The 52524-nt window shown below is 25.1% G+C and carries 82 protein-coding genes; all 82 read left to right on the top strand.

Annotated elements, in window-relative coordinates; translation table 11 throughout:
* The first annotated feature begins 111 nt into the window (after window positions 1-111).
* The 82 genes from ACYUDJ_RS20360 to ACYUDJ_RS19955 all read left to right on the top strand — a co-directional run bounded on the left by ACYUDJ_RS20360 (window position 112) and on the right by ACYUDJ_RS19955 (window position 52472).
* Window positions 112-258 carry a hypothetical protein gene (locus ACYUDJ_RS20360; RefSeq protein ID WP_460290014.1) on the top strand — a complete coding sequence of 49 codons (147 nt, stop codon included), beginning with the start codon at window positions 112-114 and terminating at the stop codon, window positions 256-258.
* Between the two features lie 92 nt (window positions 259-350).
* Window positions 351-1082: a DNA-methyltransferase gene (locus ACYUDJ_RS20355; RefSeq protein ID WP_460290013.1), complete on the top strand. Its 732-nt coding sequence runs from the start codon at window positions 351-353 to the stop codon at window positions 1080-1082.
* Window positions 1083-1288: 206 nt separating this feature from the next.
* On the top strand, window positions 1289-1957 hold the full coding sequence (locus tag ACYUDJ_RS20350; RefSeq protein WP_460290012.1) for a hypothetical protein: 669 nt from the start codon (window positions 1289-1291) through the stop codon (window positions 1955-1957).
* Window positions 1958-2012: 55 nt separating this feature from the next.
* A complete protein-coding gene (locus ACYUDJ_RS20345; RefSeq protein WP_460290011.1) occupies window positions 2013-2300 on the top strand; it encodes a hypothetical protein in 288 nt (95 codons plus the stop codon).
* Between the two features lie 41 nt (window positions 2301-2341).
* Window positions 2342-2734, top strand: a complete 393-nt coding sequence (locus ACYUDJ_RS20340; protein WP_460290010.1) for a hypothetical protein — start codon at window positions 2342-2344, stop codon at window positions 2732-2734.
* A complete protein-coding gene (locus tag ACYUDJ_RS20335) occupies window positions 2734-3177 on the top strand; it encodes a hypothetical protein (protein ID WP_460290009.1) in 444 nt (147 codons plus the stop codon). Before ACYUDJ_RS20340 ends, ACYUDJ_RS20335 begins: the two co-directional genes overlap by 1 nt.
* A gap of 316 nt (window positions 3178-3493) precedes the next feature.
* Window positions 3494-3838: a hypothetical protein gene (locus tag ACYUDJ_RS20330; RefSeq protein ID WP_460290008.1), complete on the top strand. Its 345-nt coding sequence runs from the start codon at window positions 3494-3496 to the stop codon at window positions 3836-3838.
* A gap of 59 nt (window positions 3839-3897) precedes the next feature.
* Window positions 3898-4980, top strand: coding sequence for a hypothetical protein (locus tag ACYUDJ_RS20325; RefSeq protein ID WP_460290007.1), 1083 nt, complete (start codon window positions 3898-3900; stop codon window positions 4978-4980).
* Between the two features lie 105 nt (window positions 4981-5085).
* A complete protein-coding gene (locus tag ACYUDJ_RS20320) occupies window positions 5086-6240 on the top strand; it encodes a hypothetical protein (RefSeq protein WP_460290006.1) in 1155 nt (384 codons plus the stop codon).
* 52 nt (window positions 6241-6292) lie between these two features.
* Window positions 6293-7024, top strand: coding sequence for a hypothetical protein (locus tag ACYUDJ_RS20315; RefSeq protein ID WP_460290005.1), 732 nt, complete (start codon window positions 6293-6295; stop codon window positions 7022-7024).
* A gap of 18 nt (window positions 7025-7042) precedes the next feature.
* On the top strand, window positions 7043-8569 hold the full coding sequence (locus ACYUDJ_RS20310) for a hypothetical protein (RefSeq protein WP_460290004.1): 1527 nt from the start codon (window positions 7043-7045) through the stop codon (window positions 8567-8569).
* Between the two features lie 19 nt (window positions 8570-8588).
* On the top strand, window positions 8589-9659 hold the full coding sequence (locus ACYUDJ_RS20305; protein ID WP_460290003.1) for a toprim domain-containing protein: 1071 nt from the start codon (window positions 8589-8591) through the stop codon (window positions 9657-9659).
* A complete protein-coding gene (locus tag ACYUDJ_RS20300) occupies window positions 9656-11377 on the top strand; it encodes a DHH family phosphoesterase (protein WP_460290002.1) in 1722 nt (573 codons plus the stop codon). The genes ACYUDJ_RS20305 and ACYUDJ_RS20300 overlap by 4 nt, the downstream gene beginning before the upstream one ends.
* Before the next feature lie 14 nt (window positions 11378-11391).
* Window positions 11392-14592, top strand: a complete 3201-nt coding sequence (gene dnaE / locus ACYUDJ_RS20295) for a DNA polymerase III subunit alpha (protein ID WP_460290001.1) — start codon at window positions 11392-11394, stop codon at window positions 14590-14592.
* A 13-nt stretch (window positions 14593-14605) separates the two neighbouring features.
* A complete protein-coding gene (locus ACYUDJ_RS20290) occupies window positions 14606-16876 on the top strand; it encodes an AAA family ATPase (RefSeq protein WP_460290000.1) in 2271 nt (756 codons plus the stop codon).
* An 82-nt stretch (window positions 16877-16958) separates the two neighbouring features.
* Window positions 16959-17594 (top strand): ribonuclease HI, encoded by a 636-nt coding sequence (gene rnhA / locus ACYUDJ_RS20285; RefSeq protein WP_460289999.1) that lies wholly within the window; start codon window positions 16959-16961, stop codon window positions 17592-17594.
* Window positions 17595-17935: 341 nt separating this feature from the next.
* On the top strand, window positions 17936-18400 hold the full coding sequence (locus ACYUDJ_RS20280; RefSeq protein ID WP_163279369.1) for a hypothetical protein: 465 nt from the start codon (window positions 17936-17938) through the stop codon (window positions 18398-18400).
* 309 nt (window positions 18401-18709) lie between these two features.
* Window positions 18710-19318 (top strand): hypothetical protein, encoded by a 609-nt coding sequence (locus ACYUDJ_RS20275; protein ID WP_460289998.1) that lies wholly within the window; start codon window positions 18710-18712, stop codon window positions 19316-19318.
* Between the two features lie 52 nt (window positions 19319-19370).
* Complete coding sequence (locus ACYUDJ_RS20270) at window positions 19371-19658, top strand: hypothetical protein (RefSeq protein ID WP_460289997.1); 288 nt, start codon at window positions 19371-19373, stop codon at window positions 19656-19658.
* A gap of 74 nt (window positions 19659-19732) precedes the next feature.
* A complete protein-coding gene (locus ACYUDJ_RS20265) occupies window positions 19733-20074 on the top strand; it encodes a hypothetical protein (protein WP_460289996.1) in 342 nt (113 codons plus the stop codon).
* Between the two features lie 21 nt (window positions 20075-20095).
* Window positions 20096-20689, top strand: coding sequence for a 3D domain-containing protein (locus ACYUDJ_RS20260; RefSeq protein ID WP_460289995.1), 594 nt, complete (start codon window positions 20096-20098; stop codon window positions 20687-20689).
* A gap of 27 nt (window positions 20690-20716) precedes the next feature.
* A complete protein-coding gene (locus tag ACYUDJ_RS20255) occupies window positions 20717-21109 on the top strand; it encodes a hypothetical protein (RefSeq protein WP_460289994.1) in 393 nt (130 codons plus the stop codon).
* A gap of 70 nt (window positions 21110-21179) precedes the next feature.
* Window positions 21180-22010, top strand: coding sequence for a hypothetical protein (locus tag ACYUDJ_RS20250; protein WP_460289993.1), 831 nt, complete (start codon window positions 21180-21182; stop codon window positions 22008-22010).
* Between the two features lie 37 nt (window positions 22011-22047).
* Window positions 22048-22482: a DUF7448 domain-containing protein gene (locus ACYUDJ_RS20245; RefSeq protein WP_460289992.1), complete on the top strand. Its 435-nt coding sequence runs from the start codon at window positions 22048-22050 to the stop codon at window positions 22480-22482.
* A gap of 18 nt (window positions 22483-22500) precedes the next feature.
* A complete protein-coding gene (locus ACYUDJ_RS20240) occupies window positions 22501-22716 on the top strand; it encodes a hypothetical protein (RefSeq protein WP_460289991.1) in 216 nt (71 codons plus the stop codon).
* A gap of 1 nt (window position 22717) precedes the next feature.
* Window positions 22718-23002, top strand: coding sequence for a hypothetical protein (locus ACYUDJ_RS20235; protein ID WP_460289990.1), 285 nt, complete (start codon window positions 22718-22720; stop codon window positions 23000-23002).
* 52 nt (window positions 23003-23054) lie between these two features.
* Window positions 23055-23240, top strand: a complete 186-nt coding sequence (locus tag ACYUDJ_RS20230; RefSeq protein ID WP_460289989.1) for a hypothetical protein — start codon at window positions 23055-23057, stop codon at window positions 23238-23240.
* A 36-nt stretch (window positions 23241-23276) separates the two neighbouring features.
* The gene (gene nrdD, locus ACYUDJ_RS20225; protein WP_030031835.1) at window positions 23277-25457 is read left to right on the top strand and encodes an anaerobic ribonucleoside-triphosphate reductase; all 2181 of its coding nucleotides are present in this window, start codon (window positions 23277-23279) and stop codon (window positions 25455-25457) included.
* The gene (gene nrdG, locus ACYUDJ_RS20220) at window positions 25450-25938 is read left to right on the top strand and encodes an anaerobic ribonucleoside-triphosphate reductase activating protein (RefSeq protein WP_030031837.1); all 489 of its coding nucleotides are present in this window, start codon (window positions 25450-25452) and stop codon (window positions 25936-25938) included. Before nrdD ends, nrdG begins: the two co-directional genes overlap by 8 nt.
* 4 nt (window positions 25939-25942) lie before the next feature.
* Window positions 25943-26587 (top strand): formate/nitrite transporter family protein, encoded by a 645-nt coding sequence (locus ACYUDJ_RS20215; RefSeq protein ID WP_460289988.1) that lies wholly within the window; start codon window positions 25943-25945, stop codon window positions 26585-26587.
* Window positions 26588-26706: 119 nt separating this feature from the next.
* Entirely contained in the window at window positions 26707-27411 is a 705-nt protein-coding gene (locus tag ACYUDJ_RS20210) for a dCTP deaminase/dUTPase family protein (protein WP_460289987.1), read from the top strand.
* A 54-nt stretch (window positions 27412-27465) separates the two neighbouring features.
* Window positions 27466-27804: a hypothetical protein gene (locus ACYUDJ_RS20205; protein WP_460289986.1), complete on the top strand. Its 339-nt coding sequence runs from the start codon at window positions 27466-27468 to the stop codon at window positions 27802-27804.
* Between the two features lie 45 nt (window positions 27805-27849).
* Window positions 27850-28080 carry a hypothetical protein gene (locus ACYUDJ_RS20200; protein WP_460289985.1) on the top strand — a complete coding sequence of 77 codons (231 nt, stop codon included), beginning with the start codon at window positions 27850-27852 and terminating at the stop codon, window positions 28078-28080.
* Window positions 28081-28091: 11 nt separating this feature from the next.
* Window positions 28092-28310: a hypothetical protein gene (locus tag ACYUDJ_RS20195; protein WP_460289984.1), complete on the top strand. Its 219-nt coding sequence runs from the start codon at window positions 28092-28094 to the stop codon at window positions 28308-28310.
* A gap of 45 nt (window positions 28311-28355) precedes the next feature.
* On the top strand, window positions 28356-28559 hold the full coding sequence (locus ACYUDJ_RS20190; RefSeq protein ID WP_460289983.1) for a hypothetical protein: 204 nt from the start codon (window positions 28356-28358) through the stop codon (window positions 28557-28559).
* A gap of 63 nt (window positions 28560-28622) precedes the next feature.
* Window positions 28623-28778, top strand: coding sequence for a hypothetical protein (locus ACYUDJ_RS20185; RefSeq protein ID WP_460289982.1), 156 nt, complete (start codon window positions 28623-28625; stop codon window positions 28776-28778).
* A gap of 52 nt (window positions 28779-28830) precedes the next feature.
* The gene (locus ACYUDJ_RS20180) at window positions 28831-28983 is read left to right on the top strand and encodes a hypothetical protein (protein ID WP_460289981.1); all 153 of its coding nucleotides are present in this window, start codon (window positions 28831-28833) and stop codon (window positions 28981-28983) included.
* Window positions 28984-29030: 47 nt separating this feature from the next.
* Window positions 29031-29228, top strand: coding sequence for a hypothetical protein (locus tag ACYUDJ_RS20175; protein ID WP_460289980.1), 198 nt, complete (start codon window positions 29031-29033; stop codon window positions 29226-29228).
* Window positions 29229-29256: 28 nt separating this feature from the next.
* Entirely contained in the window at window positions 29257-29712 is a 456-nt protein-coding gene (locus ACYUDJ_RS20170) for a hypothetical protein (protein ID WP_460289979.1), read from the top strand.
* 54 nt (window positions 29713-29766) lie between these two features.
* A complete protein-coding gene (locus ACYUDJ_RS20165; RefSeq protein ID WP_460289978.1) occupies window positions 29767-30081 on the top strand; it encodes a hypothetical protein in 315 nt (104 codons plus the stop codon).
* Between the two features lie 64 nt (window positions 30082-30145).
* Window positions 30146-30544 (top strand): hypothetical protein, encoded by a 399-nt coding sequence (locus ACYUDJ_RS20160; protein WP_460289977.1) that lies wholly within the window; start codon window positions 30146-30148, stop codon window positions 30542-30544.
* A gap of 15 nt (window positions 30545-30559) precedes the next feature.
* Window positions 30560-30766, top strand: coding sequence for a hypothetical protein (locus ACYUDJ_RS20155; protein WP_460289975.1), 207 nt, complete (start codon window positions 30560-30562; stop codon window positions 30764-30766).
* 63 nt (window positions 30767-30829) lie between these two features.
* The gene (locus tag ACYUDJ_RS20150; RefSeq protein WP_460289974.1) at window positions 30830-31192 is read left to right on the top strand and encodes a hypothetical protein; all 363 of its coding nucleotides are present in this window, start codon (window positions 30830-30832) and stop codon (window positions 31190-31192) included.
* 19 nt (window positions 31193-31211) lie between these two features.
* Complete coding sequence (locus ACYUDJ_RS20145; RefSeq protein WP_460289973.1) at window positions 31212-31763, top strand: hypothetical protein; 552 nt, start codon at window positions 31212-31214, stop codon at window positions 31761-31763.
* Window positions 31764-31820: 57 nt separating this feature from the next.
* Window positions 31821-32042 carry a hypothetical protein gene (locus ACYUDJ_RS20140; protein ID WP_460289972.1) on the top strand — a complete coding sequence of 74 codons (222 nt, stop codon included), beginning with the start codon at window positions 31821-31823 and terminating at the stop codon, window positions 32040-32042.
* 13 nt (window positions 32043-32055) lie between these two features.
* Complete coding sequence (locus tag ACYUDJ_RS20135; protein WP_460289971.1) at window positions 32056-32235, top strand: hypothetical protein; 180 nt, start codon at window positions 32056-32058, stop codon at window positions 32233-32235.
* An 11-nt stretch (window positions 32236-32246) separates the two neighbouring features.
* Window positions 32247-32453, top strand: a complete 207-nt coding sequence (locus ACYUDJ_RS20130; RefSeq protein WP_460289970.1) for a hypothetical protein — start codon at window positions 32247-32249, stop codon at window positions 32451-32453.
* A gap of 4 nt (window positions 32454-32457) precedes the next feature.
* Window positions 32458-32673, top strand: a complete 216-nt coding sequence (locus ACYUDJ_RS20125) for a hypothetical protein (protein WP_460289969.1) — start codon at window positions 32458-32460, stop codon at window positions 32671-32673.
* Window positions 32654-32818: a hypothetical protein gene (locus tag ACYUDJ_RS20120; RefSeq protein ID WP_460289968.1), complete on the top strand. Its 165-nt coding sequence runs from the start codon at window positions 32654-32656 to the stop codon at window positions 32816-32818. The genes ACYUDJ_RS20125 and ACYUDJ_RS20120 overlap by 20 nt, the downstream gene beginning before the upstream one ends.
* A gap of 50 nt (window positions 32819-32868) precedes the next feature.
* A complete protein-coding gene (locus ACYUDJ_RS20115; protein WP_460289967.1) occupies window positions 32869-33429 on the top strand; it encodes a hypothetical protein in 561 nt (186 codons plus the stop codon).
* A 46-nt stretch (window positions 33430-33475) separates the two neighbouring features.
* Window positions 33476-33997: a hypothetical protein gene (locus tag ACYUDJ_RS20110; RefSeq protein ID WP_460289966.1), complete on the top strand. Its 522-nt coding sequence runs from the start codon at window positions 33476-33478 to the stop codon at window positions 33995-33997.
* 192 nt (window positions 33998-34189) lie between these two features.
* A complete protein-coding gene (gene iscB / locus ACYUDJ_RS20105) occupies window positions 34190-35449 on the top strand; it encodes an RNA-guided endonuclease IscB (protein ID WP_460289965.1) in 1260 nt (419 codons plus the stop codon).
* Between the two features lie 70 nt (window positions 35450-35519).
* Window positions 35520-36059: a nucleoside 2-deoxyribosyltransferase gene (locus ACYUDJ_RS20100; RefSeq protein WP_460289964.1), complete on the top strand. Its 540-nt coding sequence runs from the start codon at window positions 35520-35522 to the stop codon at window positions 36057-36059.
* A 1-nt stretch (window position 36060) separates the two neighbouring features.
* On the top strand, window positions 36061-36714 hold the full coding sequence (locus ACYUDJ_RS20095) for a 5' nucleotidase, NT5C type (RefSeq protein WP_460289963.1): 654 nt from the start codon (window positions 36061-36063) through the stop codon (window positions 36712-36714).
* Window position 36715: 1 nt separating this feature from the next.
* Window positions 36716-37180 carry a hypothetical protein gene (locus ACYUDJ_RS20090; protein ID WP_460289962.1) on the top strand — a complete coding sequence of 155 codons (465 nt, stop codon included), beginning with the start codon at window positions 36716-36718 and terminating at the stop codon, window positions 37178-37180.
* Window positions 37181-37185: 5 nt separating this feature from the next.
* Window positions 37186-37782, top strand: a complete 597-nt coding sequence (locus ACYUDJ_RS20085) for a thymidine kinase (RefSeq protein WP_460289961.1) — start codon at window positions 37186-37188, stop codon at window positions 37780-37782.
* Between the two features lie 133 nt (window positions 37783-37915).
* Complete coding sequence (locus tag ACYUDJ_RS20080; RefSeq protein WP_460289960.1) at window positions 37916-38131, top strand: hypothetical protein; 216 nt, start codon at window positions 37916-37918, stop codon at window positions 38129-38131.
* A 167-nt stretch (window positions 38132-38298) separates the two neighbouring features.
* On the top strand, window positions 38299-38865 hold the full coding sequence (locus ACYUDJ_RS20075; RefSeq protein ID WP_460289959.1) for a hypothetical protein: 567 nt from the start codon (window positions 38299-38301) through the stop codon (window positions 38863-38865).
* A 68-nt stretch (window positions 38866-38933) separates the two neighbouring features.
* Entirely contained in the window at window positions 38934-39311 is a 378-nt protein-coding gene (locus tag ACYUDJ_RS20070) for a YopX family protein (protein WP_460289958.1), read from the top strand.
* Window positions 39312-39316: 5 nt separating this feature from the next.
* Window positions 39317-39877 (top strand): RNA 2'-phosphotransferase, encoded by a 561-nt coding sequence (locus ACYUDJ_RS20065; protein WP_460289957.1) that lies wholly within the window; start codon window positions 39317-39319, stop codon window positions 39875-39877.
* Window positions 39874-40365 carry a hypothetical protein gene (locus tag ACYUDJ_RS20060; protein ID WP_460289956.1) on the top strand — a complete coding sequence of 164 codons (492 nt, stop codon included), beginning with the start codon at window positions 39874-39876 and terminating at the stop codon, window positions 40363-40365. The genes ACYUDJ_RS20065 and ACYUDJ_RS20060 overlap by 4 nt, the downstream gene beginning before the upstream one ends.
* 13 nt (window positions 40366-40378) lie before the next feature.
* A complete protein-coding gene (locus tag ACYUDJ_RS20055) occupies window positions 40379-40537 on the top strand; it encodes a hypothetical protein (protein ID WP_460289955.1) in 159 nt (52 codons plus the stop codon).
* Window positions 40538-40602: 65 nt separating this feature from the next.
* Window positions 40603-40779 (top strand): sporulation protein Cse60, encoded by a 177-nt coding sequence (locus ACYUDJ_RS20050; protein WP_460289954.1) that lies wholly within the window; start codon window positions 40603-40605, stop codon window positions 40777-40779.
* A 56-nt stretch (window positions 40780-40835) separates the two neighbouring features.
* Window positions 40836-41123 carry a hypothetical protein gene (locus ACYUDJ_RS20045; RefSeq protein WP_460289953.1) on the top strand — a complete coding sequence of 96 codons (288 nt, stop codon included), beginning with the start codon at window positions 40836-40838 and terminating at the stop codon, window positions 41121-41123.
* Between the two features lie 36 nt (window positions 41124-41159).
* Window positions 41160-41399 (top strand): hypothetical protein, encoded by a 240-nt coding sequence (locus ACYUDJ_RS20040; RefSeq protein WP_460289952.1) that lies wholly within the window; start codon window positions 41160-41162, stop codon window positions 41397-41399.
* 29 nt (window positions 41400-41428) lie between these two features.
* Window positions 41429-41668 (top strand): hypothetical protein, encoded by a 240-nt coding sequence (locus tag ACYUDJ_RS20035; protein ID WP_460289951.1) that lies wholly within the window; start codon window positions 41429-41431, stop codon window positions 41666-41668.
* 31 nt (window positions 41669-41699) lie between these two features.
* Window positions 41700-41849 (top strand): hypothetical protein, encoded by a 150-nt coding sequence (locus ACYUDJ_RS20030; RefSeq protein WP_460289950.1) that lies wholly within the window; start codon window positions 41700-41702, stop codon window positions 41847-41849.
* Between the two features lie 111 nt (window positions 41850-41960).
* Complete coding sequence (locus ACYUDJ_RS20025) at window positions 41961-42710, top strand: helix-turn-helix transcriptional regulator (protein ID WP_460289949.1); 750 nt, start codon at window positions 41961-41963, stop codon at window positions 42708-42710.
* A gap of 66 nt (window positions 42711-42776) precedes the next feature.
* Window positions 42777-43043, top strand: a complete 267-nt coding sequence (locus ACYUDJ_RS20020) for a hypothetical protein (RefSeq protein WP_460289948.1) — start codon at window positions 42777-42779, stop codon at window positions 43041-43043.
* Window positions 43024-43428: a hypothetical protein gene (locus tag ACYUDJ_RS20015; protein ID WP_460289947.1), complete on the top strand. Its 405-nt coding sequence runs from the start codon at window positions 43024-43026 to the stop codon at window positions 43426-43428. The genes ACYUDJ_RS20020 and ACYUDJ_RS20015 overlap by 20 nt, the downstream gene beginning before the upstream one ends.
* Window positions 43425-43925, top strand: coding sequence for a hypothetical protein (locus ACYUDJ_RS20010; protein WP_460289946.1), 501 nt, complete (start codon window positions 43425-43427; stop codon window positions 43923-43925). Before ACYUDJ_RS20015 ends, ACYUDJ_RS20010 begins: the two co-directional genes overlap by 4 nt.
* Window positions 43909-44184: a hypothetical protein gene (locus ACYUDJ_RS20005; RefSeq protein WP_460289945.1), complete on the top strand. Its 276-nt coding sequence runs from the start codon at window positions 43909-43911 to the stop codon at window positions 44182-44184. Before ACYUDJ_RS20010 ends, ACYUDJ_RS20005 begins: the two co-directional genes overlap by 17 nt.
* A gap of 10 nt (window positions 44185-44194) precedes the next feature.
* Window positions 44195-44401 carry a hypothetical protein gene (locus ACYUDJ_RS20000; RefSeq protein ID WP_460289944.1) on the top strand — a complete coding sequence of 69 codons (207 nt, stop codon included), beginning with the start codon at window positions 44195-44197 and terminating at the stop codon, window positions 44399-44401.
* Window positions 44394-44873 carry a hypothetical protein gene (locus tag ACYUDJ_RS19995; RefSeq protein WP_460289943.1) on the top strand — a complete coding sequence of 160 codons (480 nt, stop codon included), beginning with the start codon at window positions 44394-44396 and terminating at the stop codon, window positions 44871-44873. The genes ACYUDJ_RS20000 and ACYUDJ_RS19995 overlap by 8 nt, the downstream gene beginning before the upstream one ends.
* Window positions 44873-45037: a hypothetical protein gene (locus ACYUDJ_RS19990; protein WP_460289942.1), complete on the top strand. Its 165-nt coding sequence runs from the start codon at window positions 44873-44875 to the stop codon at window positions 45035-45037. Before ACYUDJ_RS19995 ends, ACYUDJ_RS19990 begins: the two co-directional genes overlap by 1 nt.
* A gap of 182 nt (window positions 45038-45219) precedes the next feature.
* Window positions 45220-45693, top strand: a complete 474-nt coding sequence (locus ACYUDJ_RS19985; RefSeq protein WP_460289941.1) for a hypothetical protein — start codon at window positions 45220-45222, stop codon at window positions 45691-45693.
* Window positions 45694-45899: 206 nt separating this feature from the next.
* A complete protein-coding gene (locus ACYUDJ_RS19980) occupies window positions 45900-46355 on the top strand; it encodes a hypothetical protein (RefSeq protein WP_460289940.1) in 456 nt (151 codons plus the stop codon).
* 38 nt (window positions 46356-46393) lie between these two features.
* A complete protein-coding gene (locus ACYUDJ_RS19975; RefSeq protein ID WP_460289939.1) occupies window positions 46394-47356 on the top strand; it encodes a DHH family phosphoesterase in 963 nt (320 codons plus the stop codon).
* A gap of 226 nt (window positions 47357-47582) precedes the next feature.
* A complete protein-coding gene (locus ACYUDJ_RS19970) occupies window positions 47583-49517 on the top strand; it encodes a toprim domain-containing protein (protein WP_460289938.1) in 1935 nt (644 codons plus the stop codon).
* Between the two features lie 14 nt (window positions 49518-49531).
* On the top strand, window positions 49532-51745 hold the full coding sequence (locus ACYUDJ_RS19965) for a DNA gyrase subunit A (RefSeq protein WP_460289937.1): 2214 nt from the start codon (window positions 49532-49534) through the stop codon (window positions 51743-51745).
* A gap of 272 nt (window positions 51746-52017) precedes the next feature.
* Window positions 52018-52260, top strand: a complete 243-nt coding sequence (locus ACYUDJ_RS19960; protein ID WP_460289936.1) for a hypothetical protein — start codon at window positions 52018-52020, stop codon at window positions 52258-52260.
* Between the two features lie 44 nt (window positions 52261-52304).
* A complete protein-coding gene (locus ACYUDJ_RS19955) occupies window positions 52305-52472 on the top strand; it encodes a hypothetical protein (RefSeq protein WP_460289935.1) in 168 nt (55 codons plus the stop codon).
* Window positions 52473-52524 lie beyond the last annotated feature (52 nt).

Here is a 52524-nt window from a genome sequence, read left to right as displayed (position 1 = left end):
ATATTACAGAAGATAACTTTACTTGAAAATATGATACAAGAAGCTGACGAGCTAAAGGGAATATTAAAAGAAGAATTAGAAGCAATATTGAATTAAGTCATATTTGCAAAAATGGGAGTGTTAAAATTACTCTTTGTGCCATGTTGTTGTCAAGAATGTGCTGAAAAAGTTAAAAATGAAAATATGGAGCTTCACAAAGAAAGATATTATACAACCCAAAATCAATCTATACAAATTGGTGTTTGGGAAAATAAATAGCATCGCAATACAAAGACATTATAAACAATAATTTAAAATAAACATTTTATATTAAATTAAAACAATTTAATAAAATAAAAGGAGGGTAATACTTGGATTATATAAACAAATTAATACAAGGGAACAGTTTAGAGATTATGAATAAAATGATTGAAGAGAATATACTAGTCGATGCCATAATTACTGACCCGCCATATGATATTTCAAGAGATAATAATTTTAAAACTATGGGAAGGTCGGGTATAGATTTTGGAGAGTGGGATAAAAATTTTAATCAATTTACATGGATACCATATGCTTATAAATTGTTAAAAAAAGGAGGCACATTATTTATTTTTAATGATTGGAAAAACATAGGTGAAATTGCAAAATACGCAGAATCCATTGGTTTTGAAATCAAAGATATGATTAGATGGAAGAAAACAAACCCTATGCCAAGAAATAGAGATAGAAGATACATTACAGATTTTGAAGTTGCTATATGGTTAGTAAAACCTAAAGAAAAATGGACATTTAACAGATTGTCTGATACATATGATAGATGTGAATATACATATCCTGTAACACCTAAATCTGAAAAAGTAGGACATACTACTCAAAAACCTTTAGAATTAATGAAAGAAATAATACAAAGACATACAAATGAAAATGATATAGTTTTTGACCCTTTTACTGGGAGTGGTACAACTAATATAGCTTCAATAGAATTAAATAGAAAATACATAGGAGTAGAATTAGATAATACATATTATAATATTGCTAAAAATAGAATTAATACATATCTGGAAAAGAAAAACTTCCATATAAATTGGAATAAAATCTAGTTTTTAAAACAATTATTGAAAATAGGATTTGACAAATGTAAAATAATTTGGTAATATATAATCATAAGATAAACGCATTGAGTTGTAGGATTTATCTTAAAAAATATTATAAATATAAAACAATTTGACAAAATTAAAATAACATGATATACTAAAACAGTAAGATAAAAACAAATAACAATTAATTAAACGGAGGGATTTGAATAATGAATTTTTTAGATGAAATACTTAAAGAAATGGTAAAAGAGTATGAAAAAGAAAAAAATAAGGATCAAAATTATTATGGGGATGAGCTATCAAGTAACATAACAAAAATATGGAATGATATAGATGACATACTAGCAAAAAATAATAATATAACTATAAAAGAAAAAGAAAATTCTAAAAGTAATAAAATAAATAAAGATAGAGTTACAACAAATTCAATAGCAAAAGGATGTGATAAAGTAAAAGTAGCTATGGATAATAGAAAAGATTTAAACAAATATGATGTAGTAAAAATAATAGAAGGTGATTATAAAGCTTTATCAGATAAGGAGTGTAAATTCTTAGAATATTGTAAGGGAATGGATAAAATTTTATTGCAATTAGATGAATTAAATCCTTTATATGTTAATCCAGAAGATATAAAGTTAGTAAGAAAAGCTAAAGAAGAATATGTCAAAGATATATATAACGAGATAGAAAAAAGAAAAGAAAAGGTTACGATAAATATAAAAGATGATATTTTAACAGTAATCTTAAATGATGGAGCAACATGGGATGTAAGATTTGATAAGGAAGATAATTTACAAAAAAGAGAAATGATATGTTATTATTTAGCAAAAGAACAACAATATAAAAATATGTTTAATAAATTAATAAGAAGTAAATAACTACTTAACAATGATATAACAATTTGTTAAGGTAAAATTAAAGAGGTGGTATAAGATGTTAGATTTAGAGGATTTAAAATTAGTTCAAAAGAAAGGGGAAAAAGCTTTTAAACTAGATTATGAAAAGAAAAATGAAAAGTTATTAAAACAAATAGAAAAAGATTTTGTTAAAAGTCTTGAAAGAAATGATGATTATTTTGAACTAGATATAAACAACTATAAAGACTTTAAGAAAACAGAAGAAAGTTTGACAAACTTACAAAGGTATTTAGAAGTTAAAGGATTTCCTACATATTGTCCTGAAGATAAAAACTTGATAAATGTGTATTTAAATAAAGAATAGATTAATATAAAATAATTTAATAAAATCAAGGAGGGGAATAAGTGGGAGAGGAATTTCAAATAAATCAAGAGGATATTATAATAACACATGAAAACGGTAATTTTCTTAATATAGATGTAACAAAAAGAAAATTAGAGGAAATATATACTTTTAAAGAAGAACATTTAATTAAAAAAGGAGTAATCATTTTAAAAAACACTCCTTTAAAGAATAATAAGGTTTATATAGAATTCAATAATAATGACAAAATACTTCAAATAGAAACAAGAGGCAAGAAAGAAATATCTATACCTGATGAATTTAAGAGTTATAAAGATATAGTTTATTGTACCTATAAATATAAAGATTGGGTAGATATTGTTGAAATAAAAGCAAACGATATTAAAGGAGAAAACAATTTAACAATACATGAATTTGAAAGGTGGGATTATTAATGAAAGAGATACTAACAACAGGTGATGTGACAAAAGATTTTAAAAGATTAGGTGTAGAAGTTAGACAAACTTATAAAGGAGAAAAGTATGGAGTTTGTGAAGTCACTGATGCAGAATTTAAAATATTATATAATGAACCCGAAGATATAGAAGGTGTTTGGGAAGATGGTGGTTGGAGTTATTGCGAAGGAAGTAATAAAGATGAAATTAATTACACTTTAGAAGTAAATAATCAAAGACTTAAATGTTGGTACAATCCTTTAGAAGATGAATTTGAAGATGACGAAGATGATGAAACATACATTCCAGAATATTACAATTTATTAGAATATCTATGTGATCTAGGATGCTCAAAACCAAGTAATGTTTGTGCATTAACTAAAGATTTGGCAAGATATAATAATATGAAATTAAGTAAATTATTTAAAATATATCAAGGATAATATAAAGTAATTTAGTAAGTTAAGAGGTGATACATATAAAAGTTTCAAAACAAAGATGGAAAGTGATTAAGCGAATAAATAGTCCGCCTTGTAAATAAAGGCTCATATACTGAACAGAAATGATAAAAAGTTAAAAAGTTGTAAAAAATCATACAGCTTTGAAATTTGAATAAATTGACTATTTTTGACTAAGATACAAAAGATGAAACGCTATAATCGTTGATATACCTAGCTTGCGGAAGTGGTAAAATGTGATAAATCATGAATTTTATCCAAACTTAATTTATGGACAAAATCAGAATAGGAGGGAAAATAATTGAAAGAATATACTTATTTTTTAGTAGATAGAAATAGTTCCATTGATACAGGATATTGTGTAGAGATTATTAAAGTTAAATCAGAGGATGAAAACAAGTTTTATGAATTATTTGAAGAAATAAATAACATATATAAAGAAAGTAAGTTAAATGGTGAAGTTTTTAGGATTATAGCAAAAACACAAGATTTAGTACAGGTTTATAAAGAAGATTTTTCTGATGTTTATATAACAACAATTCAAGAATTAACAGAAGAAATAATATATAACTTACAAAATCTTGACGAATATGTAAATAAACTTTTATTGGAGAACTTGTGTAAAATTAAATTTCAAAATGTATAAAAATTTAATATAAAATAATTTAATAAAATATTTTTAAAATTGAAAGGGGAAATACATATATGGCAAAACAACCAAAACACGGATTAATGGAAACAAAAGGACAATTTCAATTCAGAGGTATTGTAGAAGGAACTCAAAGGGATGATTTTTTCTCAAATAAAACTACCAAAAATAAAAAAGATATGAATTTAATAAAATTTTCTATAAAAACAAACGAAAATAATAAACCAAAAATTAATTTAAATGGAATGGAACAAGATAATGTATATTTTTATAAAAGACCAAAAACAAAAGATGAAAAAGGTGTAAGCAAAAAAGTACCTTGGACAAATAGAAAGACTTTTGATGAAGAGGGTTTTCAATTAATAGGTGTAAAATTAGGATTAAATAAAGTAGAAAATGAAAAAGGTCAAGAAGTTAATGAAAAGAAAAATTTAACAGATTATGATGCTTGTGCTTATATAAGAGATAATTTAATAGATGATTTAAGTATATTTACAAAGGGAAATATTGAATATTCAAGTTATAAAAATGACAAGGGTGATTTAAAAAGAAATTTAAAATTTACACCAGCACAAATTTCTTTATGTAAAGATGAAATAGATTTTTCAAAAGATGATTTTAAAGAAACATCAGTTTTTCAACAAGTAATTGTATTTATGGGTATCAAAAAAGATGATTCAGATAAGACAGATAAAAAATTCATAGTGTCAGCAAAAATAGTTACATATAATAGCATAGAGGATGCAGAGTTCGTTATAAGGAATGAAAACTTGGCGAAAGTATTTAGAACAAAATTAAAACCTTATATGGCAATTAAGGTATGGGGAGATATAAACAACAAAGTAATAAAAGAAGAAGCAAATGAGAGCGATTGTTGGGGTGAAGTCAATTCATTTGACCAAGTTGGTGGAACATTTCTTCAAGAACTAGTTATAACAGGTGCAGACCCTAAAACAATAGATAAGGATATGTATAGTAAAGAAAAAATGGAGAATGCAATAAGAATATTGAAAGAATTTGGTGAAGAGAAAAATCAGCAAGAAGAAGCAAAAGAAAATAATGAAGAACAATGGGGAGAAAATATGAATTCTAATGATAGTAATGAAGAGGGTGACGAATGGGATAATGAAGAATGGTAATTTTTAAGATGTAATATAAAATAATTTCATAAAACATTATATTGGACTGGCTAATTAAAAGCTAGTCCAATATATAAAAATATAAAAAGGAAGAGGTAATGTTTAATGGCAAGAGCAAGAAAAGGTAATAAGGTACAAACAATGTTAGGTTTTTTAATATATGGAGAACAAGGAACTTGGAAAAGTAGTTTATGTGCAGAGTTTGCTAAGTTTAAGACAGCAAAAGGAAAACCTTTTAGAGTATTATACATAGATGGCGAAAGTGGCTCAATTGATACATATTTAGAAGAATTAGAAAAACAAGGTATCAATACAGAAAATATTTACATAGTATATACTCAATCATTAACAGAAGTAAGAGATTATATTAAGAAGGTAAGAGATAATGAAGACTTTTACGAATTAGATGAAAATGGAGAAGAGACGGAAAATATAATTTTAGATGCTGATGGTGAACCTTTTAGAGCAGATGCAATTGTTGTGGATGGTACTACTATGATATATACAGCGACACAACAAGGCTTAGTTGAATTTAGTAAAAAAAGAGCAACTGTAAAAGCAGATAAAGACCAACTTATAGGTGATGCTAGAACTGTAAAAATTGAAGGTGCAGGAATGGAATTAAAAGATTGGAATACTTTAAAGTTTAAAGGACAGGATTTAATTTTAGATTTATTGGCAACAGGCAAACATTTTGCAGTAACAGCTAGAGAAACCGATGAAAAGCAATCTGTTAAAGATAGTGAGGGTAAAATAACATCAGTAAATACAGGCAAAAAAATACCAGATGGTTTTAAAGGCTTACAATATAATGTTAAAACAGTATTACATACTTTCATAGATGAAGATGGAATTGTTAAAGCTGTGGTTGAAAATAAAGATAGAAGTTTAGTACACCAGCAAAATGAAATATTAGATGAACCTTCTTTAATAGATTGGACAAAGGTGGTAGAAAGGAATAAAGGAAAAGAAAGATTTGTTTTAAATAATAGTTTAAGTGATTCAGTAAAAAAAGAAAAAGAATTATATGAAAAAGAAATAAATGATACTGATTTAAAAGAAAGTGGAAAGGATAGTAGTGGCAATCCTGAAACTCCTGAAAGTTATCATAAAGCAATAGGAGAAGCTATTTCTGAATTGTCACCAATGAAAAGAAAAAGTCTAAAAGCAACCGTTACTAAGGCAAAGTTACCAATGAAATATACGGAATTAACAGATTTGGATAAGTTAAAAGAGTATTTAGAGCTGGTAAGCCAATAATTTAATAGGGAGTTTTAAACTCCCTAACTTCTTTTAAAAGGAGGGAAAGTTAATGGGAAGAAAAAATCAAACTAGAAAATGTAAATATTGTGATAAAAACATTGATTTGAAAACAGATAAATGGTTAAAAGAGAAAAAAAGATATATACACAAACAATGTTTAATAGACAGAGAGATAGGAAAGGGACATTCAAAAGAACATATAGATAATATTATAGGACAATTAGTTAATCAATATGAAGAAGAACAAGGAATAAAAATGCAAATAGATTTAAAGAAAAGAAAGCATAAGGAAGAACAAAAAATAAAAAGCCTAGAAGAGAAAGAGAAAAGGAAAGAATATAAAACAAAATTTATTCAATACATACAGAATACATATAATTTAAAAGTTTTACCTCAATATTTTTTTATAAAACTATCTAATATTAATAATGGAACTTATAAAGGATTATTTAGGGGAATACCATATGAGGATTTATTAGATATGTTTAAAAGGAAACAAAAACAATTGGATAAAATGGCATTTAATAAAAAAAAATATGGCAAAGAGTTTAAAAATCAATTAGGTAGAGTGTACTTTGATATAGCAGTAATAGTAAACCAATATGATAGTTATTTAAAATGGAGAGAAAAACAAAAAAAATTAGAGATTGAAAAAACCAAGAAGACGAACAATATTTTAGAATTTGTAGTAAAAGAAAAAAATAAAGTTGAAAATAGACATGAGAATGTTTTAAATACAGAAAAAGATTTAGATATAAATACATTATTAGATGAAATATAGATTGGAAGTGATATATAAATGGATGATACAATAAGGAATCTTCAAAATGAGATATTGCTAGTTGGTTGTTTTTATAAAAATCCAGATTTTTATGTTGAATATGGAGAGTTTATAAAAAGTAAGTATGACTTTAGTGATGAAATGGTAAGATTTTTTTATGATAATTTTGAAGTTATGTATAAGACTTTTTCACAAACTGTAAATGAAGAAGTTGTCAATACATACATGACACAAGATACTGAAAGATTTAAGTTATATAGAAAATATCAAGGATTTAAAACTATAAAAGCGTGGATGGAATTAGCAAACATTGATGATTTTAAAAATTATTTAGAAATGATAAAAAAATATTCTTTATTAAGAGAATATGATAGACAAGGTTTCAATGTAGAGAAAATTATAAAGCATCCTAAATTCAATCTATTTAAAGCAAATGATATATATAAGATGATTAGAGCAAAGGCAGACAAAGTTAATACTGTAATTTTAACTAATAATGAAAGTGTAGTATTAAATAAAGATTCCATTAAATTAGTGAATAACTGTTTGATTAAACCAAACTTTGGGATACCATATCCATATCCAATTACAACAGAATTATTTAGAGGAATTAGAGATAAAAATATGGTTTGCTATGGAATGTTATCAAACGAAGGTAAAACAAGGTTTATGACAAAGTTAATAGCTTATATATCTTTAGTTTTGAAAGAAAAAGTACAAATATTATTAAATGAAATGACTGAAGAAGATTTACACCTTTGTTTACTTACTACTGTAATTAACAACAAAGAATTTAAAAATTTACATGGAATAGATATAGAAAAATGTGAAAAAGAAATATCAATGGGATTATATAAGGACGATAAAGGGGAATATATTTACAGAAAAGTTGATGAAGATGGTAATTTTCAAGAATCAGAAGAAGATTATATAAATAGAGTTTTTAATAACTCAGAAGAATATAGAAAAGTGCTAGAAGTATCAGAATGGATAGAAAAAGAGACTAAAGGTTTAATATTGGTAAAGGATGTATCAACGGATTATTCTGATAAAATGTTAGAATTTGAGATTAGAAAAGCAAAAATAATACATAATGTAAAGTATTTCTTTTATGATACTTTGAAAAATAGTTTAGATTCTATTGGTGATTGGGCTGCATTAAAAGTTACAGTAACAAAGTTAAAAGAATTAGCAAATAATTTAGGAATTTATTTATATGGTTCAATACAGTTAACAGATGATACAGTTTTTACATCACCATTTGAACTTAGTTCAAATAATATATCTAACTGCAAACAATTAAAACATTTATTAGATCAATTAAACTTGATGAAGAGATTACCAACAGATGATTATTATAAATATCAATATATTAACGAACAGGTCTGGGGAGAAACAACAATAGAAAAACTAAGTCAAGATAAGACTTATTACTGTTGTGTAGTAGATAAAAATAGACAGGGAGAAAAAAAGATATTACTATTTGAGGCAGACTTAAATTTAAACATATGGTATGAATTAGGAGAATTAATTAAAGCAGCTTAGAGAAAGGTGAGAGTTAATTTTGGAGGCACAAGATATTAAAAATTACATATATGAAAATAATAGGATTGAATATGTTTTAGAGCAATTAGATATGCACCACATTAAACAACATGACAATGGGAGATATATAACTTGTGGCTTTCCAGATGGAGATAATAATAAAAGTTGTGTGGTGTTTTGTGATAATGAATATTATAATGTTGATGCATATACGAGAAATATAGAAGATAAGTTTGGAAATTCAGATTTAATATCGTTAATATGTTTTGTTAAAGATATATATTTTACAGAAAGTTTAAAATGGGCTTGTGATATTCTAGGGTTAGATTATTACAAAGATGTGGATGAAGAAATTCCTGATAGTTTAAAATTAACAAAAATGCTATTAGAAATGAATAAAACAGGAGATTGTGAAATTGAAGATGATAAATTAAAACCAATAAATGAAAAAATATTAAATTATTATTATCCTTATGTAAATAAAATGTTTAAAAAAGATGGAGTAAGTTATGAAGTACAAAAAATGTTTGAGATAGGATATGATTTACAAACTAATAGAATTACTATACCAATTAGAGATGAACTAGGAACTCTAGTTGGAGTTAAAGGTAGACTATATAAAGATAAAATTTGCGAAGATGAATGCAAGTATTTATATATAGAACCTTGTGCAAAGAATAAAATACTATACGGATTATATATTACAATGCCATATATAAAGAAACAAAAAAAAGTTATAGTAGTAGAGCCAGAAAAAGGAGTACAACAATTAATTAGTAATAATATTTTTAATGCTGTCGCAATAGGGGGACACAAATTAAGTAAACAGCAAAGAATTAAATTAACTAGATTAGGAATAGAAGAAATAATACTTGCTTATGACCAAGATGTGGGTAGAAAAGAAGATGGAAGTGTAGATATGAGCTTTTATAAAAAAGAAGCAGAGCAATTTGTAGAAGGTATTAAAATAAGTGCTTTAATAGATATAAAAAATAATATTTTAAGTGAGAAAGAAAGTCCATGTGATGATATAGATAAATTTAATCAGTTATATAATAATAGATTGACTATAAGGAGTGAAATCGTATGAGCTTGGCAGAGAAATATGAATTGATAAATAAAAATAATGATTATAAATCAAATAATTTGTTAAATGATATATTAAAATTAAAAGGGGTGGAAAATCCTAATAAATACTTAAATTTAAGTAGAGATGATACATATAGTTATAAAAATTTAGATGATATAGATAAAGCAGTAGAATGTTTGTTAAGGCATATTGAAGAAGGAAATGATATATATATCCAAGTTGACAATGATACAGATGGTATAACTTCTTCAGCAGCTTTATATAACTATTTAAAAAGAAGCTGTGATAATACTATTTATTATAATATGCAAAAAGGGAAGGGACATGGTGTAGACTTAAAAACAATCCCTAAAACAGTAAAATTAGTAATTATACCTGATGCAGGGAGTAATCAAATAGAAGAACATAAAGAATTAAAAGAAAAAAATATTGATGTAATAGTATTAGACCATCATATATGTGATATTAAAAGCGAATATGTCATTATTGTTAATAATCAATTATCTGAGAAGTATTATAATAAAGATTTGAGTGGTGTGGGTGTAGTATATAAATTTTTACAAGCTTTAGATGAAGAGTTATGGCAGGATTTTGCAGATGATTATTTAGATTTGGTAGCATTAGGAAACATAGCGGATATGATGGATATAAAAAGTTGTGAAACTAAATATTACATAGACGAGGGGTTAAGAAATATAAAAAATGAAATGTTTAAGGAATTAATATATAAACAAAGCTATTCTATGGGAGGAAAGGTAAATATTAATAATATAGCATTTTATATAGCACCTTGTATTAATTCACTTATAAGATGTGGCACACAAGAAGATAAAATTATGTTGTTTGAAGCTTTTGCAAACATAGATATAGACAGAAAATTTACTTACAAAAGCAAAAAAAAAGAAACAAAAGGGGATATTGTAGAAGAAAATTTATATGAACATATGGCTAGAATTTGTACAAACTCAAAATCAAGACAAAATAGAATGAAAGAAAAATATAGAAAAGAAATTATAGAAAATATTAAAAAGTATAATTTGCAAAATAATAAAATTATTATATACAATGCAACAAATAAAATAGATGAAAATATGACTGGCTTAATGGCTATGGATATAGCAAATATATATAATAGACCTTGTTTAATGTTAAGAAAAAGTAAAAAAGACTTATTCGCAGGAAGTGGAAGAAACGTAGATAGTTATGAAATTCCAAGTTTAAAAAAATTTTTACAACATACAAATTTAATCAAAGATGTTCAAGGACATGATAATGCTCATGGTATAAGAATATTCAAGAGCAATATACGTGGTTTAATAAAGGAAGCAAATAATCAATTAAAAGATATTAGATTTAAAAAAGGAATAGATTTTAAAATACCATTTGACGAATTAACAGATGATTTTATATTAATTGTAGATGGTATGAGGGATTTATGGGGACAAGGATTAAAAGAATCTTTAATATATATTGAGAATGTATATGTTGAAAAAGAAAATATAAAATTGATAGGTAAAAATAAAAATACAATTTCATTTACAACAGAAGACATTAATTTTATCAAATTTTTTGAAAATGAAGAAACATACAATAATTTGATAAATGGTAATTGTGAAAAGACTATAATTGATATAATTGGAACTTGTGAAGTTAATACATATAATAGCAGAGAAAGTTTACAAATTAAAATTAAAGATTTTGAAATTAAGAATATATAAATAGGAGGGTAAATATGGCAAGTTCTTTACATAATCATAGTGAATATTCTTTGTTAGATGGATATTCATCACCAGAAGATTACTTAAAGAAAGCAGATGAGATAGGATTAAAAGCATTTGCAATTACAGAGCATGGCAATCAATATTCTTGGATATATTTTGATAAATTAAAAGAAAAATATCCAAACGTTAAAATGATATACGGAGTAGAAATGTATGAATGTTTTAATATGAAAGAGAAAGATAAAAATAATAAGTATTTTCATTTGATTGTATTAGCAAGAAATGAAAATGGTAGAAAAGCAATAAATGAAATAATTACACAAAGTGAGTTTGAAGGTTTTTATTACAAACCCCGTATAAGTATAGATAGGATAGCACCATATGGAGAGGATTTAATAGTGTCATCTGCGTGTTTGGCTTCAAAATTAGCTAGAGAATGTGACTACAATAAATGCTTAGAATATATAAAAGAATATAAAGCTATATTTCCATATTTTTATTTGGAAATGCAATCTCATAATGCATTAGACCAAGAAGAATATAATAAAAAGATATTAAAGTTATCAAAAGATACAAATACACCTTATATAATAACAACAGATAGTCATGCTGCCACAAAAGAAGATTTAAAGTATCAAGGAAGATTGGTACAAATTGCACATGATACTGATACTGCATCAGAAATATATGAAGATTGTTATTTGCAAACAGAAGATGAAATACATAATATAATGGATAAGCAAATAGGAAGCATAGCAGTAAACATAGGGTTGCAAAATACAGATAAAATAGCAGATTTAATAGAAGATGTAAATATGCCATTTCAAGAACCCCAATTACCCAAATTTCCATTGCCAAAAGAATTTAAAACAGATAATGAATATTTATTATATTTAATAGAGCAAGGCTGGAAGGAAAGAGAAATAAATGAACTATCAAATGAAGAAATAAAAATAAGAAAAGAAAGAGTAAAATATGAAATGGAAATAATTCATCAAATGGATTATGATGGATATTTCTTGATTGTATGGGACTTTATTAATTTTGCTAGAAGAAAAGGAATAGCTATAGGTGCTGGTAGAGGTTCTGGTGCAGGAAGTATAGTATGTTATTTAATAGGAATAACTGATATAGACCCAATAAAATATGGTTTAATCTTTGAAAGATTCTTAAATCCTGAACGTATATCATTACCTGATTTAGATATAGATGTAGGAGATAGAGAAATTGTAATTAATTATTTAATTGATAAATATGGAGAAGAAAAGGTTTGTCAAATTATAAATTTTTCATATATTACACCAACAGTAGCGATAAGAGATGTTGGTAGAATTTTAAAGATACCATATAAAATAATAGATAGTATAGCACAGAAATTTTCATTTGATACTTTTGAAGAGTGTATGGAAAACAATCCTACAATTGAACAAGAATATCCTGATTTTAAGGAATTATTTGATATAGCTAGTCATTTATCAGGGAAAGTACGCCATGTTTCGATTCATGCAGCAGGTGTTGGTATAGTTAATACTAAAATTACAGATTATATGGCAATGAAATTGGGAAGTAAAAATGAACATGTTATACAAGTTGATAAAAAAATCATTGAAAGTATTGGGATTGTTAAATTTGATGTATTGGGTGTAGCTACCTTAAATTTAATACAACAAGTTGTTAAAGATGCAGGAATTACTCTTGACGATATTAATATAAACAATCCAAAATTTGAAAATGATGAAGAAGCATTTAATTTATTATGCCAAGCTAATACACAAGGAGTATTCCAAGTTGCATCAGCAGGAATGAAAGACTTATTAGTTAGATTACAACCTAGAAATTTAGAAGAATTATCAGCCTTAATTGCATTATATAGACCAGATAGTATGGGCTTTATTGATGATTATATAAACAATAAACATAATCCTAAAAATGTAAAATACATACATAATGATATGAAACAAATATTAGAAAATACATATAATTGTATGATATATCAAGAACAATTGTTAGATATAGTAAGAAGATTTGGTGGTAGAACCTATGGAATGGCTGATAAATTTAGGAAAGCAATTGGGAAAAAGGAAAAGCAAGTAGTTATTGAAGAAGCAACAAAATTAAAAAATGAAATAATAGACAATGGTTATTTGAAAGAATTAGCAATTACTATAAGTGAAGAGTTGAAAACCAAGGGAGGATACCTTTTTAATAAATCTCATAGTACAGCCTATGCAGTATTATGTTTGCAAACAGCATATTTAAAGGCACATTATCCAGTATATTTTTATAATTCAATGTTAAATTTAAAAAAAGGTGATAATGGAGAAATTAATAAATTTATTGTAGATGGTAGTAAAATGGGAATAAAAGTTCTACCACCACATATTAATAAGTCAGATGAATTATTTACTGTACATGATGACAAAATACTGTTTGGATTATCTGCAATCAATTCAATAGGGGATAAAGTAGTAATAAATTTATTAGAAGAGAGAAAGAATGGACAATTTAAAGGATTTATGGATTTAATTAATAGAGTTAATTTAAATGAAAGTCAAATAGTGAATTTAATTAAGTCAGGAGCAATACCTACTAAAAATAAAAAATCTTTTTTAATTAATTATGCAAAATATAAAATAAAAGAAAAACAATTTAAAGAGGTTAAAACTTTACCTACAAAACTTGAACTTCAAACTAAATGGGATATAGATACAAACATATATAAAACAAAAGAAGAAAAATTAGAAATTTATAATTTAAAGAAAAAAGAAAAGTTTGATAAGGAAGAAAAAGAAAGAGTATGTAAAGCATTAAATAAATTTAAAGAAAAGCATATGAAAAATGAAAAAATGTGGGAATTTGAGGCATTATCCATTTTTATATCAAATAATCCTTTTGAAAAGATATATAAATACTTAATCCCTGTTGATGAAATTCAAAATGAAGATAGTGGAGTTTTAGTTGGAGTTATTTCTGATATACAAAAAAAGAAAGATAAAAATAAAAGACAATATGCATTTATTCATGTATATTCTGCATTTGGAGTTGAAGAATGTATGTGTTGGGCTAATCAATACAAAATATATCAAGACTTAATTAAAAAAGGAAATATTATATCAGTAAAATATAAAAAGAAAGAAGATAAATTATTTGTAGCAGAAATTAAAACATTTGAACAATGGAAATCAGATGTGGATTTGCAAGAACTAAGTTAAGGAGAGTGAAAAATTGAATAATGAAGAAGAAGTTATAAAATGTAAAGTTAAATTAAACAGACAATTCTTTCCTAAAAACAATGAAGAAATATGTAATGGCGATTTTGCGATATTATCTGTAAATATAACAGAGCAAATTGAAGGTACACCACAAATGTCAAAATGGAATACAATTACAATAAAAGGAAATGTCTGTGAAATAGATAATGATAAAGAATATATGATTGTAGCAACAGAAGAAAATACAGATTATGGTGTACAATATAATCTAATATATTTTAGTGAATATGTAGAATTAACTACAGTTAGCGACCAAAAGAAGTTTTTATCACAAATTTTAACAGAAAAACAATTAGAGAATATATTTGAAGTATTTGACAATCCTATAGAAATCATAAACAATGAAGATGTAGATAAATTGTGTAGTGTTAAAGGGATAGGAGAAACTGTAGCAGAAAATATTATTGAAAAGTATAACGAATCTAAGGACTATAGCAAAGCATATATAGAATTATATGATTTGGGATTAAGTAAAAATATGATGGATAAATTAATCGAAGCTTATGGCAGTACAGATATACTAATTGATAAAATAAAAAATAATATATATATTATAGCTGATGAGGTAAATGGTATAGGATTTAAAAAGGCAGATGAAATAGCGTTGAAAAAAGGTATGAAATCAAACGATATACGAAGAATTAAAGCATTTATAAAATATTTTTTAAATGATAACGGGAAAAATGGAAAATCATATATTTTATATAAAGAATTATTAATTGCAGTACAAGAAAATTTAAAGGGAATAAATAAAAAACTATTTGGAACAGCAATGACAGAATTAAAAAAGTCAAATATTATATGGTGGAACGATTCAAAAACAAAGATAGCTTTAATGAAGTATAAAAAATTAGAAGAATCTATTTTTAATGAAATAGTCAGATTGAAAAGTCAAAATAATAAAGATAAATTTAAATATGATAACTGGTTAGAAATTGTTCAAAAACAAGAAAAAAAGCAAGGATGGGAATATACAGAGGAACAGAAAAAAGGTATAAAAACTATATTAGATAATAACATTACTCTAGTAACAGGCTTGGCAGGAACAGGGAAAAGTACAATTGTAAATGCTGTTGCAGAAATATTAAGATTATATAAAATAATACAGTGTGCTTTAGCAGGAAGAGCAGCACAAAGAATGAATGAAATAAGTGGTCTTGAAAGTAATACAATACATAAAACATTAGGATTCATTCCTAAAAAGGGATTCACTTACAACTCAAAAAATCCTTTGTTGACAGATGTTATTATTATTGATGAAAGCTCTATGATAGGTGGAGATTTGTTTTTAAATTTGTTAAAAGCAATTTCTAATAATACAAAAGTAGTAATATTAGGAGATCATGGACAATTAGATAGTATAGGTGCTTGTAATGTTTTTTATGATTTATTACATTCAAATGCTATACCTATAGTTAAATTAACAACTATACATAGACAAGCTAAAGCTAGTGCCATTATTAGTAAATCAATAGACATAAGAAATAAAAAACAATTATTTGATAAAGATTTCGAGGGAAAAACAATCTTAGGTCAACTACAAGATTTAGAATTAGATATTACTCTAGATAAAACAATTATTCAACATAAGATTATAGAACATTTTAAAAATAAGCTTGAAATGGTTGATGATATAATGGATTTGCAAGTAATTGTACCTATGAAAACTAGGGGTAAAATATGTACTTACGAACTTAATAATAAAATGCAAAATATATATAACAATTTAAAAAGCAAATCATTTATAGAAATAAAGTATGCTAAAGATAAAATATATAAAATTGGGGTAAATGACAAAGTAATAAATATTGAAAATAATTATAAAACAAGAGATATGAATGGAGAAAGAGTAGATATATTCAATGGAGATATAGGTAAGGTGATAAAAATAAATAAAAGAAAAAAATATATAATTGTGAGATTCAATAGTAGAGGAGATATAAAAATAAAAGGGAAAGCATTAAAAGGTATAGAATTAGCATATGCAATTACAGTACATAAATTACAAGGTTCTTCTGCAAAAGTATGTATAGTTGGAATTGATTATAGTGCATTTAAGTTATTAACAGCAGAGCTGTTATATACTGCAATAACTAGAGCAGAAGATTTGTGTGCTTTAGTTGGAGAAAATGGTGCTATTAGATATGCTATTAGTCATATTAGTGTTAATAATAAAAGAACTTTTCTAAAAGAAATGTTAAAAGAAAATACAATAACTATTTGACAAATATAAAATAATTTGATAAAATACTATTACAGGTTAAAGAAAAATAAAACCTGCAATCTAAGGAAAGGGTGATGAATTAATGAAGAATACAATTATAGTATATTGCGATGGTGGCTGTAGAGGAAATCAAAAGAGAGATAATATAGGCGGTTGGGGTGCTATTTTAACTCAAAATGATACAGACAAGAAGAAAGAGATATATGGAAACAAAATCAACACAACTAATAATCAAATGGAGTTGACAGCTTGTATCAAATCTTTAGAAGCAATTAAAGAAAATGTAAGACATAAATGCAAAATCGAAATTTATTCAGATAGTGCTTATTTAGTTAATGGCATGAATAGCTGGATAAGTGGTTGGATTAAAAAGAATTGGATAAATTCTAAAAAGAAACCTGTTGAAAATAAAGAGCTATGGCAACAAATATTAGCATTAACAAAGCAATTTAACAATGTAACTTTTAATAAATGCAAAGGACATAGTGGCGAGGAATTAAATGAACGTGCAGATGAATTAGCGAACATTGCTATGGATGAATTAGAAAATAAGGAAACAGTTGATATAGATAAGAATATAAAATTACAAACTATTTTAGAGAGTTTAAGGTCTAATAGAAAGAAATTAGAAGAATTAAATATAGAAGGATACATAGAAGATGCTATACAAAGCATTGATTTAGCAATAAAAAATATTAATGATGAATTAGATAAATAAATTTTATATACAAGCCTATATATTAAACAGAAATGAAAAAAATCTAAAAAATATAAAAATAAATTTAAAATCAATATATGAGCGTTTTAATGAAAATGACTAAAATTTAAAAATATCGTTTCTACAGCCTAGTGATACCAACGGTTGCAGAGGTCATAATTGCTATAAAATAAGAATTTTATGGAAACTTAATTTATGTCATAATGAAATAATTATATACAAATTAATAAAAAGAACATAATTTATAGGGAAACGGTTTGACATTTATTACTTATATTTGTTAGTATTATATATATTACCATATTAATGTTTATTTTAAATACTAAAAGGAGATTGAGCGTATGGAAAAAGAAATTGATTTGAAAGAGTTTAACAATATACAAGATAGTCCAAATATATTTTTGAAGATGATTAATAGTCTGATTAATAATTATAAATTAGAATTATCAAAAATGGGAGAAATGAATGCAGATAATAGAAATTTTGAATGTGTTCTAGTCGGAGATACAGATTATATAGAACTTTTTTATGATTATGAAGAAAGTAAATTGAAATATAAAATATATTCAAAGGATAATTTACTTGATAATGAAATTGAAGCATATATATTAAAAGTAATAAATAAGACAAGCTATAAAAAAGATGAAATTGTTACTGATATATATGGAAATAAATATAGGGTATTAGAAGATTATATTCCCAATGAACCTAAAAACGGAGGACAACTTTTAAAGAAGATAAAACTATGTGATTTAAAAACTAATAATATTGTTAGTTTTTCTGGTAGTATGGTTGCACAATTATAAAAGCAACCATACTATATAGAGTAAAATTGGAGTATTATTTAAACTTAGAACAATTTAATAATATAATTTTGTTGCGAAAGGAGTGAAAAATATGAAAATATTTTTATTAATATTATTTATGTTGACAGTTTTAAGTTGGTCATTTAGCTTTTTTAAATGGATTACATATTCTCGAAAAAAGAATATCAATAAAGCACATTTTTGGGTATATTCATTACTTATAAATAGTCTTATTCTTAATATTTTAAATTTAGGAATGAAATGTATAAAATAATTTGATAAAATGATTCTTTTATATATTTTAAGAAGGTGATTAAAATCTCAGATATTCAAGATAAAAAATTTCTTAAAGATATGATAAATATAGCTTTAGAAACAAAAGATAGAAAATGGTTTAATCAATTGACGGAACAATTAAATAAGTTAGAAAAAGAAGATGATGCAGAAATAGATTTATTTAATCCTAAAAGTAGCTACGAAGGTTATTACAGTGATTTATTTGAGTATGAATATTATATATGTCAAACGGATTGTGACTTAGGTGAAGGTCAACCTTTAGCAATCATAGATAATAAAATTTATGGGAATATAAGTAATCAAGAAACTTTAAATAAAGTAGAAATTATTGTTCAATTAATAGGAAATAAAAAATATAAAAATGGAGATAAAATACTGACATCAGAACTAAAAATATGTGATGATAATTTCATATGCACTGCTTTATGGTTTCTAGGTTATCTTGGAGGGCAAGCAGATATGGAAAGTTATTGTAATGTTATAAAACAAGAAAATGATGTACTAAAAAAACGAATAGAAACTAATGATGTATTAAAATCAGAATTAGAAATTTTACAAAATAATTATTTTAATAATAAAAAGAATAAGAGAAGGTTCAAATGGAAGTTTTGGAAGAAATGATTGTAATATAAAATAATTTAAATGATATATAAAAAAGGATAGGTGAAAAACAATGAATAAAATATTTGAGACAACAGGGAAAAATGAAAAACAGTTAACATTATACATATTATGTAAATCTAAAGAAGAAGTAAACCAACTTAGTAATTTTCTTTGGGAAGATAGAAGAATAGGAGAAATAATAGAACATGATATAGATGAAGATTGTTGTTATCAGGATGATAATAATAAATATTTTTGTAAGCCCTTTAGAGAATTAATCAAAAGTCAAAGATTAGATTTACATAAAAATTATAAGAATCCTAAGACTATACATAGTGTTTATGCAAACTTAAAATAATTTAAAAAATATTAATATATAAACTTGACTAATATAAAACAATTTGTTAAGATTAAATAGAAAGGTTGGTAAGCATGAACAAAGGAAGTATTTATTTTAATGAGTTTAAAGACATCTTTTATAACTCAGAAATGTATTTAGAAGATGATGGATTAAATTTATTGCATGAATTTGTATCAGATTCTTTAAATATGATACAAGAAAATAAAGTAGAAGTATTAAAACAAATATTACAACGCATGGAAACAGAAATAGAAGATTACAATTTTAATAATGGCAGATGTCCGAAATGCAATGAGGAATTAATTGTAATAACAAAGAGAGATACTGAAAGACTTGAACACTTTGGCACAGAATGTAATCAATTAATAAGTTCTAGGAAATGTCCTAATTGTGGATGGAAGGATGATGATTAGAAAATAGGAGGGAATGATTATTTGAAATCAAAAGAAATAACTAAGTTAATTGTATTATTAACTTTAACATCGAGTATATTAGTAACTTGTAATTTAGATAAAAGAAACAAACAATTAATTGAGGAAGAAAGAAATAAAAAATCAATCAAATACATAATAGAGAATCAAAATAAATATCATAAGATTTTAGATAAGATTGAAAAACATAAAGAAGAAGAAAGACAGAAAAAAATTAAGTTAGAGAAAGAAAAAAAGAGACAAGAGCAGATTAGAAAACAGAAAGAATTAGAAGAGAAACGCAAGAGAGAAGAACATTGGTATGATGTAAAAGTTACTTATTATACAAGTAGCTATTCAGATTGTCAGAAGACCGATGGAATCGGGGCGAATAATAGAAGACTTTCAAGAGGAGATTGTGCTTTACCTCAAGAGTTTCCATTTGGAACAAAATTATATATAGAAGGATTAGGAGTAGTTGAAAATCAAGATAGAGGTGGAGCAATACATTTCATAGGAAATAATACTTTTGTTGTAGATATATTTATACCAGATGCTAGTGATGAATATATAAGCAATCTAGGAGTGAAATGGACTAAGGCAAAAGTAATCAAATAATATAACATCCTATAGGAGGGGTTAATTATGTGCAACGATAAACATACATACTTACTATGGAGAATGATTATGGAAATAACAGAAAATCCATACTTAGAATTTAAAAATCAGAGTGGATTGACGGTTAAAAATAAGAATGGTTATATAAAGTTTTATGAATTTGGAGAAGAAACTAGCAATGTAGATTTAAAAACGAATGAATCATGGGAAATAATTAAAAAGCCTGTAGATTTCAAAGTTGTATTAAATACTGACAAGAAGGTTAAAGTAAAACATTATTTAGTAGAGAATGACCCATTTTTTACTAAATACCATACATTAAAAGAAATTCTTCACAATGGTTTCAGTGGAGATTGTTCAGATGGATTTATGAGAAAGGTCATTGCAGAAGGAGAATGGTATATAGACCCCATATTATAATGAAATATGGATTTTAAACAAAGCTTATAATTAACAATAATTTAATAAATAATGGGAAGAGGGAGTTTAAATGAGTAAATACATAAAAGGTTATATACAAGATAGTTGTAATAAATATCCTATAGGAATAGAAACACCATTAACAGATATAAATGGTAAATTGTTATTAACAGGAGATACTGTATCATTAAATAATGGGCATCAAACAGTAGTATGTACACCTAGAGGTGATATTATGGGGATATGGGGTACAAATAAAAAAGGAATATATGAATTTAATGTTAAAAAAATAAAATCTTATAAAGATTTAAAAAACGGAGAAGAGTTTAAAGGCTACAATCTTAAAGTTGTTTTAGAAAAAACTAAGCAGAATAAAGTTGAAAATATTAAACATATAATAAATGGTAGAACGACAATAGTTATATTAGAAAATGGCAAAAAAGGAATAGCAAAATGTCATTCTAATGATAAGTTTGATAAACATGAAGGCTTTAAAATTGCTTATGCTAGGGCAAATGGAAAAGAAATAGATGATGAAGAAAATGAATTCAAAATTAATGAAGGGTTGTGGAATGAATTTGTTAATGTTCAAATGGCTGTCAACTGTAAAACTAAGAAAGAAGAAGAATTATTTTTTAAATATTTAAATAACAATGATATAACATGGAATAGTGGATGTAATATTTTTGAAAGTGAGATATATGAATATGATAATTATAAAAATAATACTTGTTTTTGCATGAGTTTAGGTGGAATTCAATACGGTAAAAAAAATTTTTACATGGAAGATAGTTATAAAATAATAACTTTTGAAGAATTATTTAATCTAAATCCACCAAAGCAACTATCAGATTATACAAACGAAGAATTATTAGAGGAATTAGAAAATAGGCTAAAATAATTTAATAAAAGATGACAGAAAGGAGAAGGTTATATAATTGAATGATAAATTTTATTTAGATTTTGACGATTTATCTAATTTTGAAGAACCAGAAGAAATGAATAAGGAAGTTGAGATAGATGTTCTAAAAGAAAAAATAATAATAGATATAAAAATAATATCTGATTATGAAATTTATTTTTATTGTAAAACTGGAGAAATTTATAAAATGTATCATGAATCAGAATGTTGTGAAGATGTAAGTTTGGAAGATATTTGTGGAGATTTAAATGATTTAATAAATTCACCTATATTGATTGCTGAAGAATCAACAAATTATGATAATCCTAAATATGAAGAAGAAGAAAATAATGATAGTTTCACATGGACATTTTATAAAATATCTACAGTAAAAGGACATGTTACAATAAGATGGTATGGTACATCAAATGGATGCTATTCTGAATTTGTTGATTTTATACAAGTTAAATAATTATAAGGAGTGATTAATGTGTTCACTGATGATTTATTATACAAAATAGAAGTAGATATAACTTCTAAAATCAAAAAAGGTTGTGATATGACTCCAGAAGAATACATAGAAGAATTTAAAGTAATATTCCCGCAAATACAAGGTGATAATCTAAAAGCTTGGGAATATCAAATTAAAGGAATATTTGATATTATAAAAACTCATTATAGAGGATTAAAGGAGGAGAATGTTTAAAATGATAAATAAATTTATTTGTACGAAAACAATAGACACCAAAAATAGAAAAGAATGCGAGGAAATATTTTTTAAAATTATACAGGAGTTTAAAATTAAATATAATAAAACATTATTTGAAATTGATAAGACAGAAGATGGTTATATTTTATTTGACTTTAATGACTATATTATTAAAAGAGATATTGATTTTGTTGATTACCAACTTACAATAATATTAATATGTAATACAAATATACAAGATTTTAATGAAAAAGTTCAATTTATAGATGAATATAATTTATAAAAGGTTGATTTTAAAGCAATGTAATATAATTTAATATATTGGAAGGTATGCTATGAAAGTAAACTATGATGATGAATTCATGCTAAGTCATATAGGTATGGATTTACTCTATATTATTAATAACAATGAATATGTAATGCAAAATATAGATAATAAAAGATTTAAAATTAATAAAAATAAATATGATAAACTTGTGAAAGAAGGTGAGGAAGCATTTAAAAATACATGGAAAGACTAAAATAAAATAATTTATTAAAAAGAAAGAAGGAATTACATGGTAAAAGTAATAAAAAGAGATGGAAGAATAAAAGATTTTGATAAAAACAGAATTAAAACAGCAATACAAAGAGCTACTGATGAAGTTTGTACAAATAAAAATATAGTAGATGATAAGAGTAATAACCATTTATGGTTAGATGTTTTGGTAGATAAAATTCAAGCTCGAATTAAAACGTCATATACAGATAATATACATATAGAAGAAATACAAGATATTATAATTGATGAATTATACAATGCTGATAAATTAATAGCAAAATCATATAAAGAGTATAGAGAAAAAAGAGAGAGAATAAGAATATCTAATTATACATTAAAATTAAAAAATGAAATAATAGAAACGACATCTACGGAAAATAGCAATGCCAATATTGATGAAAATAATTTTGGAGGAAAAGAACTTAGAATAGTAGAAACAATTGAAAAAAATATGGCTAACAATACATTACCCAAAGATATAGTGGAGTTAAATGATAAAACTATATTAAAACAACATGACTATCCAAAAACAGTATTAGGAATGCATAATTGTTTATTGCTTGATTATCCTAAATTATTACATAATGGTTTTAGTACAAGGCAAGGAGATACTAAACCTGCGAATTCTTATCAGTCAGCTTGCCAATTATTAGCTGTAATTATACAAACTCAATCCCTTGACCAATTTGGTGGTTGTGGTTTAATGAATTTTTCAATCTATATGATACCTTTTTTAAAGAAAACTATAGCAAAAGAAGTATCAAAAGTAGTAGATATATTAGATTTAAACATTGAAGTGCCAAAAGAGTTATCTTTTTTAGAGGCAAGAGAATTATTAGGAGACAAATATCTAAAGGCTAAAAAACTAATAGATAAATCTGTAGAGCAGGCACATCAAGCATTAATAACAAATTTAGTTACTTTACAATCAAGAAGTGGACATCAATTGCCTTTTTCTAGTATAAATTTAGGATTAATTGATTGGGAAAACGAGGAAGAGAGTGCTTATATTATAGAGGGGTTTTTAAAAGAATTATATAAAGGTATTGGAAAACGTAACAGAACTGCTATATTTCCAATCACTTGTTTTCAAGTAAAGAAAGGGGTTAACAGATTCCCTAATGATAAATATTATAATTTAAGAATGTTAGCACAAAAAGTGTTACATAAAAGATTATATCCTACAATAGTTAATTGTGATTGGAGTGGAAATAAAGCTAGTTGCTGGGAAGAAGAAATGAATATCATGGGATGCCGCACAATGACAGGCTTTAATATATTTAAACAAAATTATAACAAGTTAGGCAGAGGAAATAATTTACCAGTTTCCATTAATTTACCTTATTTAGCGTTAGAATGTGATGGAAATGTAGACAAATTCTTTGATAGACTAAATGGAATATTAGATTGTGCTAAAAGAAGTTTATTAATTAGATATGATATTATGAAAAAACAAAAACCATCTGTAGCACCTTTTATGTATGGAAATCAAACAATAATGGATGCGGATAAATGTACAACAAAAACAGAAAAGGCTTTAAGAAATAATTCTTTGGCAATAGGGTATATTGGAGTAGCAGAATGTGTAAAAGCACTAACAGGATATTATCATTGTGAAAATAAAGAGTCCGAAAATTTAGGAGTAAAAATAGTAAAAACAATTAGAGACTATTGTGATAAATGTGTACAGGAAGAAGGGCTAAATTTTGTAACTTATGCATCACCTAGTGAGGGATATTCAGAACAAGCGTTGCAGGGAATTAGAAAACAATTTGGAATAATAGAAGGAGTATCTGATAAAGAATATATTACAAATTCACATCATTGCCCTGTTGAATTAGGTGTGCCAGTATTTAAGAAAATAGATGTGGAAAGTAGGTTTGCTAAATATGCAAATGGCGGAAACATATTCCACATAGAAGTTGATGGTGCAAATTATAATGAAAAAGCTATTACAAAAGCTATAGATTATGCTCTAGAAAAAGATATACCATATATAAGAATTTCACATCCAATTGCAACTTGTATGGATTGTGGTTATTCAATAGGTGCTTTTATGAATAAATGTGAACATTGTGGAAGTGAAAATGTAGAAAATTTAGCAATAGTAACAGGATATCTTACTACAGATAAGAAACATATGAATCTTGGAAAACAAGATGAGGTTAACAGAAGAGAGTTGAATATTTATGAGTAAATATATGAATATAGCTTATTTTGATGATGCTAATGCAAATGGATATTCTATAACTATTTTTTTATCAGGCTGCTCACATAAATGCGAAGGGTGTCATAACCCTTCTACTTGGAGTAGCGACAACGGGAAAGATTTCGACAACAACATAAAAAACAAGATTTTTAATCATTTAAGAAAAAATATAAAACATTATGATGCAATTGTTTTCAGTGGGGGAGATCCTTTAAATGAAGTAAATATAAAAGATGTTTTGAATTTTTCTGAAATGATTAAAAATGAGTTTAAGAATATAAAAATTTGGATTTATACGGGATATGATTTAGATTATGTGAAACAAAATTATAATAGTATTCTAAATTATGTCGATTATATTAAATGTGGTACTTACAATGAAAGATTAAAAACAAATAATAATATACAATATGGAATTAAATTGGCAACATCAAATCAAAGAATTTATAAGAAAGGAATAGATTATTAATTATATGAATAAGCTTAAACAAACATTGTTAAATCTTTTAAATTCAGTAATGGTTGGGATATACATTTCTATAGGGTGTATATCCTATCTTTTAACTGATAATAAACTTGTAGGAAGCACATTATTTGTTATAGGATTATTTCTAGTTATGAATTTTAGCAACTTATTATACACTAGATTAAATCCACTGTTGCCATTTGCTCAAAATAAAAAAGAACATATTTTATTAATTTTACAATCATTGATAGGAAATTTTATAGGAGCATATATAACAGCTTATGTATGCAACTTAACAAGATTAAATATAGTTTTACAAGCTAAAGCATATAAATTAGTTCAATTAAAAGTTACAGATACAAATATTAGTCTATTTATATTAGCAGTTTTCTGTGGAGTGTTAGTAGGGTATGGGGTTTTATTATCTTTAAGACAAAAATATTTAGTAGATAAGACAATATCAATTTTAATTCCAGTAGTTGTTTTTGTATTTTGTGGATTTGAACATAGTATAGCTGATATGTTTTATATTTCATGTGGTCAAATGTGGAATAAATGTACTATTATTAAAATAAGTGTTATAATTATAGGTAACTTTGTTGGAGGCTATTTAGTAGGATTAATAGACAAGTTACTACATAATATAAAATAATTTAATAAAGTCAAAATAAATACTTGACTAATATAAAATAATTTGGTAATATAATACTTGTAAGGTTTGGACAAACATTCCTTACAAGTAATTTTTTAAAAAGAGAGGAAAGATGTTTAATGAAAAAATTATTATTTTTAGACAATGTGAAAATACAAGGTGTAGATTTTAAAAAAGGAGAAATATTTAATATACAAGATGAGTATAAAAACGAAGTTATTATTAATATAGGTTATATTTTTAATATAAAAGAAAATAAAGTAATAGCAAAAAGAAATGATTTTAGTATACATAAGGAAATTATAGATTTTATGTCAAAATCAAAATCAATAATACAAATCATTGATAAAGTTAGAGGATTTGAAAAGATATCAAAAAATCAATTTAATAAAGATTTTGAAGGATTTAATGTTATATATGAGGATATAAAGATTCCTAAGAGAAGTACATCTAAATCAGCAGGATATGATTGCTTTGCTCCAATAGATATTAAATTAGAACCAAATGAAGAAATAAAAATACCTACAGGAATAAGAACCTATATGTTAGATAATGAAAAATTAGGAGCTTTACCTAGAAGTGGACATGGTTTTAAATATTATTTAAGATTAGCAAATACACAAGGTGTAATTGATGCCGACTATTATGATTCAGATAACGAAGGTCATATATTCGTTAAATTAAGAAATGAAGGTCATAAAACATTAGAAATAAAAAAAGGACAAGGAATGTGCCAATTAATATTTAGCAAATATCTACTAGCAGATGGTGATGATTACACAGGAGATGTTAGGAACGGCGGATTTGGAAGTACAGATAAGTAACAGGAATGATTAAATTCATTCCTTACTTAAGAAGTTAAAAAGGAGAGATTTATCATGACTAATATATATTATATTCATAAATTAACAGGCATAAAAGTAAACCATGAGTACTTAAGTGATTCTATAAATCAAAATAAAAATACTATTACAATTGCAAGGAATCCGAATCAAAATTATCCAAATAGATATATATACAGAGAAAGATATAATATAAAAGACCTGCCATTTTCAGAAGACTGGGAAATACATAGTTATGACAATGAGTTTACTGTAAATGAATTATATGAATGTTTATTTCCATTTACCACAGGGGAGGACAATAAATTAAAAAGAAACATGAGAGAAAAGATACTAAACATAATAAAAGAAAGAAAATTAAATGATTTAAAATAACTATTTTATTATAAAACAATTTAATAACAAAAGGGGTGAGATAAATTGAATAACAATGAGTTAGCAAATTTAAAAGAAAATAAACATTATTGGAAAGTAGAGAAGACAGCTTTAGAAGTAGGAATAAAACCAAAACAAGCATTACAATTTATGGATTCTTATATACATTTACCTATATCAGATATTTTTGCAGTAGAAAACTCAGCAAGGCAAGCTGGAATATCATTAGAAGAAGCATTAAAGTTTAAAAAAGCTTATTATTTATTTGAAAAATAAGGAGGTAACATATGGTTACTAAAGAGATATATTTAAAAGGCATTAGATGTAAAGGAATATGTACATCAAATTGCAAAGATAAAAATGACTGTTATCAGTATGCTAAAGATGTTAAAAGTGATATAGAAATCAGAGTGTTTAATCATAAAACAAATAAAGTTACATACAAAACTTTATCTAAATTAGAAGCAAATTTGTTGTTAGATAATATAAAATTAAAATGGGATTAATACATATTATGAAATTATTATGTCATTAAGAAAGGAAGTTGAAAAATGAGTTGTAAAGCAGTTGAAAACGGTGAAGTTAAGAGAAAAGGCAAACCAAGTATTGAATATCATGATGACAACGGGAAACCTGTATATTACTGTTATGGTTGGATTGATTATGGCACAGAAGATTTAATAGAAACATGTTCAAAATGCAAAAAAAACGTAATATATGCACAAAGAGATTTAGAAACAATAAATGAGAATTAATTCGTAATTCAAATATATAGTAAGCAATCTGAAATTATTGTGTAATAACAAGGAGGAATTTGAATGATACAAGAATATGAAATAAAGGCTATAAAAAGTTTATTAATTAAAAATGGGATTTTAACTGAGGATGAAATAAAAAAAGAACATGATAGGCTCTTACAGGAAAAATGGGATAATGACGAAAAAGATAAAATGGAACGTCATTTATACAGATAAAAATTGATGACTGGTTTGCAATGCAAATATATGAGAAGTAGGGAGTTATTACATGAATAACTATCAAAGGTATATTATTAGGTTAGCAAAGTTAGAAATGAAAATAAATAATATAAGTTTTTATAAGGCTAAGAAAAAAGCTACAAGTATACGTAAAAGTATATGGAATATGCTTATTAATAAGTATGGATTTAAGAGAAATTAATATCGCAATATAAAGAAAATGCAACTTAATTGAGAGGAGAATATTTTATGAGTATATATGACCCAGTAGCAGAAGATATATGTCCCAAATGTGGGGAAAAGGTTTATTCAGAAGGTATAAATAATGGAGTAGGTTTTGTTTATCCTCCATTCCATTGTGATTGTGGCTGGTCAGAAATGTGTGTTTTTGAAAACGAAGAAAGCTGCAAAAAATGTGATCAATATGAAAAATGCTATAGAAGTTAATACACAATTCAAAAAAAGGAGGCAAAATATGAGATTAGAAAAAGTTAGAAATAGGAATAGAGGATATAATATCTATTTGATTATTGCTAATAGAGAATATGGAAGTCATTGGACATCACCATCAAAATCAGTTGACCACGCTGACTTGGGATATTTACAAGATAGATATCCTAAAATAAATACTAACATCAGAATGAATCAATTTAAAGAATTATATAAGAATTTATGGATAGAAGTTACAGAGAACCAAAAGGATATTATGAGGCATTGTATAGGATTAAATTATAAAAAGAAACCTTATAGAAATTATTTTTTTACAAGTTATAAAAATGAAGAGTGGAATGATCTTGTGAAAAAGGGTCTTGCAATTAAAAGTACCAAAGAACCTGATAGATATGATTGTATATATTTTTGGTTAAGTAAACAGGGAGTTGAGTTTATATTAGATAAATATATTAGCAATAAAGTTTATAATGAACTGTAATTCGTATTTTGATTATATTATGAAGAAAGATATCATAGGAAGGAGAACATTAATATGCAAGACGATAAATTTTATACAATAGACCAAGCAATGAGATTGCTAAGGACTAATAAAGAATTAATATTTGAAATAAGACATGCTGAACCTGAAAAAAAGACTCATTTTTATGAGCATATGTTGTTAATATGTGTAAAGAATATTAACGGTTATTATGATTTGAATTTTTGGACAACACCAAGAAAGGGATTAATACCTTATAAATGGGTTTGTCAAGATTATATACCGTTTAGTTCTAATGTTAAATGGTACATAAGTCCATTAACAAAAGCAGATGTTCAAAATTCAATAAATGAAATAGGGGTTAGATGATATTAAAATAAAAGCGAAATAGTTGATTCGCAATACAAAAATATAATACAAAGGAAGGAACAGTATGAAAGTAAATAAAAAGGGTTTTAAAACAATAGATGGGCTAGAATTAATTGTTATGCATAGAACCTCAGCTATAATCTTAGAATTAAAAGAAGTGCCAAAGAATAAATATACATTTTTCTTGAATTTTGAACCCAATATATTTAAAGAGTTATTAAACTACATTGAAACTATTTCAAATGAATCATGGAGCAATGTAACACCTAAAGAATGTAATAGTTTTGGTTCTGATTATGAAGAATACTATGATAGAAAATTAGATAACAACGGTTTTATATCCATATATCCCAACAGTATACGAGTACAAAGACCTAGTCTAGAAAGTAATAAACTATATCAATTTAATAAGCGAAAACTTGAGTCTTTTATTTATGACTTTAGAAAAATATTGCAAAGTTAAAGAAGGAGATACTCTATGAATGATAATCAAAAATTCATTGAATTAATTAAATGGTTAGAAGGACAAAAATACGGATATCTGCTAGAAGATAAAAAAACTTGGGTCAACTATGGTGAATTGAATGATAAATTTCCATATGATGAAGACAAAAAGAAATGGGAATTAAGTAGAAATCGAATGATTGACAAAACTATACAAAAAATAAAAGAAATAATCATTTAAAAGAATATGATAAAAGTTCAATTTTATAATATAAAATAATTTAATAAATACAGGAGGGATAAAATGTATAAAGTGTCCAAAAATTTTGATATGAATATATCATTTAATGAATTAATTGAGTATAACAAAACTTGCAAAATAAATTTAGAATCCACACATCATTATGAAACATATGGAGGAATGTTAATATATGTATCTCATCCAAAATCAAAAGAAAATTTTTCTATAGAATTAGGTGTAGATGAAGATGGAATAATGTATGAGGGAGATTATGGTTGCGAAGATGAATTTAAAGAAATATTAATAGAAGAAGGACTAAAAATACTTGAAAAATATAGAAAATTTATTAATGCAAAATTAGAGTTAGAATGTATTTTATCAACAAATGGTTTAAGTGACAACTATATCCCATTTAAAATTAAGTAATAGGAGGACATAGAAAATAATGAAAGAAGAAGATAAAGAATTTCTAAAACAATTACAACATGAAATGTTAACTCAAGATACTGTTGGTCAAGCCAATCCAAGATTTTGGGTTGTTATGCAAACTGTGAAAGATTATTGGGTAGATGATGATATTGATGGTGTTTGTATTTATGATAAAGATGTAGCAGAAAGTGTATTTGAAGGTGAATTAGAGGGAATAACAGAGTGGGTTAAACAAGAATTTGATATGGTTACAAAATGCGAATATGATAATGGTTTTATTGAAATAATTTGCGAAGATGGGAAAGAATATTTCAGTGATGATATCTCAACAATAACAGAATTTTTAGAAGAATATGATTATGGCAAATTCTCAATTTGTAGTTATAGAAACAGAGCAGAAATTGTACCAGATACAATGTTTCTAACTTTGAGAGAATGCAAAGGACATATTAAGTCAAATAGTTATCATTATAAAAATCCTCATCCATATGCCATGACAGCATGGAGAAGTCCACAAGTGGAAAGACTTTATGAAATACTTATGAACACAGATTGGAAAAATCTTTAATAATAACATAAAGTTATTATAGGGGATAAAGAGAAAAATAGAAAGAAGGTGAATATCTTGATAAAATTAGTAAGCGTCTATTTTCAAGCAGGAATTTATATCCCTACAATAGAAAAATTTATGGATTTATGTAGAGATTGTGAGTATTGTATTCATAAAAGAAAATGTTCAAAAGAAACGCTTTTACAAGATATGAATAAATACGGACATATTTTTTGTGACGATTTAGGAGCAATGTTATATGAGATCAATGAAGAAACAAAACAATTAAATGATTAGGAGGGATATACATATGAAAGCTAAATATGAAGCCACAATTAAACTAACAGCAATAGGTGATGTTGAAAACAAAGATAATTTAATAGATAATCCTAAAGAAGAGTTTGACCAAGGAATTAAACAAACTTTAGAAGATGAAATTGGAGAAAAAGTCGATATTAGTATCGATTCAAAATTTAACATAGAAGAATAGGAGGAATACATATGAAAATAAAAATAGGATGTTCAGCATTTATAATTTTATTTATTATAAACATAACTATAGGAGCATGGTCAATAATTGAAATATTATCATGGTTTGGGAAATCAATACCTTTATGGGGTAGTATTTTATTAGGGTTATTCACAGGCGAATTTTCAATTCCTATAGCTATAGTGGGAAAAATATTAAGAGTATGTGGAGTGTTTTAGTTAAATGAATATTAATAATAAAGAAGAATTGCAAAAGTTATTTAATTTCACTTTTTATATAAGTGGAGAATGTCCTAATGAAATTTTAGGTTGTAATATAAGTTGTAATACAAATAAAACAGGCAAAACAGTTGAAAACTGTGTATTGTGTTGGAGAAAAGCATTAAGTGAAAAAATTGATATGTTAAAAGGAGGTAAAAATGAGACCAAAATTAATTAATGAAAAATGGTATATAGAAATATACACAAAAGAATTTGGACATACGTTACTTTTAGACAAATCAAGTTTACCAGTAGCTAAAACATTTAATACAGAAACAGAGGCTTTAAAATATATAGAACAAAAAAGTTCAATATATAAATAATTTAATAAAATTTTAGTTTTAAACAAATTTAATTTTGGAGGGATTTATTAGTGGGAAATCAATTACAAGAAGTTAAAAATCAATTTGCAAAGGATTTATTTGAAGTAATATATCAAGAGGTGCAATTAAATAATAACAATGATTTATTTAGTTATTATAATTTAATTATAGCAAATTTAGACAAGCATGATGACATATTTAAAGACATATTTATCAATGGATTAATTGAGATAACATACATAAATGAGGATATGGGATACACAGATGGAAATATCATTATATATTTAAAGGACAATACTAGATATGATATAAAACTTATATGGAGAGAAAATATGATAGGTGATTATTATGAAAATGAAGAATGCATTCTTAAGCACGAATATAAAATCACAAAGAAAATTACAAAAATAATTGAAATGGGAGAAGTATTAGAAGAAGATACAGATAAAAACTTACTAGAACAAATCGAAAAAGATGTAGAAAAGGAAATAAAAGAAATTAAAGAAATGGAATTAAAAATGAAACAAAATGAATTACTAAATATATTAACTGAGAAAGAAAATTTAGAACTTGATATAAAAGAATTAGAAAAAGAATTAAATTCACATTAGTACATAACAATAACATAAAACAATTTAATAAAATAAAGGAGAAAATATGATATTACAATTACTAATACTGTTCACGTTAAAACTACTAGACTGTGCTATAAGCACCTTAAAAACTTTATTGTTAATAAAAGAAAAGGATTTTTTATCTTCATGTTGTATGGCAGCTAGTCAGTTCTTTTATCTTACTTTATTAGTTAAAATAACTAAAGATAATTCTAGTTTAGGTATATTTGTTATATGTTTAGGAGCTTTAATAGGTTCTTATTTACCTAAATTCATTATAAGAAGAACTGATAAAGATAAAACATGGATTTATGAGATGATACCGCAATCCACTCAACAAAGTCAAGAAATTGCAGATATATTAAGAAATAATAATCTAGAAGTTTTTACTACTAAAGGATATAATTTTGATGTAGATAAAATACTAACTATTAAAGCATTTTCTAATAATAAAGAAGAAAGTAATTTAATAGAGAGTTTAATACCTAAAGGTGTATCTTTTCATGTGATGGAAGGTCAACAACCTAACACGCTAAAGCGTGGAGACTTGTATATTAATATATAAGTCTATGTTGACTAGACTAAGTAAGATAGTGCTTACTACGTTCATTTAGTTATCACACCATAGAATAATACCCTAGTTCTATGCAACTGTGTAGGCTCTGTAAAAGTTCTGTGAGGTAGGAACGGTCAACCTAACTTATAAGCTATTTGAACATTGTCTAAGGGTAACAAACTCTGAAAGGAGGAACGAAACTTGAGAGTATTCGTTAAAAATCAAAGAAAACAAAATTTAATGCCTTGTTCTCAAAGAAAAGCAAGAAAATTACTAAAACAAAATAAAGCTAAAATATATTCTTACAATCCTTTTACTATTCAATTACTCTATGCAACTGGTGAAACAACACAAGAGTGTAATTTAGGAATAGATAGTGGAGCTAAAAATATTGGATTTGCTATTACAAGTCAAAATAAAGTTTTAGGAAAAGGTGAAATTGAGTTAAGACAAGATATTAAAGAGAATTTACAATCAAGAAAGATATTAAGAAGAACTAGACGTAGCAGAAAAACTAGATATAGAAAATCAAGATTTTTTAATAGAAAAAGGAAAAAAGGGTGGTTACCACCAAGTATTCAATCAAGAGTAAATAATCAAATAAATTGGATTAATAAATTTGTATCATTGCTACCTAATTGTAGTTTAACTATTGAAGTTGGGAAATTCGATACTGCTAGATTAATAAGTCCTGAATTAGAAGGTATTCAATATCAAGAAGGTAATTTATATGGATATGAAAATATAAAAGCTTATTTAATAGCTAGAGAAAATAATAAATGTCAAATATGTGGCAAAGAATATGATGGTAATAGTTGGCATATTCATCATATAAAACAAAGAAAAGATGGTGGAACAAATAGAGTAGATAATCTTTCATTAGTTCATAATCAATGTCATATAGATTTTCATCAAGGCAAAATACCTAATTTCAAATTTAAAAAATGCAAAGATTATAAAGAAACTACTTTTATGAATATATTAAGACAACAAATATTTAAAAGATTAAATTGTAATATTACTTATGGTAGTTATACAAAAGTAAATAGAAATAAATTAAATTTAGAAAAAACACATTATAATGATGCAATAGCAATAAGTGGGATACAAGAAATAAAAGAAAATTTTAATGAATGGCTAAAGATAAAGCAATTTAGGAAGAAAAAAAGAAGTTTACATGAATCAATACCTAGAAAAGGTAGAAAAAGTCCTAATATAACACAAAAAAGAAATAATAAAAACACTAAATACTCAAAAGGATTTTATTTAAATGATAAAGTAAAAATATTTAATAAAACAGGATGGATAAGTGGATTTTGTAATGGTGGGTGTTATGTAAAAGATATAGAAGGTAATTATATAACAATACCTAATAAAAGTTATAAGCAAGTAGGTTATAAAAATTTAGAACTCATATATCATAACAACAATTGGCAATGGTCATTTATCTGTACAGTCTAAAGAATGGCAGATTTCTGACCGACTATCATTAAAAACAATTAAACCTAGAATAGAAAGGACTTGATTATTTATGAATAAAACAAAGAATCCAATTAAACTTTATATAGGAGGAGGAATGTTTTCTGATGCAGAGATAGATAAACGAAAAGATGAAGAAAAACAACTACAAATCAATAATCCAAATTTAGAAATTTATAATCCTATTACTGCACCATTTAATGATAAAACCAATAATAAACCTACTGCAAAAGATATATTTTGGGGAGATACTAATCAAATCATAGAATCTAAATATTTAACAGCAGATATTGAAATGAATACAGATGATGGTTTATGTTATGAAATGGGAGTATGCAGTGGTATAAATATTATTCTTGACATGTTAAAAGAAGGTATGACACCACAAGAGATATTGGATAAAGTACCTTATAAGACTATATTAGCACATTGTAGTGATATAAGACTTGATAGTAAAGGATATGAAGGGTTTGATATGCCTTTTGGAATTAATCAATATAATAAAGGAGGCATAGATAGTCATGGTAAAATGTTTAGACACTTTGAAGATATAAGCGAGTTTATAAAAAATGATTTAGAAAGCGAGGAGTAAAATGTCTAAGCAGTTAGAAATATTTTATGATATGGACGAAGTTTTATATGATTTAAGCTCTTATATTATAATAGACAAATATAACAAAGATTTTAATGATAATATGAAACCCAGTGATAATAAATCTTATTGGTGGACAGATGCTAAAAAAGCATCTAAAACATATTTTGAAGGTTTATTGTTGCAAGAAGGTATTTTTCACAATGGTAATCCAATACAGGATGCAATAGAGGTTTCCACAAAATTATATGAAGAAGGATTTAAAACTAAAATAATAACTTTACCTCAATACAACTCAAATTATTGTGTTAGTGAAAAAGTTAAATGGACAGAAAAATATTTATCTTTTATAAATGTTGAAAGAGATTTAATATTTACTGGGGATAAATCATTATTAGCTAATCCTAATAGGCTACTGTTAGATGATAATATAAATAACTTAATGGAATGGAAAAGAAAAGGTGGCATATCTGTAGCCTTTTCTCAACCTTGGAATGATAAATGGAAAGGACTAAGAGTAAATAACCATAAAGAATTTTATCATTTAATTCATCAAATACAAAACAATTTAACAAATAACAATACAGATAAAGGGATAGATTTACACAATTTAAAATTTTATTATGAAAATAAATTACATAAAGGAGAAGATTAATATGCTAATATTTATAAATATAATATTATTGATATTTGTATTAACAATAATTTTCAATAAAAAGGATTTAAACTTTACAAAAACACTCAAACAAAATTATTCAAATATACTAAATAAAATTGAGCATGACATAGAGATTGATTATGAAAAAGAATTAATTAATGAAGAATTATTAATAACTGTATTGTGGGCTGTTGTTTTAGTAGTATTACAATTAATCTTTTTAATAAAAATGCTTAATTATGATATTTATATAATACCTACAGTTATAAATATATGTATACTTATATATTGTTTTTCAAAGAAAAAAGAAAATGTTAAATTTAACGAAATGTCAAAAGAAAAGAAAATTGATTATTTAAAAGAACAAATAAATAAATGCAATAGTAAACTAGGCTTTGCTATATATTATGATGCAATATATTTAATCTATTCATTTTTAATATTAACAAATATAATACATTAAGGAGAGTGATTATTATAGCTAAATTGCACGTAATATTTGCTTGTATGGGCGTTGGTAAATCGGAAGACTTAATTAGAGAATATAATTCATATAAACTAAATAAAATGAATGTGTTAGCTTTAAAGAGCCGAATAGACACTAGAGAAGGTATAGAGGAATGTTACATATCTTCAAGAAATGGAAATAAAATTCCTGCACAATGGATTAATCTTGATGATAATATTCTTACAAAAATAATGGAATACATAGATACTGAAGGAAATATTAAGGCAATTATTATAGATGAATGTAATTTCCTTTCAGAAGAACAAATAAACCAAATATCAGATATTGTAGACATCTTAAATATAGACTGTTATTGTTATTCTTTATTAACTAATTTCAAAGGATACTTATTTGAAGGCAGTAAAAGATTAATAGAGTTAGCTGACCATGATTGTATTAGATTTATGGTTACTAGAGATAGTGAAGGGAATATACCAAATGTAAATGCAAAAATTATTAATAATAAGATAGTTAAAGACGGAAATGAAATAGAGATAGGAGATGCTCAATATAAACCAATAACAAGGAAGAATTGGAAACAAGGAACAATTAAATAAATAGACATTAATTAATAGCTCCTTGTTTTTCAGGGAGCTACCTTTATATAAAATAATTTTTAAAAATGTTATTTAAAGCTTGACCAATATAAAATAATTTGGTAATATAGAATCATGAAAGGAGAGGAAAAATATGAATACTTTAATAACAATTTACATAATTTCTTTAATAGGAAGTTTATTGTGTGGCTTGTATATGAAACACGATATAAACCATAAAATATCAATAAAAGATATTATAGTCGCATTGTGTCCAATACTAAATTCTGTAGCAACAATATGTCTTTTGATGTGTTTAGGATGTGATATATTTAAATGCATTTACAAACAATTTAATAAAACAAAATAAAGAAAGTGGTGAACAAATGATAGATTTAATTATTAATTTATTTATATGCTGTTTTACAATATTGTGTTTTATATGTGCTTTCAAGTTAAGTCAAAAACTTGAATAAATATACTCTAATACATAAGTCAATGAATAAAAAAATATTAAATTTAAGGAGAGAAGATAATATGTTAAAAGAACAATGTGTAGAAATGACTTTCGATAATGATGGAGAATGGCAAGAAATAAAAGAACAATATGAAAAACTAGGATATAAAATAGTAGATTGGAGCATTAATTATATGAAAAAAGAATTTTATTTGAAAGCTATTTTAACAGATGATAACAAATTTAGAGATACTAAAAAGGAAGAAAATAAAATAAAATATAATATTCATGAGGTTATGGAATTTCCAGAAGAAACTGAATTTATAAATAAATGTAAACGAACTGTAAAAGTTAGAAATGGTGTGTTGCAAGTTTTAAATCGTAAAAATGAATGGTTAACATGTAATTTAAATAAAATATGGTTAGATGATAAATTTAAATTAGTTAAAAAAGATAAAAAAGTAGAAGTTATGGAAGCCATGAAAGCCTATGGTAAAGAAATTTATTGTATATACAATAATGGTGAAGAAGATATGAAAGTTAGTTATAAGTTAAATCATAAATATAATCAATTTGATGGGGATGTGCAATATTCAATATGCCCAGAACAGATATTAAACGGAAAATGGTATATAAAGGAGGAGTAATTACATAGTTAATAAAACCATTCTTTTATAATATAAAATAATTTAATGAGTATTTGGGAGGCATATTAATGAAAGAAAATAAATTTAGAGGAAAAAATACATTTAATTACAAATGGGTGTATGGATACTATTTCTATGATAAATTTGATGATAAACACTATATTCTTCAAGCACAGGAAGACGAAGAAGAACCATTTATGTATGAAGTTATTCCTGAAACGGTAGGACAATATACAGGATTAAAAGATGATAATAACGAAGAAATCTACGAAGATGATATAATAAATACATGGAATAAAAATTATAGAGTAATTTATGATGGATATATGTGGGCTTTAAAAGATTTTTATATATCTTGCCTTGACATACCTTATGATGCTTTTAGTGAATTTTCGGGAAAAAAAGTAGGTAATATTCATGACAATCCAAAATTATTGGAGGTATAAAAAAAATGATAAATAAACAGGATTTAAAAATAAGTAAATTTATAAGTTTAGTATTAAGGCATAAGCCACAAGAAGCAAATTTAGAACTAGATAAACATGGGTGGTGTAATATAACAGATTTTCTAAAAGGATTAAATAACAAGGGCTTTAAAGTAAATATAACTGACATAGAAAGAATAGTTAGAGAAGATGATAAACAAAGATATTCATTTAATGAAGATAAAACAAAAATAAGAGCTAATCAAGGACATTCAATAAAGATTGATTTAAAATTGAAAGCAATAAAACCACCTAAAGTATTATATCATGGTACTTCTACTAAAGTTATAAACAAGATTTTACATGAAGGAATTAAGAAGCAATCAAGACAATATGTACATTTATCTTCTAATATAGAAACTGCTTCAAAAGTAGGTAAAAGGCATGGAAAATTAGCTATATTAGAAGTAAATACTGAACAAATGCATTTAGAAGGTTATAATTTTTACTTATCTGACAATAAAATATGGTTAACTGATTATGTACCTAGCAAATATTTAAAGTTAATTAAAGGAGGGATAAAATGAATTCTAAAAACAATAGCAAACAAAACATAAATATTATAATTACTGAATATCAAGGCTGGACGATTAACAATACAAGAAATAGATTAAGCAATATATCACAGAAAGGCGAAAATATTTTAGTATTTGTATCAGATAAAGAAATTAATGAATTAGAATTATTCGGACTAGAATCATTAGTTAAAAAGAGTGCTAATATTTGGGAAGGATTAGACTTAACTGTTTTTATCTGTAAAGCAGGATACAATCAGAAAGAGGATTTTATATATCCACAATTAGATATAGAACAAAAGTATTATGAAAATTTGTTTCCACCTAAAATATTAAAAGCATCTAATCGTTTATATAAAGGTGATAAAAATTTATTAACTAATTATAAGGAAATAATATATATTTATAGTATAGGAAGTCTTAGATGTGATAAGTCAAATTGGTGGAAATTTACTCATCCAAGAAAATGCAATGTCATAAATAATATAGGATATTTTTAAGGAGGTATACATAATGAAAGATTATAAATGGGTATATATTGCTTATGGAATGATGTGGTTAGCAACAAGTATAGCTGTATCAACAGCAATCTTTGTGACTAGGAGTGCTACTCCTCTATGGGCTATGTTTATTCCTAGCTTTGTTTCAATGGAATCTGGTAAAATAAAATAATTTAATAAAATAAATGATTTATAGCAATGTGATTATAAAATGAAATAAAAAGGGAGGGAATTTAAGTGATACAAGTTCAAAAATTTGAAGGACACAATGCAACTGAAGAACTGAATAAGTGGTTAAAAGATAAAAAAGAAGAAAATATTTTAGATATAAAATATAGTGTAGCAACTTTTACAGAAAGCAAAAGTTATGATAGTGAATACTTTGATTGTTATGCTGTAATTTATAAAGTTTAATTACGTATTTCAAAGAGTAGACCCAGTAATGGAATTATTATAAAGGAGGAAAATTTATGAGAATAGAAGATTTAATAAAAAGAACATCGAAAGATCAATTTATTATTAATAATTTTTATAACAACACATCATTTGCATTAACAGAATCAACTCCACAAGAAAAAGAATATGAACGAAATAAAATATTAACTATAGATTTTGGTAATGACATAATAAGATACATAGGTTTAGATATGCTACTTCTAGCTCTTCAAGAATTTTATGGTAAGGAATTTTTAATAGATTCAATTAAACAATTTAAAAGTTACGATGATATTAGAGATAAAGTTATCCCTAATATATAAATTCATAATTTAACTATGTTAAGAGAGGGAAAATAAATGATAAATATTAAAGAATTAAAAATCAAAGAAGACTTTTTAAAACTAAATAAAGGGGATAAAATTATTTTAAAATATACAAGAGGAAAGATGTTCTTTTTAGAAATAGTAAGAATAGATAATAGACAATTAGTAGGAAAGCCAGATACTAATTATCTTCAAGAAACTTTTGTAGATATTGAATCATTAATAAATAGAGATTTAGGTAGATATATTGATTGCGTAGTTAAGTTAAACTAAGTGCATAATTATTGTGAGGAGGGAAACAAATGGAGGAGAAGGAAATAAATTTAGGTAAATACATTAAATTTAGTATAATGGTAGGTTATAAAAAATTTAATCAATACATTTTAGGAATAACAGCAAATAAAGAAAATCAATATCTTGCAAGTAATAGCTTATATAAAGATATAGCATTTAAAACAACAAAATGGGAGTTCAATATTTGGTTAATATTAATTAGTTTTCATATAACTATATACGGTAAAAATAAAAAGATTAAAGAATAATTCAAATATATTATAAGGAGAAAATAAGCCTATGTTAAAATGCCCACTATGCAAACAAGATATGATAGAAATAGGAGACAAAGATGGAACTAAAGAATGGGAATGTTTGTATTGTAAAATAGCTTTTGAAGAAAACCTAACATTCTTAGGAAAAATATTAAGAAAAATTAGATTGATTTAAAATTGGAGGAATGGTTTCCAGCTTTTTATTTTATAAAATATATCTTTATGGTACAATATGACTAACAATTACATATATAGAATAAAAAAGGAAAATGCTAAGGAGGAAAAAATGAACAATAAAGCTAATAAAATAAAAGAGCAAAGGAAAACATTAGCCTATTCTACAAGAGAACTTGCTAAAATATCTCATATACCAGAAACAAGTATTATAAATTATGAGTCAAATAAAATGAAAGCAAAACTAATAACTATAAGAAAAATAGCTAAAGCAACTAATACTAAAGTTGATGATTGGGTGGACAAAGAATATTTTGAACAAACTAAAGAAAATTATAATAAAAATTTAGAAAAATGTATTGAGAAGGAGAGTATCCCTCCTATGACAAATGACCAAGAGAGAAAGATTGCTTTTCTCAGAGGAATGTATAGGGCAGATGAAGTAATGGATATTTTATATACCGTATTAATAGATATGAATGAAATAAAAAGAACAGAAGATAAAAAAGACATTATATTTTCTGAATTCGCTAAAAAATTGCTTATAAATGTTTCAATAATAAAATTAAAAAAAGTATATTCTACGTGTGATTTTAATAAGGAAATGGAACAGAAAAACCCAATTTTAAATAAGAAAAAGAATAAAAAAATTAACAAAGAGAAACTTTCAATAGAAGATATTACTTATACAGATTTAGCAAATGACTTTCAAGTAATGTTTAATCATACAGATGCTTTAAAAGTTATAATACAAGCCTTGAATAAAATGGATGCTATAGACAAGGAGGGTAATTGTACAAGTAAAGGTAAAGTATTATTAGATAAAGTTGTTGAGAATAAAATAAAAAAGACAATAACTTAGTAATCAGATATGATAAATTTTAGATTTTATATCAAAACAATTTAAAGAAAAAGGAGAGCCGTAATAATGTTGCCTACTAAAAGAATAAAATTATGTTCAGTTATAGATTGTGATATGAACAATAATAAGAATCATATAGAAAAGCAAGTGATAAAAAATATAATGAATGAAATATCTAATGCTATTTCTGAATTAGAATTTAAATCAGAAATAGGATGCCAAATAACATTAAGACCTATTGATTGGAGCAAATACCCTGATAGGATTAAATCTCAAAGATGCGGAATAACAGCATTAATAGATTACGTACCAGATGGAGGTATATATGATTAAAAATATATTTTCTGACAATACCAAAGAAGAAATAACTAAATTTTTAAGTAATAGTAAGCAGTTTGATAGAGAAATTAAAGGAATCATTAAAATCGACAGCTTAATTACAGAAATTGAATTGATATCTAATACAAAGGAACGATTAAATTTAAAACAATTTAACAAATCAAGTTTAATGTATTTAAAATCATTACTTTTACAAGGAGAAGATTATAATGCAGCTTTAAAATCTGCAAGTGAATATCAAGAAAATTATATAAAAACGTTGCAATCATTGCCCATAAGTCAAGATGTATTTAACGTCTATTTAGCATTGACTGATAATAATATCGAAGATGCTAAAGAATTAATTATGATAAATAATGTTAAAGGTGGGATAGTGTGAATTATATAAGTGCTGAAGAATTTTTGAAACAACCTAATGAGATACAAAAGGTCTTAATAAATTGGTGGAATGATAATTTATCAGAAGGATTTTTATATACTTATAATAGTTATAAAACTTGCTTAATGATATTTAAACAAAATGAAAATATGAACAATGTTCAAGGTGGAATAATTCCAATATTTCAATTATATCAATTGATTCAATTTATAGAAGAAAAAACTAAAGGCAAATTAGAAATAAGTTTTCATTACGGTAGTTATAGAATTTGGTCACATGAATTAGATAATAATTTTATTTGTACTGGAAAATACTATTTCTTTGATAAACTAGGGAAAAATCTATTACAGGCTTTATGGCAAGTAGCTTGTAAAATAGCACAAGAAGAAGCTGATAATCAAAAACAAAATATAATATCTACAAATAAACAAGGGTTACCTGTTATAAAAGGTGGAGGTAAGACTATGAGGGAGATGTATAATGAGGAATATAGATAATAATTCAAAAGTAAAATCGGAATTATTAGATGAATTTGATTTAGCTGGATTAAAATTAACGGAAGAAAAGAAAATTCAATTTAGAAAACTTGATATAGATATGGACAAGATTGTTACTTTATTAAATAGTTTCAACAAAGACAAGTTAAGTGAATTAGAAAATTCAGCTAGGAAATTAGCTGAAAACAAGCCTCCTAACACCTCTAGTAATAGACCTTATAATAATAAATCGTGGAAGAAAAATAAATTTTATGAATAGGTGATATAACATGATTAATTGTAATGAATGCCAGTTTATAAATATAACTGAAGAAAATCAGATAGATAGAAGCATAGATCATAAATGTTTAAAATACAATGCTAAAATTATACATAAAAGTAGTAAACCCCATATCAAGCATAATTATATTTTCCCATGTAAACAATGTGGAGGACAAGATTTTATAAAAGGGGAGGAACAAAGATATAATGACTGATAAACAGCGAAATCTCTTGGAAAAATATATTACAGAAGATAATATTAACAAATTAAATAATCTTGGATTTCAATATGTATCGAATTTTATAAAATTAATTCTAAATACATGCAGCTATAGTATATGTTCAATTGACATCTGTAACAAAATAGAATGTGAATCTACTGAAATAGAATTTATTGAAAAAATAATAAATAGCGATAGAAAAAGATATACAAAGATACACGATGAGTATATATCCTTATACGGAGCTTATACCATTCCAGAATATGATAAGAAAATATATAAATTACGTCAAACTTGGTATAAAGGAATGTCAAATTCTCCAACTCATAATTATATTACCATTACAGAAGATTGTGAGCTTTATAAAGGAACTTATAATACTTTAATTGAACTAAAGATATATTCCATTTATGCATTTATGAATTACTTGAAACGAAATAAATTTATAGAAGGGGAGAATAAATAGTGAAAAAACAAGAACAAATAGAAAAACGATTAATAAATATACTAAGAAAACAAGCAGATAGTCTGGAAAAAGGAGATATTGAAAATATTTTATTTTACAAAACTCTTAGACAAGAAGTATGTGTTTTAGAAGATATCTTAGAATTAAATGTTATTAATAAATAATATAAAAAGTTAATTTTATCCAAACATAGGGAGGTGGCAATGTGGAATATTATATTTTGCATGATTGTCAAAATTCATTATTAATTAGTGGATTAATTGCAATAACTTGTTTTATATTATGTTTTATGTTAAATAAAATCAGTAAAAATAAAAGGTAATAATTTAACAAAGGAGGAAAATAAATGAATATCATATTTAGCTTAATGTTACTAGGATGCTTCTTGTTAATAATACTTATGGGTACGACCATACTTGTAGAAGGGTTTAAAGATAGAAGTATATTCTCTATCTCAATTGGATTAATAGCTATATTAATAGGAATTGGGCTACCTTTAGGTAAGTTTTATGATTATAATCAAGATTCAAAAGCAACAAAAGATATAATGCCTACTATTTTAAAAATAGAAAACAAAGAACATAAAAATGCATATACTCAAGTTGTTTTTAATGGCAAATCTACTTCTTGTATATATCATGCTGAACAAAACAATATAATCGTAACAGATGGAGAAAATGAAGAAACCATAGATAATATAACATTATATAATGCACTTAATAAAGGTGATAAAGTAAAGGGTTATAAAATTTTATATAAGAAAAAGAATGGAGAAATATATAAGATTAAACTAAAAGTTAAAGAAGATAATAAGAAATAATTTAATAATACATATAATAAAAGACTTGTTTTATATAATAATATAGTAGTAAAAGTAAGAAGGCTAAGTTTATTACTTTTGTCTGAGTTTAAAAATATAAAAAGGATTGGGTATTAGTGCCTTCTTACATTAATTATAATGCTTATATAATTAAAATATATACATAAAAATAAAAAACGTTTTAAATTACAAAAGGAGGACAACACATGATAAAATCAACAAAACCAAAGTTTAATATAGGAGACAATGTAGAAATTAATTTTAATACATTGAAAAAGAAACTAAGAAAAAAGCAAATATATCCACAAGCATTTATGGACATATCCCAATTTAATAATAACTCTATAGGACAACATGTTATAACTAGATTATCGAAAGGAAATAATGATGTAAATTCTTATAACTTAGATGGAGATTATATGTTTGAAGAAGATGAAATAATTTTACTACAAAATGCAGAGCATATATATTATATTTATAAAACAAAGAATAAAGTTATAGAAATATTTCCTGTAACAATTAAAAATAAAGCAGAGGAATATTGTAAAGCACATAAGGATTGGGACTTCATAGAAGGAACTAAGATTAACACAATACAATTAGATATCTATGAAAAAGAAGGTAATCATATACCTTTTAGAATTGTAGAAAGTAGAATATAGGAGAAATATTAAATTTAGTTAAAGGAAGGATTGATTATATGAAAAAAGTTAAATTATTTACTCATACAGATATGGATGGGATAGGATGTGCAATATTAGGATTATTAGCTTATGGAAAGGAAAACATAGATATAGAATATTGTAACTATGATGATATTAATGAAAGGGTTAAAGAGTTTTATATAGGAGAAGAAAAGAATGAATATGATGAAATATTTATAACAGATATATCTGTAAATGAAAAAGTGGCTACAATAATAGAGAAATATTATACAGATGAAACTTGTAATCCTAGTATTCAATTACTTGACCATCATCCAACAGCATTAGAATTAAATAAGTATGATTGGGCAAAAGTTCAAATAAATTTAAATAATAAAGAAAAAACTTCAGGAACAAGAATGTTTTATGATTATTTAAAAGAAAACAGAGGCTTAGAATCATACGAAACAACATACGAGAAATGTGTTAATTTATACGATTTCGTTGAAATAGCTAGAAGATATGATGTTTGGCAATGGAAAGTAGAAAATGATTTAGTTCCTAAGCAATGGAATGATTTATTTTATATAATGGGTAGAGAAGATTTTATAGAAAGTATATTATATAGATTGACTCACTATGATATTTTCGGATTTAGCGATTTTGATTTACAATTATTAAAATATAAACAAAGAGAAATTGATAATTATATAGAATCTAAAGATAAGGAATTAATAATTAAAGATATATTGGGATATAAAGCAGGTATTATATTTGGAGAACAATATCATTCAGAGGTTGGTAATAGATTATCTGAAATACATCCTGAATTAGATTTTATAGTTATTATAAATATGAGTAAATCAATTAGCTATAGAAACATAGGTAACAAAGTAAATTTAGGAAAAGATGTAGCTGAAATGTTTGGAGGTGGAGGACATCCTAATGCTTCTGGAAGTCCAATAAGCGATGAAACAAGGAGCAATCTAATAAATGAGTTATTTAATCTAAAATTTTAATAGATCATATTTTTATCTCTTGAATACTCACGCATACTCTTATTTTCTACACTTTTCAAGGATAGAAATGATATAAAATCGGCATTTTAAATCAAATATAAAATAATTTAATAAAAACTTGACAAAATATAGGAATGAGGATATAATTTAAATTGTAATTTGTTCTTATTCCTATATTTTATAATTTAAAACAATTTAATAAAGGAAACAGAAGGAGGAATAATTAATGTCAGAAGAAATAGTAGTATTAAGCGACAAAGACAAAGCAAGAAAAAGAATTAATGTATTTCATGGTTCGGCTGAAAATCATGAGAATATGATTAAAGAATTATTGGGTAATTCAATTGATATATTTAAAAAGAATTTCAAGGAAAGAAATAACAACACTATAAAAATAATATTACATGAATCCAATAAGCTTGAATTTATTGATAATGCTAGTGGAATTCCAATAGAAGAAATTGCTTCCGATGGAAGCCCTAATTATGAAGCAATATTTGAAAGGGCATTTTGTGGTAGTAATTTTAATAATCAAACTTCTACAGTTGGTCAAAATGGAATATTTTTATATACACTAAGCATGACTTGTGAGGATATAGAATATTCTATAGCTAGACCTAATGAAAAGATATACAATATAGCTTACCATAAAGGGAATAGAGTTAAGGATTTAAATATCATAGGAGAATCTAAAGAAACTTACTCTAAAATGATATTTTCATTAGATAGTGAAGTATGGAATAATCCTCACTTTACTTTTAATCAAATATGTAATATAGCACAAGCACAAGCTTCATTGTTTAAAGTAAAAATAATAATAGAAGATAAACAAACTATTCAAACTAAGGAATTTTTTTACAAGGATGGTATAGAAGAATATTTTAACGAAATGACAAATAAAAAATCAATCATAAGTGATAATCTTAAAATACTAAAAAACATTGAATGTAAAACAAATAAAAATGAGACTGACAAAATAGATATAGATTTTATATTTAATTATTCAAATGATAGTGAAGATGACTTTCAAAAAGATTTCTTAAACACTGCTGATTTATTATTACATGGAACTATACAAGAAGGTATTTTTAATGGTTTAAAAAATAGCATTGATAAATGGTTAGATAAAAATAACAAATACATAAAAAAAGAAAAACATATTACTATAGAAGATGTCTCAACAGGATTAAATTATATATGTAATGTAAATAGTTTGTATGTAGAATATGACAATCAAATTAAACAAAAAACATCTTGCAAACATTATAAAAAAGCTATCAAAGAAGTTATAGAAGAATATTTAGAAGTGTTTTTTATTGAAAATCCTATACAAACAGAAAAAATATGTATGCAGGTATTAATCAATAGTAGAGCAAGAAATAAGGCAAATAAGACTAGACAAAATATACTTAAAAAACTAAGTGAAAAAAGTGACGGATTTAATAAGGTAGATGGATTGGTAGATTGTAAATATCATAATGAAAAAAGTGAATTGCATATTACTGAAGGAAGAAGTGCTTTGGGTTCGGCTTTATTAAGTAGGAATCCTGATTTTCAAGCTTGTTACCCAATAAGGGGCAAGATATTAAATTGTTTAAAAGCAAGTGAAAAAAGTATATTTGATAACACTATAGTAATATCTTTATGTAAAATTCTTAATTGTGGAATAGAATTAAAATCAAAATTCAACAAAGATTTAAATAACTTTGATATTGATAAGTTAAAATTTCACTCAATTTTTATTGATACTGATGCAGATAAAGATGGAAAATCTATTCAAGTGTTATTATTAACAATGATATACAAATTAATGCCCCAATTATTAACCGAAGGAAGAATTTTCATTTCTCAACCACCAATATATGTTATAACTAATAATGAAAAAAAGCACTATGCTTTTAATGATGAAGAAAAAGATAAAATAACATCTTCTTTAAAAGGCAAAATAAGAGTAAATTATTTAAAAGGCTTAGGAGAAATGGATAAAATAGATATGTATAATACCGTCTTAAATCCTGAAACAAGAAAAGCTATAAAGGTTAATGTATTGAATATAGAAGAAATGGTAAAACAATTTGATATATGGATGGATACTGATGTAGAAAAAAGAAAAGAATTTATTGTAAATAATTTATATAAATATATTACTGATAATGATTAAGAGAGGTGATTTAAATGATAGTTAATAAAGATATATCAACAATAATAGAAGACAACTCAATGGATTTTGCACAATATGTAATTAAAAATAGGGCATTACCAGATTTGTATAGTGGTATGAAACCTATACATATGAAGATATTATGGAGTATGTATGAAAATAAAACTTTTAACTTTACTAAATCAGCCAATGTTAGTGGTAAGGTAATGGTATATTCTCCTCATGGAGATTGTTATGAAACTATAGTAAACATGGTGCAAAATGATAGACATATTTATAATCTAATAGAAGGACAAGGAAATTGGGGTAGTTTTTGTTCTAGTGATATGCAGTTTGCAGCTAGTAGATATACAGAATGTAAATTAAGTAAACTAGGAAAAGATTGTATGCAAGGAATAAATAAAAATATGGTTGAAATGATTAATAATTATGACGGAACACAGAAAATGCCTAAGTTTATACCTACACGTTTTCCATTAATTTTATGTATGGCTAGTAATGGAATGGCAGTTGGTATGGCTAATAATTCACCATCTTTCAACTTACAAGAAGTATGCGATGCCACCATATCTTATTTAAAAAATAAACCTATTCCTATATTATATCCTGACTTTGCTACAGGAGGATATGTATTAAAAAATGATACAAAAATACAAAAAATAAATAAAACAGGATGTGGAGATATTACATTAAGGGCAAAGTATGAAATCAAAGATAATACAATATTAATAACTGAAATACCATACGATACAAAAGTTACAGTGGAATCTATAATCGATAAAATAATTAACTTGTGTAAAGAAGGTAAGTTAAAAGAAATTAATAATGTATTAAATTTAACTGGTATTAATGGTTTATGTATTGAAATAGATTGTAAAAAAAATACGAATATGAAAAAATTAATAAATAAGCTTTTTTTATTAACTCAATTAGAAAATAAATTTAATGCAAATATGAATGTTTTAGTTGATAAAACACCTAAGGTTATAGGTGTACAAGATACTATAAAAGAATGGTGTAAATTTAGACATCAATGTGTAATTAATGGAATTAATTATGAAACAGAAACATTAATAAAGGAATTACATATTTTAAAAGGATTAAAAAGTATATTACTTGATATAGATAAAGCTATTAATATCATTAGATTTTCTGAGGATGCCAATAAAGAATTACAGAAAGAGTTTAATATAGATACAATTCAATCAGATTATATATTAAATATAAAATTAATAAACATAAATAAAAATTATATTATAAAACAGCTAAAAGATATTTCTCAAAAAGAAGACAAGCTACACCACTTACAAAATATCCTTAATAATAACGATGAAATTAATAATGTCATAATTAAAGACCTAGAAGATGTTAAAAAACAGTTTGCTCAACCAAGAAGAACACGAATAATAGAAGATAGTTTAATTAATATAACTACTGAAGACCTTATAGAAGATAATACAGTAACTTTAGTTTTTACCAAAGATGGCTATTTAAAGAAAAATCTTAAATATTCAGAATCACAAAAATTAAAAGACAATGATGATATCATACAAATGTTCCAAACTACAAATAAAACAGATATTCTTTTATTTACTAATAGGGGGAATGTATTATTACGTAAAACTTATGATTTAGAAGAATGCCAACCATCAGCATATGGCACATTTATTCCTAATTGGTTAGGAGCGCATTTGCAAGAAGATGAAAAAATTATACATATTGCAACTACAAAAGATTATAAAGGACAAGTATTAACAGTATTTCAAAATGGAAACATTGGCTCAACAGACTTAAAAAAATATAAATGCAAAACAAATAGACAAGTACCTATGGATGCTTATAATACAGAAAGTAAATTAATAGATATTAAAGTAGTTACAGAAGATATTGATATATTCCTATTAACACAAGAAGGAAAAGCATTAATAATTAATACAGCTAAGTCTAAAATAAGACCAACTAAATCAAGAGATACAAAAGGTGTAGTAGGAATAAAAATAAAAGACGATAATAAAGTCATAGGTGCGATTATTGACTGCAAAGAAGATAACTTTACTATATATACTGAAAAAGGCAAGGAGATAGATTATATGCTTGATGATGTAGCTAATAATACAGAAAAATCATGGAAAGATTATTTAACTATGAAAAGAGGAAATCAAGGAAACTTCATATACAATACCAGACAGAAAAAAGATAAAATAGTTAATATGGAAATAAGAGAATAATTAGTTACTTGACTAATATAAAACAATTTGGTAATATATAATTATAGCCAATATTTAATTTAGCTTGTATAATAAATATATATTCTAAATGAAAATAATAAAAAGCATATTGTGCAGGTGATATTATGAAAGAAAAAACAGAATTGCAAAAAGCTTGGGAAAACTTTATATTGACAGTGGCACAGGAACTTAGAATTATAAAATTTTTAAATTGGACAATAAAAAATAAATGATTGAAAATTCAAATAAATTATAAAGAGAGGATATGAATTATGTATATAGAAACGATAAAATTTAAAAGAGAAGAAAAATCAGAATGGGAAGAAGGATATTATATAGATAAATATGAAAATTGCAATGATAGTATTATATTAGATAAAAATTATCAACCGATAGGAAAAGATGAAAAAGGGTGCAGTGTTTGGAATTATCAATCAAATCTAGATAATCGTATTCAGTTTAATATTCCTGAGAAAGATGAATACCTAGCATGTGAACATTCAGAAATGGAATAGTACAGAATATGATTATATTATGAAAGAATGAGGTTTGATTATATATGAACATTATAGAGCAAATAATAAATGAATTAAAGGAAGATTCATGCGAGTTATATTACAAAGAAAGAGCTATATTACAGAAGATAACTTTACTTGAAAATATGATACAAGAAGCTGACGAGCTAAAGGGAATATTAAAAGAAGAATTAGAAGCAATATTGAATTAAGTCATATTGCAAAAATGGGAGTGTTTAATTATGAATGATGAAGGGTATAGAA

The sequence above is a fragment of the Clostridium sp. CTA-6 genome (assembly GCF_054768115.1).
This window is presented reverse-complemented; position numbering and strand designations above follow the sequence as displayed.

Coding starts and splice junctions, on each gene's coding strand:
- nrdG (WP_030031837.1), top strand. CDS start 25,450: ATGAGTAAATATATGAATATAGCTTATTTTGATGATGCTAATGCAAAT.
- ACYUDJ_RS20255 (WP_460289994.1), top strand. CDS start 20,717: ATGTGCAACGATAAACATACATACTTACTATGGAGAATGATTATGGAA.
- ACYUDJ_RS20130 (WP_460289970.1), top strand. CDS start 32,247: ATGAAAATAAAAATAGGATGTTCAGCATTTATAATTTTATTTATTATA.
- ACYUDJ_RS20360 (WP_460290014.1), top strand. CDS start 112: ATGGGAGTGTTAAAATTACTCTTTGTGCCATGTTGTTGTCAAGAATGT.
- ACYUDJ_RS20250 (WP_460289993.1), top strand. CDS start 21,180: ATGAGTAAATACATAAAAGGTTATATACAAGATAGTTGTAATAAATAT.
- ACYUDJ_RS20315 (WP_460290005.1), top strand. CDS start 6,293: ATGGGAAGAAAAAATCAAACTAGAAAATGTAAATATTGTGATAAAAAC.
- ACYUDJ_RS20235 (WP_460289990.1), top strand. CDS start 22,718: ATGATAAATAAATTTATTTGTACGAAAACAATAGACACCAAAAATAGA.
- ACYUDJ_RS20175 (WP_460289980.1), top strand. CDS start 29,031: ATGAGTATATATGACCCAGTAGCAGAAGATATATGTCCCAAATGTGGG.
- ACYUDJ_RS20135 (WP_460289971.1), top strand. CDS start 32,056: ATGAAAGCTAAATATGAAGCCACAATTAAACTAACAGCAATAGGTGAT.
- ACYUDJ_RS20190 (WP_460289983.1), top strand. CDS start 28,356: ATGAGTTGTAAAGCAGTTGAAAACGGTGAAGTTAAGAGAAAAGGCAAA.
- ACYUDJ_RS19985 (WP_460289941.1), top strand. CDS start 45,220: ATGAATATCATATTTAGCTTAATGTTACTAGGATGCTTCTTGTTAATA.
- ACYUDJ_RS20195 (WP_460289984.1), top strand. CDS start 28,092: ATGGTTACTAAAGAGATATATTTAAAAGGCATTAGATGTAAAGGAATA.
- ACYUDJ_RS20055 (WP_460289955.1), top strand. CDS start 40,379: ATGAAAGATTATAAATGGGTATATATTGCTTATGGAATGATGTGGTTA.
- ACYUDJ_RS19995 (WP_460289943.1), top strand. CDS start 44,394: ATGACTGATAAACAGCGAAATCTCTTGGAAAAATATATTACAGAAGAT.
- ACYUDJ_RS20180 (WP_460289981.1), top strand. CDS start 28,831: ATGAATAACTATCAAAGGTATATTATTAGGTTAGCAAAGTTAGAAATG.
- ACYUDJ_RS20320 (WP_460290006.1), top strand. CDS start 5,086: ATGGCAAGAGCAAGAAAAGGTAATAAGGTACAAACAATGTTAGGTTTT.
- ACYUDJ_RS20005 (WP_460289945.1), top strand. CDS start 43,909: ATGAGGAATATAGATAATAATTCAAAAGTAAAATCGGAATTATTAGAT.
- ACYUDJ_RS20020 (WP_460289948.1), top strand. CDS start 42,777: ATGTTGCCTACTAAAAGAATAAAATTATGTTCAGTTATAGATTGTGAT.
- rnhA (WP_460289999.1), top strand. CDS start 16,959: ATGAAGAATACAATTATAGTATATTGCGATGGTGGCTGTAGAGGAAAT.
- ACYUDJ_RS19970 (WP_460289938.1), top strand. CDS start 47,583: ATGTCAGAAGAAATAGTAGTATTAAGCGACAAAGACAAAGCAAGAAAA.
- ACYUDJ_RS20070 (WP_460289958.1), top strand. CDS start 38,934: ATGAAAGAAAATAAATTTAGAGGAAAAAATACATTTAATTACAAATGG.
- ACYUDJ_RS20000 (WP_460289944.1), top strand. CDS start 44,195: ATGATTAATTGTAATGAATGCCAGTTTATAAATATAACTGAAGAAAAT.
- ACYUDJ_RS20205 (WP_460289986.1), top strand. CDS start 27,466: ATGACTAATATATATTATATTCATAAATTAACAGGCATAAAAGTAAAC.
- ACYUDJ_RS20165 (WP_460289978.1), top strand. CDS start 29,767: ATGCAAGACGATAAATTTTATACAATAGACCAAGCAATGAGATTGCTA.
- ACYUDJ_RS20145 (WP_460289973.1), top strand. CDS start 31,212: ATGAAAGAAGAAGATAAAGAATTTCTAAAACAATTACAACATGAAATG.
- ACYUDJ_RS20100 (WP_460289964.1), top strand. CDS start 35,520: ATGAATAAAACAAAGAATCCAATTAAACTTTATATAGGAGGAGGAATG.
- ACYUDJ_RS20110 (WP_460289966.1), top strand. CDS start 33,476: ATGATATTACAATTACTAATACTGTTCACGTTAAAACTACTAGACTGT.
- ACYUDJ_RS20270 (WP_460289997.1), top strand. CDS start 19,371: ATGAATAAAATATTTGAGACAACAGGGAAAAATGAAAAACAGTTAACA.
- ACYUDJ_RS20080 (WP_460289960.1), top strand. CDS start 37,916: ATGAATACTTTAATAACAATTTACATAATTTCTTTAATAGGAAGTTTA.
- ACYUDJ_RS20065 (WP_460289957.1), top strand. CDS start 39,317: ATGATAAATAAACAGGATTTAAAAATAAGTAAATTTATAAGTTTAGTA.
- ACYUDJ_RS20090 (WP_460289962.1), top strand. CDS start 36,716: ATGCTAATATTTATAAATATAATATTATTGATATTTGTATTAACAATA.
- ACYUDJ_RS20215 (WP_460289988.1), top strand. CDS start 25,943: ATGAATAAGCTTAAACAAACATTGTTAAATCTTTTAAATTCAGTAATG.
- ACYUDJ_RS20035 (WP_460289951.1), top strand. CDS start 41,429: ATGGAGGAGAAGGAAATAAATTTAGGTAAATACATTAAATTTAGTATA.
- ACYUDJ_RS20345 (WP_460290011.1), top strand. CDS start 2,013: ATGTTAGATTTAGAGGATTTAAAATTAGTTCAAAAGAAAGGGGAAAAA.
- ACYUDJ_RS20160 (WP_460289977.1), top strand. CDS start 30,146: ATGAAAGTAAATAAAAAGGGTTTTAAAACAATAGATGGGCTAGAATTA.
- ACYUDJ_RS20210 (WP_460289987.1), top strand. CDS start 26,707: ATGAAAAAATTATTATTTTTAGACAATGTGAAAATACAAGGTGTAGAT.
- ACYUDJ_RS20075 (WP_460289959.1), top strand. CDS start 38,299: ATGTTAAAAGAACAATGTGTAGAAATGACTTTCGATAATGATGGAGAA.
- ACYUDJ_RS19955 (WP_460289935.1), top strand. CDS start 52,305: ATGAACATTATAGAGCAAATAATAAATGAATTAAAGGAAGATTCATGC.
- ACYUDJ_RS20095 (WP_460289963.1), top strand. CDS start 36,061: ATGTCTAAGCAGTTAGAAATATTTTATGATATGGACGAAGTTTTATAT.
- ACYUDJ_RS19980 (WP_460289940.1), top strand. CDS start 45,900: ATGATAAAATCAACAAAACCAAAGTTTAATATAGGAGACAATGTAGAA.
- ACYUDJ_RS19960 (WP_460289936.1), top strand. CDS start 52,018: ATGTATATAGAAACGATAAAATTTAAAAGAGAAGAAAAATCAGAATGG.
- ACYUDJ_RS20230 (WP_460289989.1), top strand. CDS start 23,055: ATGAAAGTAAACTATGATGATGAATTCATGCTAAGTCATATAGGTATG.
- ACYUDJ_RS19975 (WP_460289939.1), top strand. CDS start 46,394: ATGAAAAAAGTTAAATTATTTACTCATACAGATATGGATGGGATAGGA.
- ACYUDJ_RS20030 (WP_460289950.1), top strand. CDS start 41,700: ATGTTAAAATGCCCACTATGCAAACAAGATATGATAGAAATAGGAGAC.
- ACYUDJ_RS20350 (WP_460290012.1), top strand. CDS start 1,289: ATGAATTTTTTAGATGAAATACTTAAAGAAATGGTAAAAGAGTATGAA.
- ACYUDJ_RS20040 (WP_460289952.1), top strand. CDS start 41,160: ATGATAAATATTAAAGAATTAAAAATCAAAGAAGACTTTTTAAAACTA.
- ACYUDJ_RS20170 (WP_460289979.1), top strand. CDS start 29,257: ATGAGATTAGAAAAAGTTAGAAATAGGAATAGAGGATATAATATCTAT.
- ACYUDJ_RS20280 (WP_163279369.1), top strand. CDS start 17,936: ATGGAAAAAGAAATTGATTTGAAAGAGTTTAACAATATACAAGATAGT.
- ACYUDJ_RS20045 (WP_460289953.1), top strand. CDS start 40,836: ATGAGAATAGAAGATTTAATAAAAAGAACATCGAAAGATCAATTTATT.
- ACYUDJ_RS20125 (WP_460289969.1), top strand. CDS start 32,458: ATGAATATTAATAATAAAGAAGAATTGCAAAAGTTATTTAATTTCACT.
- ACYUDJ_RS20265 (WP_460289996.1), top strand. CDS start 19,733: ATGAACAAAGGAAGTATTTATTTTAATGAGTTTAAAGACATCTTTTAT.
- ACYUDJ_RS20015 (WP_460289947.1), top strand. CDS start 43,024: ATGGAGGTATATATGATTAAAAATATATTTTCTGACAATACCAAAGAA.
- ACYUDJ_RS20120 (WP_460289968.1), top strand. CDS start 32,654: ATGAGACCAAAATTAATTAATGAAAAATGGTATATAGAAATATACACA.
- ACYUDJ_RS20155 (WP_460289975.1), top strand. CDS start 30,560: ATGAATGATAATCAAAAATTCATTGAATTAATTAAATGGTTAGAAGGA.
- ACYUDJ_RS20150 (WP_460289974.1), top strand. CDS start 30,830: ATGTATAAAGTGTCCAAAAATTTTGATATGAATATATCATTTAATGAA.
- ACYUDJ_RS20325 (WP_460290007.1), top strand. CDS start 3,898: ATGGCAAAACAACCAAAACACGGATTAATGGAAACAAAAGGACAATTT.
- ACYUDJ_RS20335 (WP_460290009.1), top strand. CDS start 2,734: ATGAAAGAGATACTAACAACAGGTGATGTGACAAAAGATTTTAAAAGA.
- ACYUDJ_RS19965 (WP_460289937.1), top strand. CDS start 49,532: ATGATAGTTAATAAAGATATATCAACAATAATAGAAGACAACTCAATG.
- ACYUDJ_RS20300 (WP_460290002.1), top strand. CDS start 9,656: ATGAGCTTGGCAGAGAAATATGAATTGATAAATAAAAATAATGATTAT.
- ACYUDJ_RS20310 (WP_460290004.1), top strand. CDS start 7,043: ATGGATGATACAATAAGGAATCTTCAAAATGAGATATTGCTAGTTGGT.
- ACYUDJ_RS20185 (WP_460289982.1), top strand. CDS start 28,623: ATGATACAAGAATATGAAATAAAGGCTATAAAAAGTTTATTAATTAAA.
- nrdD (WP_030031835.1), top strand. CDS start 23,277: ATGGTAAAAGTAATAAAAAGAGATGGAAGAATAAAAGATTTTGATAAA.
- ACYUDJ_RS20025 (WP_460289949.1), top strand. CDS start 41,961: ATGAACAATAAAGCTAATAAAATAAAAGAGCAAAGGAAAACATTAGCC.
- ACYUDJ_RS20060 (WP_460289956.1), top strand. CDS start 39,874: ATGAATTCTAAAAACAATAGCAAACAAAACATAAATATTATAATTACT.
- dnaE (WP_460290001.1), top strand. CDS start 11,392: ATGGCAAGTTCTTTACATAATCATAGTGAATATTCTTTGTTAGATGGA.